The organism is Streptomyces omiyaensis (assembly GCF_014650895.1).
GTDB lineage: Bacteria > Actinomycetota > Actinomycetes > Streptomycetales > Streptomycetaceae > Streptomyces > Streptomyces omiyaensis.
In genome coordinates this window covers 113,883-171,553 of sequence record NZ_BMVV01000016.1, presented here as the reverse complement: position 1 = coordinate 171,553, position 57,671 = coordinate 113,883, and the positions used below count along the sequence as shown (strand labels likewise).

General features: G+C 76.1%; 31 protein-coding genes and 1 pseudogene (2 of these 32 cut by a window edge). 11 read left to right on the top strand and 21 right to left on the bottom strand.

The window, feature by feature from the left end; translation table 11 throughout:
• Together IE287_RS24950 and IE287_RS24945 are read right to left on the bottom strand one after the other, a co-directional pair.
• Window positions 1-5,217 carry the 5' portion of a non-ribosomal peptide synthetase/MFS transporter gene (locus IE287_RS24950; RefSeq protein ID WP_189851409.1) on the bottom strand. Its footprint begins 642 nt before the window's first position, so only the first 5,217 of its 5,859 coding nucleotides appear in the window; its start codon is at window positions 5,215-5,217; its stop codon lies beyond the left edge, outside the window.
• Window positions 5,214-8,513 (bottom strand): non-ribosomal peptide synthetase, encoded by a 3,300-nt coding sequence (locus IE287_RS24945; protein WP_189851408.1) that lies wholly within the window; start codon window positions 8,511-8,513, stop codon window positions 5,214-5,216. Before IE287_RS24945 ends, IE287_RS24950 begins: the two co-directional genes overlap by 4 nt.
• A 363-nt stretch (window positions 8,514-8,876) precedes the next feature.
• On the opposite strand from IE287_RS24945, the gene IE287_RS24940 reads away from it, so the two are divergent.
• Window positions 8,877-9,659 carry a hypothetical protein gene (locus IE287_RS24940; RefSeq protein ID WP_229883707.1) on the top strand — a complete coding sequence of 261 codons (783 nt, stop codon included), beginning with the start codon at window positions 8,877-8,879 and terminating at the stop codon, window positions 9,657-9,659.
• A 180-nt stretch (window positions 9,660-9,839) separates the two neighbouring features.
• Here the strand turns inward: IE287_RS24940 and IE287_RS24935 are convergent.
• The 3 genes and pseudogenes from IE287_RS24935 to IE287_RS24925 form a co-directional block, all read right to left on the bottom strand.
• Window positions 9,840-11,069, bottom strand: a pseudogene (locus IE287_RS24935) (cation:proton antiporter domain-containing protein); the annotation flags it as partial.
• A 45-nt stretch (window positions 11,070-11,114) separates the two neighbouring features.
• Window positions 11,115-12,146, bottom strand: a complete 1,032-nt coding sequence (locus IE287_RS24930; protein WP_189851406.1) for an ornithine cyclodeaminase family protein — start codon at window positions 12,144-12,146, stop codon at window positions 11,115-11,117.
• An 11-nt stretch (window positions 12,147-12,157) separates the two neighbouring features.
• Entirely contained in the window at window positions 12,158-13,027 is an 870-nt protein-coding gene (locus IE287_RS24925; protein WP_189851405.1) for a PhzF family phenazine biosynthesis protein, read from the bottom strand.
• Between the two features lie 185 nt (window positions 13,028-13,212).
• On the opposite strand from IE287_RS24925, the gene IE287_RS24920 reads away from it, so the two are divergent.
• Window positions 13,213-14,643, top strand: a complete 1,431-nt coding sequence (locus IE287_RS24920; protein ID WP_189851404.1) for an aminotransferase-like domain-containing protein — start codon at window positions 13,213-13,215, stop codon at window positions 14,641-14,643.
• A gap of 53 nt (window positions 14,644-14,696) precedes the next feature.
• Here IE287_RS24920 and IE287_RS24915 read toward each other — a convergent pair whose 3' ends face one another.
• The 4 genes from IE287_RS24915 to IE287_RS24900 form a co-directional block, all read right to left on the bottom strand.
• Complete coding sequence (locus IE287_RS24915) at window positions 14,697-15,878, bottom strand: spore photoproduct lyase family protein (protein ID WP_189851403.1); 1,182 nt, start codon at window positions 15,876-15,878, stop codon at window positions 14,697-14,699.
• Between the two features lie 180 nt (window positions 15,879-16,058).
• The gene (locus IE287_RS24910) at window positions 16,059-16,595 is read right to left on the bottom strand and encodes a cytochrome b (protein WP_189851402.1); all 537 of its coding nucleotides are present in this window, start codon (window positions 16,593-16,595) and stop codon (window positions 16,059-16,061) included.
• A gap of 156 nt (window positions 16,596-16,751) precedes the next feature.
• Entirely contained in the window at window positions 16,752-17,273 is a 522-nt protein-coding gene (locus IE287_RS24905; RefSeq protein ID WP_189851401.1) for a hypothetical protein, read from the bottom strand.
• 141 nt (window positions 17,274-17,414) lie between these two features.
• Entirely contained in the window at window positions 17,415-18,245 is an 831-nt protein-coding gene (locus IE287_RS24900) for a DUF1206 domain-containing protein (protein ID WP_189851400.1), read from the bottom strand.
• Between the two features lie 211 nt (window positions 18,246-18,456).
• Here IE287_RS24900 and IE287_RS24895 point away from each other — a divergent pair, with 211 nt between their 5' ends.
• Complete coding sequence (locus IE287_RS24895) at window positions 18,457-18,831, top strand: FKBP-type peptidyl-prolyl cis-trans isomerase (protein ID WP_189851399.1); 375 nt, start codon at window positions 18,457-18,459, stop codon at window positions 18,829-18,831.
• Between the two features lie 133 nt (window positions 18,832-18,964).
• Here IE287_RS24895 and IE287_RS39320 read toward each other — a convergent pair whose 3' ends face one another.
• Window positions 18,965-20,773: a S8 family serine peptidase gene (locus IE287_RS39320; RefSeq protein ID WP_189851398.1), complete on the bottom strand. Its 1,809-nt coding sequence runs from the start codon at window positions 20,771-20,773 to the stop codon at window positions 18,965-18,967.
• A 165-nt stretch (window positions 20,774-20,938) separates the two neighbouring features.
• On the bottom strand, window positions 20,939-23,992 hold the full coding sequence (locus tag IE287_RS24885; RefSeq protein ID WP_189851397.1) for a helix-turn-helix transcriptional regulator: 3,054 nt from the start codon (window positions 23,990-23,992) through the stop codon (window positions 20,939-20,941).
• A 307-nt stretch (window positions 23,993-24,299) separates the two neighbouring features.
• Here IE287_RS24885 and IE287_RS24880 point away from each other — a divergent pair, with 307 nt between their 5' ends.
• Window positions 24,300-24,620 (top strand): hypothetical protein, encoded by a 321-nt coding sequence (locus tag IE287_RS24880; protein ID WP_189851396.1) that lies wholly within the window; start codon window positions 24,300-24,302, stop codon window positions 24,618-24,620.
• A 192-nt stretch (window positions 24,621-24,812) separates the two neighbouring features.
• Here IE287_RS24880 and IE287_RS39150 read toward each other — a convergent pair whose 3' ends face one another.
• From IE287_RS39150 to IE287_RS24870, 3 genes are all read right to left on the bottom strand, one after another.
• Window positions 24,813-24,941, bottom strand: coding sequence for a hypothetical protein (locus IE287_RS39150; protein WP_268254993.1), 129 nt, complete (start codon window positions 24,939-24,941; stop codon window positions 24,813-24,815).
• Window positions 24,942-25,896: 955 nt separating this feature from the next.
• On the bottom strand, window positions 25,897-28,314 hold the full coding sequence (locus IE287_RS24875) for a bifunctional serine/threonine-protein kinase/ABC transporter substrate-binding protein (RefSeq protein WP_189851395.1): 2,418 nt from the start codon (window positions 28,312-28,314) through the stop codon (window positions 25,897-25,899).
• 52 nt (window positions 28,315-28,366) lie between these two features.
• Window positions 28,367-28,681 (bottom strand): hypothetical protein, encoded by a 315-nt coding sequence (locus tag IE287_RS24870; RefSeq protein WP_189851394.1) that lies wholly within the window; start codon window positions 28,679-28,681, stop codon window positions 28,367-28,369.
• Between the two features lie 644 nt (window positions 28,682-29,325).
• Here IE287_RS24870 and IE287_RS24865 point away from each other — a divergent pair.
• Both IE287_RS24865 and IE287_RS24860 read left to right on the top strand, forming a co-directional pair.
• Complete coding sequence (locus IE287_RS24865; RefSeq protein WP_189851393.1) at window positions 29,326-29,562, top strand: hypothetical protein; 237 nt, start codon at window positions 29,326-29,328, stop codon at window positions 29,560-29,562.
• Between the two features lie 297 nt (window positions 29,563-29,859).
• On the top strand, window positions 29,860-30,771 hold the full coding sequence (locus IE287_RS24860) for an SMP-30/gluconolactonase/LRE family protein (RefSeq protein ID WP_229883706.1): 912 nt from the start codon (window positions 29,860-29,862) through the stop codon (window positions 30,769-30,771).
• Between the two features lie 562 nt (window positions 30,772-31,333).
• Here IE287_RS24860 and IE287_RS24855 read toward each other — a convergent pair.
• From IE287_RS24855 to IE287_RS24835, 5 genes are all read right to left on the bottom strand, one after another.
• Entirely contained in the window at window positions 31,334-32,839 is a 1,506-nt protein-coding gene (locus IE287_RS24855; protein ID WP_189851391.1) for a SulP family inorganic anion transporter, read from the bottom strand.
• Window positions 32,840-33,082: 243 nt separating this feature from the next.
• Window positions 33,083-33,442: a hypothetical protein gene (locus IE287_RS24850; RefSeq protein ID WP_189851390.1), complete on the bottom strand. Its 360-nt coding sequence runs from the start codon at window positions 33,440-33,442 to the stop codon at window positions 33,083-33,085.
• 360 nt (window positions 33,443-33,802) lie between these two features.
• Window positions 33,803-34,684 (bottom strand): hypothetical protein, encoded by an 882-nt coding sequence (locus tag IE287_RS24845; RefSeq protein WP_189851389.1) that lies wholly within the window; start codon window positions 34,682-34,684, stop codon window positions 33,803-33,805.
• Window positions 34,685-35,071: 387 nt separating this feature from the next.
• On the bottom strand, window positions 35,072-35,593 hold the full coding sequence (locus tag IE287_RS24840; RefSeq protein WP_189851388.1) for a hypothetical protein: 522 nt from the start codon (window positions 35,591-35,593) through the stop codon (window positions 35,072-35,074).
• A gap of 74 nt (window positions 35,594-35,667) precedes the next feature.
• Window positions 35,668-36,162, bottom strand: coding sequence for a hypothetical protein (locus IE287_RS24835; RefSeq protein ID WP_189851387.1), 495 nt, complete (start codon window positions 36,160-36,162; stop codon window positions 35,668-35,670).
• A 28-nt stretch (window positions 36,163-36,190) separates the two neighbouring features.
• Between IE287_RS24835 and IE287_RS24830 the strand changes: the two genes are divergently transcribed.
• Entirely contained in the window at window positions 36,191-36,772 is a 582-nt protein-coding gene (locus IE287_RS24830) for a hypothetical protein (RefSeq protein ID WP_189851386.1), read from the top strand.
• Window positions 36,773-37,218: 446 nt separating this feature from the next.
• Here IE287_RS24830 and IE287_RS24820 read toward each other — a convergent pair whose 3' ends face one another.
• Window positions 37,219-39,300: a trypsin-like serine protease gene (locus tag IE287_RS24820; protein ID WP_189851384.1), complete on the bottom strand. Its 2,082-nt coding sequence runs from the start codon at window positions 39,298-39,300 to the stop codon at window positions 37,219-37,221.
• A 545-nt stretch (window positions 39,301-39,845) separates the two neighbouring features.
• Here IE287_RS24820 and IE287_RS24815 point away from each other — a divergent pair.
• The 4 genes from IE287_RS24815 (at window position 39,846) to IE287_RS24800 (ending at window position 46,688) form a co-directional block, all read left to right on the top strand.
• Window positions 39,846-43,310 (top strand): colicin E3/pyocin S6 family cytotoxin, encoded by a 3,465-nt coding sequence (locus tag IE287_RS24815; RefSeq protein WP_189851383.1) that lies wholly within the window; start codon window positions 39,846-39,848, stop codon window positions 43,308-43,310.
• A gap of 82 nt (window positions 43,311-43,392) precedes the next feature.
• Window positions 43,393-43,656, top strand: coding sequence for a DUF7683 domain-containing protein (locus IE287_RS24810; RefSeq protein WP_189851382.1), 264 nt, complete (start codon window positions 43,393-43,395; stop codon window positions 43,654-43,656).
• 377 nt (window positions 43,657-44,033) lie between these two features.
• Window positions 44,034-45,863, top strand: a complete 1,830-nt coding sequence (locus IE287_RS24805; protein WP_189851381.1) for an FG-GAP-like repeat-containing protein — start codon at window positions 44,034-44,036, stop codon at window positions 45,861-45,863.
• Window positions 45,864-46,040: 177 nt separating this feature from the next.
• Window positions 46,041-46,688: a T6SS immunity protein Tdi1 domain-containing protein gene (locus IE287_RS24800; RefSeq protein WP_189851380.1), complete on the top strand. Its 648-nt coding sequence runs from the start codon at window positions 46,041-46,043 to the stop codon at window positions 46,686-46,688.
• Window positions 46,689-46,872: 184 nt separating this feature from the next.
• On the opposite strand, the gene IE287_RS24795 is transcribed toward IE287_RS24800, so the two are convergent.
• Window positions 46,873-57,671: the 3' portion of a non-ribosomal peptide synthetase/type I polyketide synthase gene (locus IE287_RS24795; protein ID WP_189851379.1), read on the bottom strand. The gene runs 1,813 nt beyond the window's last position; 10,799 of the gene's 12,612 nt are visible here — the last part of the coding sequence; the start codon falls outside the window, past its right edge; the stop codon is at window positions 46,873-46,875.

Sequence of the window (57,671 nt, the reverse complement as noted above, 5' to 3'; positions counted from 1 at the left end):
GAGCATGCCGCGCAGCCGGTGCCGGCGCGGCCCGCCCCAGAACCCCATGGCCACACCGCCCAGGAGCGCGCCGGCGCCGCCCGCGACCGCGACCCGGGCCGCGCCGCCGAGGTCGTCGAAGGCGAGGACCAGCGGGGTGGTGAGGAGGAAGAGCGGCGAGAGGAAGACGTTGAGCCCGGCGAACCACAGGAGCATGGAGCGGAAGCCGCGGTGCCGCCACGCGTGGGCGAAGCCGTTGCGGATCTCCGCGCCGAGGGACTCGCGCCGGGTCCAGGGCAGCGTGCGCGGGAACCGCACCACGAGCAGGATCCCGATGGCCACGGCGTAGCTGATCACGTCGATGACGAGGATGCCGCGCAGCCCGATCGCCGCCATCAGCGCGACGGCGGCCAGCGGCACGACGAACTGCGCCGTGCCGAAGGCGAGCTGGACGATGCCGTTGGCGTGGCCCAGATAGCGCTTGGGCACGAGCTGCGGCACGGCCGAGGCGTACGCGAGCCGTTGGAAGGTCAGGGCGACGGAGAGCACGCCGAGCAGGACGTACACCTCCCACGACCGCAGCTGGCCGGTGAGGAGCAGGACGAGCAGCCCGGCCTGGGTGGCGCCGGCGGCGACGTCGCCGACGAGCATCACCCTGCGCCGGTCCATCCGGTCGACGAGCGCCCCGGCGAGCGGGCCGACGAGGATGCCGGGGAGCATGGCGACGACCGCGTACAGGGCGTACCGGGCCATCGAGCCGGTCTCCAGGAGGATCCAGATCGGCAGGGCGAACTCGGTGAGCGCGGAACCGGTGATGGAGGCGAGCTGACCGCCCGCCACCAGCAGGAACCGCCCCATGCCGGGCTGCGGGCCGTCGTCCGGATCCGTGCCGGCGGCCGGGCCGTCGCCGGCTCCGGTGACGGGGCCGGGCGCGGCCCCCGGGGCGTCGGCGGCTTCGGTCCCGGAGGCCGGTCCGGCGGCCACCGGTGCCGTGGTGTCGGCGGCGGGGCCGGTCTCGCCGTGGAACCACCAGGAGTTCTCCGGGTCCGCCGCGGGCAGCGCGTCGGTCGTGCCGTCCAGGACGGCGCGGTGCACACGGGTGACGGCCTCCGCGACCTCGACGGCCCGGTAGGTGATGAAGAAGTGCCCGCCCTCGTCCAGCACGGCCACGGCCGAGCGCTCGGCGAGGAGCAGCCACTCCCGGTAGCGCTCCTGGTAGAAGTCGGCGGCCGGGTCCCGGTCGCCGACCAGGGAGACGAGCGGTGCCCGCAGCCGGGGCGCCCCGTCGGCGACCTCCGCGATGGCCCGGGTGAACCAGTCCTCGGCGGCCATCGTGTCCCGGCGCATGTTGCCGATGACGAACCGGACCTGCTCCTCGTCGAGCTCGGAGGTGTCGACGCCCATGCCGGTCAGCCAGTTCGCGTACGTCCGGTCGCCGACCAGCGGCTCCAGTGAGGCGATCTTCCCGAGGGCGGTGAGGACGCGGCTCCGCGGCTTCGCGAAGGGGTACTGGGCGCCGGCGTACACGCCCTCCAGCTCCCGGCCGGACGCCTCCAGGGAGCGGGCGACGGCGACGGCGAGCGCCGTGCCCACGGCGCAGTGGCCGTAGACGACGAGCGGGCCCTCCACCCGCTCCCGGACCTCCGCGGCGATGCCCTCGGCGAGGTCGTCGAAGGAGAGGCGCTCCTCGGTCACCCCGAGGTCGTGTCCGGGGATGGCGACGGCCCACAGTTCGGTGTCGGTGGGCAGGGCGTCGGCGACGGGCTGGTAGACGACGGCGCTGCCTCCCCCGTACGGGACGCAGACGAGGGTGAGCCGCCGCCGTCCGGCGGGGACCGCGCGGGTGAGCCGGTGCAGCAGGGACCGCGGGCCGCGCTCGCGCTCGTCCCGGGCGGCGACGGCGGCGAGCTCGCGGACCGTGCGGTGGGTGAACAGGTCCATCACGCTGATCGGGCGGGCCCCGGCCTCCGTCAGCCGCTTGCGGGCCTTGGCCACGACCTGGGTGGCGAGGAGCGAATGGCCGCCGAGGTCGAAGAAGTTCTCGTCGGCGCCCACCCGGGGCAGCCCCAGGACCTCCGCCCAGATCTCGGCGAGGACGGTCTCGGCGGGCGTCTCCGGCTCGGCCGCCCCGGCGGCGCGGTGGACCGTCGGGACGGGCAGGGCCCGCCGGTCCAGCTTGCCGTTCGGGGTGAGCGGCAGCGCCGGCACGACGGTGAAGGCGGTCGGCACCTGGTGGTCGGGGAGGCTGCGCCGGAGCGTGGCGCGCAGCGCGGACGGGTCGGGCTCGTCGGCGCCCGCGGCGGCCACGAGGTAGCCGACGAGGCGCTTGTCGCCGGGCCGGTCCTCGCGCAGCACGACGGCGGCGTCCGCGATGCCGGGCTGGGCGCGGAGCGCGGCCTCGGTCTCGCCGGGCTCGATCCGCAGACCGCGGAGCTTGATCTGCTGGTCGATCCGGCCGAGGTGTTCGAGCGTGCCGTCGGGGCGCCGGCGCGCGAGGTCTCCGGTGCGGTAGAGCCGCGAGCCGGGCGGGCCGTACGGGTCGGGCACGAAGCGGGCAGCGGTGAGGCCCGGGCGCCGGTGGTAGCCCAGGGCGACGGCGGTCCCGCCGATGTGGAGCTCCCCCGGGGCACCGGGCGGCACCGGGCGCAGTCGCCCGTCCAGCACGTAGAGCCGCGTGTTGTCGATGGGGAGGCCGATCGGGACGGTCTCCATCGGCCCCGCGCACTCCCAGGCGGAGACGTCCACCGCGGCCTCGGTCGGTCCGTACAGGTTCGCCAGTGCCAGACCGGGCAGCCGCGAGGTCAGCTCGCGGGCGGCGTCCGGAGGCAGCGCCTCGCCGCTGCACACCACGCGGCGCAGCCCGGTGCAGCGCTCCACGCCCTCCTCGGAGAGGAAGGCGGTGAGCATGGCCGGCACGAAGTGGGCGACGGTGACGCCGGCGGAGACGATGAGGTCGCGCAGGTAACCGCTGTCCTTCTGTCCGCCGGGCTTGGCGAGCACGATCCGCGCGCCGGTGGCGAGCGGCCAGAAGAACTCCCAGACCGACACGTCGAAGCCGGTCGGGGTCTTCTGGAGGACGGCGTCGTCGGGCCCGATCCGGTACGCCTCCTGCATCCACCGGATGCGGTTGGCGATGGCCCGGTGGGTGTTGGGCACGCCCTTCGGACGGCCGGTCGAGCCGGAGGTGTAGATGAGGTACGCGGTGTCGTCCGGCCGCGGACCGGCGGGCACGGTGCGGGCGCGCGGCCACTCGGCGGGATCGTCGAGGAGCAGGACGCGGGCGGTGCAGCCGTCGGGGGTGGCGAGCCCGCGCTGGGTGAGCAGGATCGGGGCGTCGCTGTCGGCGAGCAGGAAGGCCAGGCGCTCGGCCGGGTACTCCGGTTCGAGGGGGGTGTACGCGGCTCCGGCGCGCAGCACCCCGAGGAGCCCGGCGACGAGCTCCGGCGAGCGCTCGGCGCTCACGGCGACCAGGTCGCCGGGGCCGACGCCCTCCGCGGCGAGGCGTGCGGCGATCCGGTCGGCCAGGGCGTCCAGCGCGCGGTACGTCAGGGCGGGCCGGTCCTCGACGGCGACCGCGACGGCGTCCGGGGTGCGGGCGGCCTGCTCGGCGAAGAGGGCGGTCAGGGTGGTGGCCGGCCGGTCGACGGCGGTGTCGTTGAACCGCTCGGTCTCGAAGGCCCGCTCCTCGTCGGTGAGGGCGTCGAGGCCGGAGAGGGGGACGTCGGGCGCGGCGGCCACGGCGGCGAGGAGCCGTCCGAGGTGGGACGCGAGGACGGCGACGTCCTCCTCGGCGAACAGGTCGGTGTTGTAGTTGAAGGAGCCGTACAGGCCCTTTGGCCACTCCTGGAGGAAGAGTTCGAGGTCGAACCGGGTGCCGCTCGCCCGGACGCCGAACGGCTCGACCTCCAGGGGCAGTCCGAGGCCGGTGTCGTCGCGCTGGACGGCGTAGTTCTGCACGGCGAGGACGGCCTGGAAGACCGGGGGCCGCGAGACGTCCCGGGGCACGTTCAGCTCGCTGACCAGCTGGGCGAAGGGCAGCTCCTGGTGGGCGTACGCGTCGAGGCAGGTCTCGCGGGTGCGGCGGACCAGCTCGGCGAAGGACGGATCGCCCTCCAGTCTCGCGGGCAGCGCGAGCACGTTCACGAACATGCCGACCAGCGGCTCCAGTTCGGGCTCCGGACGGCCGGCGACGGGCGAGCCGACGGCGAAGTCTCGCCGCCCGCCGTAGCGGGACAGCAGGACCTGGAACGCGGCCAGGAGCACCATGTGGGGAGTGGCGTCGTGCCGGTCGCCGAGGGCGGTCAGCCGGTCGAGCAGCGGCCGGTCCACGGAGAAGGCGTAACCGGCGCCCTCGAAGGTCTGCCGGGGCGGCCGGGGCCGCGAGAAGGCCAGCTCCAGCGGCTCGACCCCGCCCAGCTCGCGTCCCCAGTGCGCGAGTTCGGCGGCGAGCCGCTCGCCGCTCAGGCGCTCGCGCTGCCACAGTGCGAAGTCGCCGTACTGGACGGCGAGTTCCGGGAGCGGGTCCGGCGCGCCGGCCGCCCGGGCCGCGTAGCTCCGCAGCACCTCGCCGAGGAGCACCTCGCTCGACCAGCCGTCGCTCACGCTGTGGTGGACGAGCAGCAGGAGGACGTGGTCGTCGTCGGCGAGCCGCACCAGCAGCGACCGGAACAGCGGCCCCTCCTCCAGGTCGAAGGGGACCGCGGCGGCCTCGTCCACGATCCGCTCGGCGGCGGCCTCGTCGGCCGCCTCCACCAGGGTGAGGGCGACCGGCCCCGGCGGGTCGACGACGAGCAGCGGGCGCCCGTCCTCGGTCGCCGGGTAGCGGGAGCGCAGCGTCTCGTGGCGGGCGGCGCTCGCGTCGAGCGCGGCCCGGAGGGCGCCGGTGTCCAGGGGGCCGCGCAGCCGCCGTACGACGGGGATGTTGTACGCGGAGGTCCCGGGCGCGAACTGCTCCATGAACCACAGGCGTTCCTGCGCGAAGGAGAGCGGGACGGGCGTTCCCGGGGCGCGGCGGGGAATGACGGCCGTGGGCTTCGCCCGCGACGCCAGCCGCCGCCGGAGCAGCTCGCGCTTGGCGTCGGAGAGGGCGGGCGCGGGGGCGGGCCGGGGTGCCGGGGGCGCATCGGCAGGAGCCGTGGTGGCGGGGGCCGGGGCGGGCGGGGGAGCGGCGCCGCCGGCGCGGGCGGGCGCGGGCTCCGGGGACGGGTCGGCCGGGGTCGTGGTGTCGGTGGTGCTCATGACGTCGGTCGGCTTCCTTCCAGGGCGTCCTGGGCGGCCAGGAGTTCGACGGCGGCGGCCTCGGACAGGGTGTCGATCTCGGCGGCCAGGGCGGCTTCGACGGCCTCGGCGAAGGCGGCCACCGTGCGGTGGGCGAAGAGCGCGCGGAGCGGTACGGACAGGTCGACGGCGGCGCGGACGCGGGCGACGACCCGGGTGGCGAGGAGGGAGTGCCCGCCCAGGGCGAAGAAGTCGTCGTGCGCGCCGATCCCGGCGACGCCCAGGACCTCGCCCCACACGTCGGCGACGAGCTCCTCGGCCTCCGTGCGCGGCGGTACGTGCACGGCCCGGGGCGCGGCCCCCGCGTCGGGTGCCGGCAGCGCGGCCCGGTCGAGCTTCCCGTTCGGGGTGAGCGGCAGCGCGTCCAGGAGGACGAAGGCGTGGGGGACCGCGTGCGGCGGCAGCACCGCGGCGAGTCCGCCGCGCAGGGCGTCCGCGTCGGGTGCGGGAGCGTCCGGCACGGGGACCACGTGGGCGACGAGGACGTCCCCGCGCGCGGTGACGACCGCCCGTCCGACGCCCGGGAGTTCGAGGAGCGCGGCCTCCACCTCCCCGGGCTCCACCCGGTAGCCGCGCACCTTGACCTGGTCGTCGATGCGCCCCAGGAACTCCAGCTCCCCGTCGGCCCGGCGCCGCACCAGGTCGCCGGTCCGGTAGCGGCGGGCGCCCGGCGGCCCGTCGGGGTCGGGGACGAAGGCGCGTGCGGTCGCGCCGGGCCGGCCCAGGTAGCCGTCGGTCACTCCGGCACCGCCGATGACGAGCTCCCCGGGGGTTCCGGGCGGCACCGGGCCGCCGTGCCGGTCGAGGACCGCGACGGTCGTCGCGCCGATCGGGCGTCCGATCGGCGGACGCGCGGTGCCGTCCCCGTCGCCGAGGACCGCCGTGGTCGCGATGATCGTCGTCTCGGTGGGGCCGTACGAGTTGACCAGCCGCACCCGGTCGCCGAACCGCGCCCGCCAGGCCGCGACGGCGTGCGGCTGGACCTGGTCGGCGCCGAGGACCAGCAGGCGCAGCCGGTCCGGCCAGGGGGTCTCGTCCAGGTCGGCGACCAGGTGGTGCCAGTAGGGCGTGGGCAGGTCCAGCACGGTGACGCCGGCGGCGTACGGCTCGGCCAGCTGGTCGGGGAGGGTGGTGTCGGGCCGGGCGGTGACGAGGACGGCGCCCGCGGCGAGCGCGGGGAACAGCTCCTCGGCGCTGGTGTCGAAGGAGAGCGTGGCGTACTGGAGCACGCGGTCGTCGCCGGTGAGGCCGTACCCCTCGCGCATCCAGGCGACCCGCGCGGCGAGCGCCCGGTGCGGCACGAGCACGCCCTTGGGCGTCCCCGTCGAGCCGGACGTGTAGATGAGGTACGCCGGGTCGTCGGGGCCGGCCCCGTCTCCCGCGGCCGGCTCCGGCGGCGCGCCGGGTACGGGCTCCGCCGGGCCGGGGAGCAGGGAGAGGAGCGGGATGCCGCCGGGCACGCTGCCGGGGGCGCCTTCGGGGACACTGCCGGGGGTGCCTTCGGGGAAGCCGTCGGGCAGGGTCCCGTCCGGGGTGACGAGCAGCGCGGCGCCGCTGTCGGCGAGCATGAAGGCGAGCCGGGAGGCGGGGTACGCGGGGTCGAGCGGGAGGTAGCCCGCGCCCAGCCGCCAGGCGGCGAGCATCGCGACGACGGCCCGCGGCCCCCGGGGGAGGCAGAGCGCGACCAGGTCGCCGCGGGTGACGCCGTGCGCGGCCATCCGGGCCGCCAGCGCCCGGGAGGCGTCGGCGAGCGCGCCGCGGGTCAGGCTCTCGTCGGGCCCGACGACGGCGAGTGCGCCGGGCCGCTCGGCCGCCGCCAGGTCCACGGCCCGGAGGACCGTCGGGGCGGCCGGCCCGGCGGGGCCGGGACCGCGGGACCCGTCGGCGAGGAGCCGGAGTTCGTCCGCGTCGAGCAGCGGGAGCCGGTGGACCGGCGTCTCCGGGGCGGCGAGCGCGGCCCGCAGGAGCGTCTCGAAGCGGGACCCGAACGCGGCGGCGGTGCGCGCGTGCAGCAGGTCGGTGCGGTAGCCGAAGACGGCGTGCAGGTCGTCCCCGTCCGGCCTTATGTCCAGGCCGAGTTCGAACTTGGCGGCGGTGTGCCCGCCGTCGGTCTCGGTGCACGTCAGATCGGCGAAGCCCTGTTCGCCGAGCGCGCCGCCCTCGTGGGTGTGGACGGCGAGCAGGGTCTGGAAGACGGGCGTGCGGCCCGCGTCCCGCTCGGGCCTGAGCTCCTCGGTGAGGCGCTCGAAGGGGACGCGCCGGTGGGCGAGCGCGCGCAGCCAGTCGGAGCGGGTCTTGCGCAGGGCGGCGGCGAAGGTGGGGGCTCCGGCGAAGTCGGCCCGCAGGACGAGGGCGGAGGAGAAGTAGCCGATCGTCCGCTCGCTGTCGACGGTGTCGCGCGCGGCGGTGGGCACGCCGACGCAGAAGTCGTCCTGTCCGGTGCTCCGGTGGAGCACGCTCGTGTAGGCGGTGGCGAGGACCATGAACGGCGTGACGCGGTGGGCGCGGGCGAAGGCGTCCAGAGCGGGACCGATCCCGCGCAGCACCCGGGTGTGGTACGCGCCGGAACTGCTCGGCGCGGCGGGCCGGGGCAGATCGAGCGGCAGCTCCAGCGCGGGCGCCCCGGACAGGTGCTCGCGCCAGTGGGCCAGCGCGCGGGCGGCCTCGGGGCCGTCGAGCCAGGCGCGTTCGGCGGCTGCGTGCGCCCGGTAGGAGGGCACGGCGGGAAGGGCGGGCTCGCGGCCTTCCCCGTAGGCCGCGTAGTGGTCGGCCAGTTCGGCCCGGAGCAGCCCGAGCGACCAGCCGTCCGCGACGATGTGGTGCAGGACGAGGCAGAGCAGGTGCTCCTCGTCGCCGGTGCGCAGCAGCGCCGCCCTGAGCAGCGGTCCGGCGGCCAGGTCGAACCCCGCGTTGGTGAGCGAGGCCAGCGTCCCGGCGGTCTCCCGCGCGCCGGCGCCGCGCAGGTCGCGCCGGTCGAGGGGAACGGGCCCGGGAGCGTCCACGACCGCCGACGGCCGCCCGTCCTCGGCGGGGAACCGCGTGCGCAGGGCCTCGTGGCGGGCGACGACGCCGTCGAGCGCCCGTCCCAGCGCCGCGGCGTCGAGCGCGCCGCCGAGCCGCAGCACGTACGGGATGTTGTACGCGGGGTCCCCCGGCTCCAACTGGTCCAGGAACCAGAGCCGTTCCTGCCCGACGGACAGCACCCCGGCGTTCCCCTCCACGGCACCGGCCGGCGGCTCGACTCCCGAGGTCACCACATGGACTCCTGTTCGACGCGGGGGCGCGGCGCCGCCGAGGGTGCCGCGCGGAAAGGAACCGGGCGCACCTGAAAGGAACGATTCCGGACATGAAGAGAAGGGTGTCCGGGGGGACAGGAGCCCTCGTGGGGCGGCCGCCGTGACGGCACCGATGCTAGGGAGCGGTCCGACGCGAGGTCAATGGTCTGGACCATCTGATCGCGTCGACCTGCGACGACGAAGACCGGTCGCCGCGGCGGGGAGCACCGGACGGATCGCCGGACCGAATCGCCGCCGCCGCGCGCGCCACCGCCCGCCGCCCGCCGCCCCACGACAATTCCCGCCACCGCCGGACCGGGAAAGGGGAGATGACAGGATGGCGAGGTGTCCGACTCCCTCCGCGCCCTGTGGCTGCGCGGCATCGCCTTCAACCCGGCCGCGCCCGCGGACGCGCTGATACGCCTGCTGGACCCGGCGGCGGGGACCGCGGGCCGGTCGATGTGCGAGGGGCGCGCCCTGCCCGACGCCGTCCTCGACGCCGCCCTGCGCCATCCGGACCGAGACGTCCGCGGCGCGCCGGCCCGCAACCCCCACGTCGACCCGGCGCGGCTCGCCGCCCGAGTGGTTCGCCGCCTGCGCCGCGTCCGGGGAACCGGCTCTCCGCCGGGTCGCGGCGAGATCGCCCCGCCTGCCCGCCGCACTCGTCGACAGGCTCGCGCGGGACGAGGAGGAGGCGGTACGCGTCGACCTGGCCTGCCACCACCCCCTGGCCCCGCCGGGCCTCCTCCTCGACGTCTTCGTCACCCGCCCGGTCCACGGCCGCACCTGCTGACCCTGTCCGGCTTCCCCCGCACCGGCACCGCCCGCCTCATCGGCCACCCGGACCCGCAGGTGCGCGCCCTGGCCGCGGCCGACCCCGCCCTGCCCGACCCCCCGCTGGACGACCCGGACCCGGCGGTCCGCCGGGCGGCCGCCGCCAACCCGGCCCTGGCCCCCGGGACCCCGGAAACCCTCCTCGCCGACCCCCGCACCGCCGAGGGCGCCGCGGCCAACCCCTCCCTGCCCGCCCCCCCGCGTCCACGCCCTCCTCGACCACTGCCTGACCGCCACTGCCTGACCACCACGGCCCGACCGGCACCGACCGACCGGCGGTCCGACCACCACTGACCGGTCACCACGGACCCGCGCCACCGGCCCCGGACCGGAGCGCGTCGGACAGCACGACAGGAGCCCCCGCCCGCCGCCCTCCCGCCGGGGGCCGACGACTCCACCTCCCCCTGGATCCGGACCGGGGCGCGGCACCGCACGGCGCGGATCCGCCTCCCGCCGACGGCGGCGCCGTCATCCGCGCCGGCGGTCCAGGTGGCGGATGACGGGGGTGGCGGTCGTGCCGTGGAGCACCACGGACAGCAGGACGGTCAGGGCGACGACGGGCCAGAGCTCTGCCGCCTGCGCGTCGAAGCGGTCGCTGTGGCCGAGGGCGTAGGCGAGGTAGAACAGGGAGCCGATGCCGCGGATCCCGAACACGGCGATGACCAGGCGCTCCCGCCGGTCGGTGCCGGTGCCCAGCAGACCCGCGTAACCGGCGACCGGCCGGACGACCAGGATGAGGAGCACCGCGAGCAGCGCACCCCGCCAGGTGACGGAGGGAAGGCCGTGGGCGACGAGGTACACGCCGAGCAGGAAGAGCAGGAGGACGGTCAGGAGCCGTTCGATCTGTTCGGTGAACTCGTGCAGGACCTTGTGGTAACCGTGGCTCCGTTCGGCGGCCCGGATGGTGCAGGCGGTGACGAACACGGCGAGAAAGCCGTAGCCGTGCATCAGCTCGGTCGCTCCGTACGTCGTGAACGTGGCGCCGAGGGCGACGAACCCCTCCATGTGCTCCGACAGGCGCAGCGCCCTGTGCCGCGCGCGGAAGAACATCCACCTCAGCAGCCGGCCGGCGAGGACGCCGGCCACGATCCCGACGGCGGTGCGGGCCAGGACGTCGACCAGGATCCAGTCCGTGATCCACGCCGCCGACCCCGCGGGGGCGGCGGCGAAGGCGACGGCCCCCAGCACGAAGGGGAAGGCGAGTCCGTCGTTCAGTCCGGCCTCGGCGGTGAGGGAAAGCCGGACCTCGTCCTCGTCGTCGGGGTCGTCGGTGGGCTCACCCACCCGCACCTCGGCGGCCAGCACCGGATCCGTCGGCGACAGCACGGCCGCGAGCAGCAGTGCCGACGCGAGGGGCCATTCCAGGAGCAGCGCCGCGGCGGCGGTCACGGCCGCGATGGTCAGCGGCATGCTGATGCCCAGCAGTCGCCACGGTCCGGCCCACCGGCGCAGGCCGACGGGCCGGTTCAGCGCGAGCCCGGCTCCCATCAGGGAGACGATCACGCACAGCTCCGTGGTGTGCTCCACCCACAGCCGGGCGCGCTCCGGCTCCACCGCCGGCACGGGGAGCAGTCCGGCGAGCATGCCCCCGGCCAGGAAGACCATCGGCATCGACAGCGGCCGGTGCAGGACGAGCCGGGGAACCACGGCCGCCCCCAGAGCGGCGATGCCCACGGTGAGGTAGACGGCGTCGGAGAACGTCACCCGTCCCATCCTGTCCCACCAGCCCGTCGTAAACCTGGCACCACGTCAGTCCCGGAGAGCCGCCGGACGGTCATCGGACCCTTCCTCCGTGCCCTTCCCCCGCGGTCGGACGGCACCGGCCTCCAGCAGGGCGAGGGCCGTCTCCGCGGCGGCGAGGTCCTGCGGTCCGATGCCGATGAGCTTGGCGAGGGTGATGTCCTCCGGGGTGCGCCGGCCCTCGGTCCGGCCGGCCAGGACGGCGCCGATCTCGCCGTCGATGCGGTCCTCCGTCACCTCGCCGCGGGAGAGGGCCGCGTACACGTCCCCGTACCGGAGGGCGAGTTCGCGGCTGTCCACGAGGAGCCGGGTGGCGCGGCGCAGGCAGTCGGCGTCGAGCTCGCGCTTGACCGGGTCGTCCGCGCCGACGGCGGTGACGTGCTGGCCGGGGCGGAGCCAGGCGCCGCGGAGGACGGGCGTGGTGCCGGCCGTCGCGGTGACGACGACGTCGGAGCGGCGCACGGCCCGCTCCGGGTCGGTGACCGCGGTGACGTCGACGTGCGGCAGCTCGCGGCCGAGGCGGTCGGCGAGGGCGGTCGCGCGCCGGTGGTCGCGGCCCCAGACGTGGAGGTGGCCCACGGGGCGCACGAGGGCGAGGGCACGGGCCTGGAGTCCGGCCTGCCTGCCGGTGCCGAGGACGGTCGCGCGGCTCGCGTCGGGCCGGGCGAGGGCGCGGGCGCAGACGGCTCCCGCGGCGGCCGTGCGGAGGTCGGAGAGGTGGTGCTCGTCCTCCAGGACCGCGGTGACGGCGCCGGTCGTCGCGTCGAAGAGGGCGACGAACCCGCCGCCCTCGGGCAGGCCGCGGGAGCGGTTGCCGGGGAACCAGTTGGCGACCTTGACGAGGAAGTGGCGGCCGCCGGGCAGGTGGGCCGCCTTGACGTGGGAGTCCCCGCCGTCGGCCACGGGGAGCACCATCACCGGGGCGCGGGCCCCTTCGGTGGTGCTGTGGGCGGTGAGGGCGGCGGCGACCGGCTCGACGAGGTCGGCGAGGTCCACGGCGGCGCGGATGCGGTCGGCCGTGTGGAGGGGGAAACGGGACACGGGAAGGCTCCTCACGCGGGCAGGGTGTCGAGGGTTCCCCGGGCCACCATGGTCACGTCGCCGCCGACCCGGACGTTGCGCAGCGCGGCGGGGCGCCCCTGCGGGACGACGGTGAGCCGGCTCGGGCGCCCGGCGAAGCGGCCCTGCCGCAGGACGAACCCCTCGTCGACGGGGACGGCCCCGTACCGGGCCAGATAGGCGCCGACGCAGCCGGCGGCGCTGCCGGTCGCGACGTCCTCCAGGACGCCGTCGTTGTTCCAGTGGCGGCCCTCCCGCGCCTCGACGTCGAGCACGTACGCGAACTGCGCTCCGTACCGGCCGATCAGCCGCGCGAAGTCGCGGTGGACGATCCTCGCCCCGGCCAGACCCGCCACCACGGGCACGACGAGGTAGCGCAGCCCCGTGGAGACGACCTGGAGCGGGAGGCCGGCGAGCGCGTGCGCGGGCAGGCCGAGGGCGGCGGCGACCCCCGCCCGCTCCGCGTCCGGGACCGTCGCCAGGAACTCGGGTGCGCCTTGGTCGAGGTCGGCGTGGTAGCCGGTGGCGGTGGGGCGGGTGGACACCTCGACGGTGCGGCCCGGGAGGTGGAACGTCCAGCGGCGGGGCGCGCCGCCCCCGTCGCGTTCGTGCAACACGGCGGCGGCTCCCAGGACCGGGTGCCCGGCGAAGTCGAGCTCCTCGAAGAGGTCGAAGACGCGGGCCGTGACGTAGTGGGTCCCCTCCTCGGCCCTCAGGAAGATCGTCTCGAAGTGGCGCAGCTCCTGCGTGAGGGCGAGCATCTGCGCGGCGGAGAGACCGGGGTCGTCGGGGAAGACGGCGAGTGTGTTGCCGGTGTAGGCCTGTCCGGCGAACACGTCGACATGGCGGTAGTGCAGGGGCATGGGACGTCCAGGCGGGTGTCGGTGTCGGTGTCGGTGTCGGGTGTCCGTGCGGGTGCGTGCCGGGTGCGGGGCCCGTTACGGGGACGGGCGGGCGCCGGGAGCAGGCGGCCGCGCCGGGGCGGTACGTCTCGACGCCAGACGGCGCCCGTCGTCCGGTCGTGGTCCAATCCTCCTAGACTGGCCCAATGGACCAGGTGGTGCGGCGCGTCCCCGCGTCGCGGCTCCCCCAGCTGCTCGGCGCGTGGCGCACCGGGGGCGGGACGCTGCCGCGGCAGCTGGCCGACGCCGTGGAGAAGGCCGTCCGCGACGGGCGGCTGCCGGTCGGCGCCGTCCTTCCCGCCGAGCGCCTGCTCGCCGGGGCGCTGGGCCTGGCACGGGGCACGGTGACGACGGCGTACCGGCTGCTGCGCGAGGAGGGGTTGATCGTCACCCGGACCGGCGCGGGCAGCACGGTCGGCCTGCCGCCCGCCCTGCACGACCGCCTCTCGCCGTGGGCCAGCGACCGGGGCGAGGCGGGCCGGAACGGCGCCCCGCTGGACCTCACCGTCGCGGAGCCCGCCGCTCCCCTCGACGACCTGCTCGACGCCGTACGGGAGGCCGCCGACGCCCTGCCCGGCGCGCTGCTCGCCGACGCCTCCGAGGACGACCGGCCGTCGGCGCTGCGCGGGAGGATCGCCGCGCTCCACACCGCGCAGGGCCTCGCGACCGACGGCGGGCACCTGCTGCTCACCAGCGGCGCCGACGCCGCGCTGAGCCTGCTGAGCGCGGCGTACCTGCGGCCGAACGCCAGGGTCGTGCTGGACTCACCCACCTACCCGGGGGCGCTCGCCCTCTTCCGGGGCGCGGGAGCCCGGCTGGTCGCACAGCCCCTTTCCCCCGGCGGATGGGACCTCGCCGCCCTGGACCGCACCCTCGCGGCGGCCCGGCCGGCACTGACGTACCTGGTCACCGACTTCCACAACCCGACGGGGCTGCTCATGGGCGAGGAGGAGCGGGCGGAGCTGCGCAGGCGGCTGCGGGCCCACGACACCCTGGTGGTCCTCGACGAGACCATGCGGGACCTGGACCTGCGCGAGGGCGCCGCCCCGCCGGCGCGCGCGGCGGGACGCGCCGGCGACCGGAACACCGTGTCCGTGGGGTCGCTGAGCAAGTCGCTGTGGCCGGGGCTGCGCGTGGGCTGGATCCGGGCGCACCCGGACGTCGTCCGGAGGCTCGCGGCGCTCCCGCTCGCCGCCGCGCTCGCCCCCTCGCCGTTCGACCGGCTCGTCGCCGCCCGCCTCCTGGAGCGCAGGGAGGCCGTCCTCGCCCGGCGGATCGCGCAGCTGCGCGTGCGGCGGGACCATCTGGCCGCGCGGCTGGCGGAGCTGCCGTGGTGCCGGTTCCGGGTCCCGGACGGCGGCCTCTCCCTCTGGCTCGAACTCCTGGACGCCGACGCGCGGCACCTGTCCGAGCGGGCCGCCGCGCGCGGCCTCGCCCTGACACCGGGCTTCCGCTTCTCGCCCGACGGGACGCTGGACCGCTTCCTGCGACTGCCCTTCACCCTCCCGCCCGAGGCGCTGGACACCGCGGTCGACCGGCTGGCCGAGGCGCACGCGTCGCTGTCGGGCGCCGGCTGACGCGCGGGGCGCGGCGGCTGTGCGGGGCGCGCGGCGGCCGTGCGGGCCGTCGGTCAGAAGGCGTACCGCACGCGCAGCCAGGGGGCGCGGGCCCCGATCAGGGCGGTGAGCGCCTCGACCGCCTCGCGTTTGACGGCGGTACGGTAGCGGACGTTCAGGGCGCCGTTCTCGGACCGCTTGGGCTGCTGGAGGCCGGGCTGCCACAGCAGTTCCTCGGCGCGCGGGTGCCAGCCCAGGTTGACCCCGTGGAGGTCCTCGTTGTGCGTGAGCATGATGACCTCCGCCGCGGCCTGCTCCTTCACCCGCCTCGGGAGCACGTCGTCCATCCTCTGCAGCAGCTCGCCCCAGGCCTCGCGCCAGCCGGGGCGGATCACCACCGGGGACAGGTTGAAGTGGACCTCGTAGCCGGCGTCGAGGAAGTCTGCGGCGGCCCGGACGCGGGCGGGCACGGGGCTGGTGCGGATGTCGAGGAGCCGGGAGTCCTCCGGAGGCATGAGGGAGAACCGGATCCGGGTACGGCCCCGGGGGTCGAGCCGGAGCAGGTCGGGGTTGACGAACTTGGTCGCGAAGGACGCCTTGGCCGTGGGCCAGTGCCGGAAGGCGTGCACGAGGTCGGCGGTGTTGTCGCTGATCAGGTCGTCGACCGAGCAGTCGCCGTTCTCGCCGATGTCGTAGACCCACGCCTTCTCGTCGCACTGGTTGGGCTCCCGCTTCGGCCCGGTCGCCGCGATGTGGCGGCCGAGCGCGCCGAGGACCCGTTCCACGTTGGTGAAGACGGTGAGGGGATTGGCGAAGCCCTTGCGGCGCGGGACGTAGCAGTACGCGCAGGCCATGGCGCAGCCGTTGGAGAGCCCGGGGGCGATCCAGTCGGCGGACCGGCCGTTGGGACGGACGGTCAGGGAGGCGCGCTCGCCGAGGACGAGCGTCTCGCTCTTGATCCTGACCCAGCGCTCGACGTTCCCGCCGTTGCCGTGGAGGTGTGGAATGCGCCAGTGGGAGTCCGTCCCCACGAGCCGGGCGCCGGGGAACCGCGCGATGATCTGCCGCCCCCGCCAGGACGCGGCGGCGGCCGGTTCGGCGTGGATCTCCGCCACCCGCAGCAGCCGGGCCGCCTCGGGCCCGTCGCGGAACGCCCGCCCCTCCTCCGCCGCGGCCGGGGCGGCCGCGGCCACGAGGTCCGCCACGTCGAACAGCCCCTCGGCCTCGCCTGCAGTCTCCCGGGCACGCCGTCCCATGCCGCTCCGCTCCCTCGCCGGGCCCGGGGCCCTCGGTTCCTCCGGGCTTCCCGGCGCTCCGGGCTTTCCGGCCGCTCGCCGCCGCCGGTGACGAGCCGTTCCCCCAGTCTACGAAGTCCGGACGCGGTCCTGGGCGACGTGCCCGGCAGCGCCGCCGGCGTCACGGCCGTCGTGCGCGGGTCACAGCATGCGCCGCAGGAGCCGGTCCCGGTCGAGGAGCTGGTGCTTGAGGACCAGGCCGACATGGGCCGTGAGCGCGGCGAGGAACAGCGCCTGCGCGGACACGTGCACCCCCACCAGGCCGTCCTCGCCCGAGGCGAGGAGCACCACGCCCGTGGCGGGGACGACGAGGGTGAGCAGGAGGAGCGCTCCCTCCGTACGGTGGGCGAGACGCCGCTCGAACGGCTTCAGCGTGGGCGCCCAGGGCGGCAGTCCGGCCCGGCGGCGCCACAGCAGTCGCGCCACACCCAGGACGACGATGACGGCTCCCACCAGGACGTGGGCCGTCAGCACGGCATCGTCGCCGAAGGGCTCGTACCCCTCGCCCCCGCCCCGGCCGCGCCCCCGCCCGGAGTCCCCGCCCCGTCCCCGGCCCCGACCGTGCCCGGACCCGGAGGCGTCGAGGGCGTAGCCCAGGACGAACTGGACGGCGAACGCGATCACGACGCTCCAGTGCAGCGCCTTCGTGAGAGGCCGGTAGCCGACGGCATGTTCCATCCCCCCATCCCACCCCATCCCACCCCATCCCGCCGACCGCCCAGGGGCACCACGCGCGGGACGCACGGGACGCGGCCACGGGGGGCCTGCCCGGAGCGGCCGGGAGTCCGTCGGCGCGGCCGCGCCGACGGACTCCCGGTGTGCCGCCCGGAGGCGTCAGCGCAGCACCTTGCGCCAGTTGCCGCCGAGCTCCACCGCGTCCTCGTAGCCGTAGGAGCCGCAGAGGTCGCCTCCGGCGGGTTCGAGGGCGCGGATCGCATGGCCCCGCTTGTCCGTCTTGCGGTAGGTCACCACGCAGGAGGCGATCATCGGGTAGTCCTGCAGGAACTGCCGGAGGACCGCCCGGCAGGAGTGGCAGGGGCCCTTCTCGGAGTGGAGCGCGATGCTGCCCCCGGTGACCTGCGCCAGGACCTGGGCCAGGTACTGGTCGTCGTCGCAGCCGAGCCGCTCCAGGACCGCGTTGGCGAGGATGTTGACGGTCTGCCTCTCCGGATCCCTCTCGTGGCGGTACTCGCCCGCGAACCTGCCCTTGGGCTCGGGCAGACCGTGGTAGTAGGTGCTCATGGTCACGGGGGTGCCCGACGTGCGCCGGAGGGTTCCCGAGAGGTCGGGACCCGCGGTGAAGGAGATCCGGTAGGTCAGGGTCGCCTGGTTCTCGTAAGCGGCTGCCGTGGTCACGCGTACTCCGTCCGCCGAGGGGGAGGGGGGCAGGGAACACCGTGACACGTGCCCATAAACGCGGAATGAACGGGCAGGTGAGGACGCCCCGCCCCGCAGGGCCCCTCCCGTCCCCCCGCCGCCCGGGGCGGACCGCGGTGGTCAGACGTCGCGCCACTTGGCCTGGCCGAAGGAGAACACGCCGAAGAGGACGAGGCCGACGGCGACGGCGACGAGGAGCCACGGCCCCGCGGGCGTCTGGGCGAAGGAGCGGATGGCGTCGTCCATGCCCTTGGACTCCTTCGGGTCGAAGGCGATGGCCGCCTTCAGGCCGAAGGAGCCGATCGCGCCGAAGACGAGTCCGCGTCCCACGCCCCCCGCGATGCCCGTCACGTCCATGAACCGCCGCTGGGGCTTCGACATCCGGTCCCACACGAGGTGCTTGCGGTACGTGCGCAGCACCGCCCGGCCCGCCGTCCAGACTCCCGCGCCGAGGAACCCCGCCGCCGCGGCGCCCACCCACCACTGGCCACCGGGCAGGCCGAGGAGGTGCCCGGTGACGTCCTGGCTCTGCCGGTCGGTGGAGCCGGCCCCGCTGCCCCGGTCGCCGACCGCGAAGGCCAGGACGAGGAACGACGACACCCCGTAGAAGACGAAGCGCGCGCCGGACAGGGCGCGCTTGCCCGCCCCGCCGCCGTCGGGCCCCGCCGCGCCGAACAACGCCTCGGAGAGCCGCCACAAGGCCATTCCCGCGAGTCCGATGCCCAGGGCCCACAGCAGGACGGCCCCGAAGGGCGTCGCGGCCACCTCGGCGAGGGCCCCGCCCCGGTCGGCCTGCTCGTTCGTGCCCGTGAGGCCGATGCGTACGGCCAGGATGCCGATGAGCAGGTACAGCACACCGCGCGCCGCGAAACCCGCCCGTGCACCTCCGCGCACGGCGTCCCCCCGGGCCGCTCGCCTCGCGGCGGCCCATGACGATCCGGCTGTGGTCATGTCAGGTCACTCCCTCCGTCCGAACCCCCCGCGTGCCCCGGCTCCGCGACTCGAATCACCCGGAGTCCCGACCGGGCCCGCACGGGTCGGCCCCTCACCGGCAGGGCCCCTCACCGGGGGCGGCCCGTCGCACGGGTCGGCCGGGGCGAGAATGATCACCCAGGCGTGCCGGTCCGATGGCGGACCGGCCGACGAGAGCGAGGAGCGGGCCATGTCCCTTGAACGACCGCAGATCGAGACCCCCCAGGGGCGGCCGTCCCCCTACCTGCACATCGAGGACGTGGTGGTCGGGGACGGGGCCGAGGCCACCAAGGGCTCCACGGTGTCGGTCCACTACGTGGGAGTGGCCCACTCCACCGGCGCGGAGTTCGACGCCTCGTGGAACCGCGACCAGGCCTTCGAGTTCACCCTGGGAGGCCGGCAGGTCATCAAGGGCTGGGACATGGGGGTGCGGGGCATGAAGGTCGGCGGCCGCCGGAAGCTGGTCATCCCGCCCCACCTGGCCTACGGCGACCGCTCGCCGTCCCCGGCCATCGGGCAGGGCGAGACCCTGGTCTTCGTGGTCGACCTCCTCTCGGTCGGCTGACACCGGGCCGCGTCCGCCGGGCCGCGGCCCGGCGGACGCGGCACCCGTGACGCCCGGGGCGCGCCGTCCCTCCGGGGACGCGCCGCGGCCCGCCCCCGGAGGGACGGGCCGCGGCAGGGTGGTGGGGGTCAGGTCACGACGCGAAGCACAGCGCGCCGGTGCCGAAGGCGTAGCAGTCGATCCGCTTGGTCGCGGTCCCCGTGCGGCCGCCGCGGTCGGTGACCGTCAGCTGCGCGGTGTACGACCGCTGCCCGGCCGGGTACCGGTGGGCGGCGGTGACGCCGGTGGCCGAGGTGGTGTCGCCGAAGGCCCAGCGGTAGGAGGCGATGTCGTCGTCCGGGTCGGTCGAGGCCGAGCCGTCGAACGTGCAGTCGGCCTGCCAGCAGGAGACGCCGAAGGAGGCGGTCGGCGCGGAGCCGGCCGGCGGTTCGGCGGTGCCGGCGGTGACCTGCTCGGTCGTCGAGCCGGTGGAGCCGTCGTCGTCGGTGACGGTCAGCTTCACCGTGTAGGTGCCGCCCTTGGCGTACGTGTGGGTCGGTGCGGCGCCCTCGCCGGTCCGCCCGTCCCCGAAGTCCCACGCGTACGAGACGACGGTGCCGTCCGGGTCGCTCGACGCGGAGCCGTCGAAGGAGCAGCTGGGCGTGGAGACGGAGCACCGGGCGGTGAACGAGGCGGTGGGCTTGCCGGGTTCGGCGGGCGCGCCGAGCGAGGAGACGTCCAGCAGGAGGTTCGGGGAGCCGCTGCCCGGGTTGCCGACGACGCCCGACCGGGCGCCCCGCACGAGCGCGTCGCGGACCTGCTGCGGGGTCGCGTCCGGGTGGGCGGACAGGTGGATCGCCGCGGCGCCGGCCACGTGCGGGGTGGCCATCGAGGTACCGCTCATGGTGGCGGTGCCGCCGCCGTTCCTGGTGGAAAGGATCGACCCGCCGGGGGCGAACAGGTCCAGGCAGCGCCCGTAGTTCGAGAAGCCGGAGCGGCCGTCGTTGCTGTCGGTCGAGCCCAGGGTGATCGCGGCGGGGAGCCGGGCCGGACTGGTGCCGCAGGCGTCCTTGGCGTCGTTGCCCGCGGCGACCGCGACGGCGACGCCGGAGTCGATGACGCCCTGGACGCCGTCGTCGAGGGCCTGGTCGGCGCCGCCGCCGAGGCTCATGTTGGCTATCGCCGGCTTCTTGGCGTTGCGCGCCACCCAGTCCAGGCCCGCCACGATCTGCGACGTGGAACCGCTGCCCTGGCAGTTGAGCACCCGGACGCCGACGAGCGCGGCCTTCTTCGCGACGCCGTACTCCTTGCTCGCGACGGTTCCGGCGACGTGCGTGCCGTGGCCGTGGCAGTCGGCGGAGTCGGCGTCGTTGTCGATGAAGTCGTAGCCCGAGGCGGCCCGGCCCTCGAAGGAGGCGTGCTGGCGGTACAGGCCGGTGTCGAGGATGTACGCGGTCACCCCCGAGCCGTCGCCGGGATAGGTGTAGCTGCCGTCCTTGGCGCCGTCGACCCGGTCCAGGCCCCAGGAGGGCGGATTGGGCTGCGTGCCGACCGCCTGCGCCACCAGGTCGGCCTGGACGTAGCGGACACCGGGCTGCGCGGCGATCCGGGCGGCCTCCTCCGGCGTGGCGGTGAGGGAGAAGCCGCGCAGCGCCGAGGAGAAGACCGAGCGGACGGTGCCGCCGCCGCGGCCGGTCAGCGCGGACGCCTCGTCGGCGACCCGGGCGTGCGCGGCGGCCCGCGCGGCCGTGGCGGTGCCGGCGGTGGCCCGGCCCTCCAGGGCGACGACGTACCGGCCGGGCAGGGCGCGCGGGCTGTCGGCGCCGCGGACCTGGCCGGTGGAGGGAGCGGGGGAGGCGGAGGCGGTGCCCGCGGAGGCGGGGACCGACGCCGCGACCACGAGCAGGCTCGCGGCCGCGGCGGCCGAACAGAGCGCGCTGAGACGTCTGGAGGCGGATCGCATGGACATGCTCCTCGACAGGGGGATCCGCCGGCGGACACGCCGGCGGGTGCTGGGTCGCACCGCCGCACCGCCCCGGGGTGCGGGGGAGGCGCGGCGGCGACGATCACCCTCGTGCACCCGCCGGAGCCGAACAATCCGTGGAGCGATAGGTAGGGGTACGTACTCCTACCTATCGCCCGGCGGCCCGGCCCCGCCCCGGCTCCGGTCGGACGGCTGCGGCGGTACGGCCCCGCGCAGGCGGTCGGCGAGCTGCGAGCGGTCGCGGGCACCGACCTTGCGCAGGGCACGGGCGACGTGCTGCTCGACGGTGCGGGGGGAGAGGAAGAGGACCTCGGCGATCTCGCGGTTGGTGCGCCCGTCGGACGCGAGCCGGGCGACCTCCTCCTCGCGGGGGGAGAGGCCGGAGCCGTACCCCCGCCGTCCCCGGCGCGAGGCGGGCGCGGTGCCGGCCGCCCGCAGGACGCTGCGGCAGCGCGCCGCGTCGTGCGTGGCGCCGAGCCGCTCGTACACCTTCGTGACGCCGGCGAGCCGTTCGCCCGCGCCGGCGAGGGGCGGCCCGCAGCGCAGCCCGGCCTCGGTCGCGCGGGCGGCGGGGTAGGGGCGGGGGAGCGCCCCGTACCGTTCGGCCGCCTCCAGGAAGAGCGCGGAGGCCGCCGCCGGGTCGGAGGCGCGCGCGAGCAGGGCCCGGCAGACGAGCAGGGAGGCGTCGGCGAGCGGGGTGTCGCGCCCGTCGGTCCCGGCGGCGAACTCCGCGGCGAAGCGCTCCGCGTCGCCGCGCCGGCCGGCCCGGAGCCACGCGACGAGCATCATCGGCGCCGCCTCGGCGGCCCACGCCCACACGTCCTTGCGGCGCAGCCGCACGGCGATCCGGTCGGCCTCGGCGAGGGCGTCGTGGGGTTCGTCGCGCAGCAGCGCGAGCCGGATCGCGCTGCCCGCCGCGGCGGCGAGCAGGGGAGCGGAGGCGTTGGCGGGGTCGGCGAGGGCGGCGGCCCCCAGGTGGGCCCCGCTCTCCTCCCAGCGGCCCCCGGCGAGGGCGAGCAGAGCCAGGACGAGGTGGGCGTCCGCCTCGATGCCGGTGGCGCCCTCGGCGGAGCGCAGGACGCGGCGGGCGCGCGCGTCGAGCCCGTCCCACGCACCCCGGTGCCACTCGGCGCGCAGGACCGTGCCGTCGATGATCCCGCCGAGGAACGGCTCCCCCTCCTGGCTGATGAGCCGCACGCCCTCCCGCCGGAACCGCTCCGCCTCCCGGTCCCGCCCGATCCAGGACGCCGCGTCCATCAGGTTGCCGCAGGTGCGGGCCAGCTCGCGCCGCTCGGCGGTCCCGGGCCGCTCCGCCGCCCCGCCGCCCTCCCCGCCCGTCCTCCCGCGCCCGGCCCCCGCCCCGGTACCGCCCTCTCCGTCCCCACCCGCAGTTCCCGTTCCCGATTCCGTTCCCGTTTCCGATTCCGTTCCGGATCCCGTTCCCGTTCCCGATTCCGTTCCCGCGCCGAACAGCGAGAGCGCGTCGTCCACCGCGCCCGGATCGCCGACGCTCACGCGCAGGCTGAGCCGGTTTCCTCGGACGGCGGCGTGCAGGGCGCGCTCGCCGGGCATCCGGGGCAGCAGCGCCTCGGCCCGGTCCATCCACGCCTCGTACACCGTGCGCGGATGGTCGCCCCAGCCCGGCATGGCGAGGCCGGCCATCGCGCGGGCGGCCAGCGCGGGCCGGTGCCGGGCGAGTTCGGTCGCCGCGAGCTCGGTGTCCCGGCGGCCCTGCTCCTGGTTGCCGGCCTGGTTGTTCAGCAGGAGGCCGAGGTTGAGCCGGATCTCGCCGCGCGCGGCCTCCTCCAGGGTGCCGTCGTCCAGGACGCGGCGCAGCAGCGCGGCCGAACGCTGGTGCGCCAGGCCGAAGACGGCGAGCCGGCTGAGCCGGACCGCGTGCCAGGTCCGGCCGGCCGGGTCCGGCGCCGGCCCGGAGAGCAGCTCCTCCAGCAGTTCCACCGCGACCGCCGTGTCGCCGCGGGCCCGGGCCACCTCCGCGGCCTCCCCGGCGCACCGCCACCAATCGCCCAGGTCGCCGGAGCGGCGCGCGTGATGGGCCAGCCGCCGGTGGGGCGGGTCGTCCAGGGCACCGAGGACCTCCCGGGCACGCCGGTGCAGGACGCTCCGGTCGGGTGGCAGGACCGCCTCGTACACCGCCTGCTGGGCGAGCGGGTGGCGAAAGCCGTACGTGTCGTCCCCGGAGGCCAGCAGCACACCCGCGAGGAGGATCTCGCGCAGCGCGCCGGGCGCGGCACCGGGCTCCTGGCCGGCGACGGCGGCGAGGACCCCGGCCGACGACGGGACCTGGAGCACCGCCGCCGCGTGCGCGAGGGCCACCGCCGGGGGCGACAGCTCGGCGAGCCGGTCCTCCATCGCCTCCCGCAGCAGGACGGGCACCGGCAGCGCCTGGAGCGGACCGGCCCCCGGCCGGCCCGCCCGCTCCGCCAGCCCGGCCGGGCCCAGCGCGTGCACGACCTCCTCCAGCACGTAGGGCACGCCCCCGGTCCGTTCGCACAACGCGCGCGCGAGCGACGGCGCCACGTCCACGCCGGTCAGCCCGGCGGCGAACTCGCCCACGGCGCCCGCGTCGAGCGGCTCCAGCAGGAGCCGCAGCGAGGACACGCCCGGAGCGGTCCGGTAGTCGCGGCCGAGGGGATGCGCGCCCCGCACGCCGGGCGCGGCGCGCCGGTGGCTCAGCAGGACCACGAGGCGCGGCGGGGGATCGTCGGCGAGGAAGCGCAGCAGGTCCCGGGTGCCGTCGTCCGCCCAGTGGAGGTCCTCCACCACCAGCACGGCCGGGCCGAGCGCCGCCAGCACCTCGCGCACCGCGCGGAAGACCCGGTGCCGGTCGGCCGCGCCGTCGGGCAGGGGGCCGGGGACGTCCGGAAGCTCCTCGGACAGCTCGGGCAGGTAGGGCGCGAGCGCCCCGCACACCGGCGAGAGTCCGGCCGGCACGTGCCCCCGCAGCGCCCTCAGCACGTCGAAGAGCGGTCCGTACGGGAACGGTTCGCGCAGCGGCCGGCAGATCCCGTACAGGACGGCGGGCCGCCCCCGCGCCGCCCGGGGGACGGCGGGTCCCAGCGTCTCGCGCAGCAACCGCGTCTTGCCGATGCCCGCCTCGCCCTCGACGAGGACGACGGCCGGCGTGCTCGCCACGGCGTCGAGCAGCGCCCGCACCTGCCCCGCACGTCCGACCATGGCCGACGTACCCCTGATCGCTCCCACCCCCTCGGCCCGGTGTGCGTCGCAACCTAGTGCACGCGCCACCCCACGGACAGGGCCCGTCCGCCCGCACGGTGCGCGCGGGAGCGGAAACCGCGCCCGGACCCGCGATCGGTGACGTCCCGTGACAGGGGACGAGCAGGGGCCGGCCGGCAGGGTGCCGCCCGGTGGTGCGCCCCCGGGCAGTCGCCGGAGCCCCGTCGGGTGCCCGCTCGCGCAACCCGCTTCGACGATCCGGCGTCCGACTCCATGACGGACGGCCGCCGATCACCGGGGAGAACACGTGACGAAGAAGGACCAGGGGACGGACGCGGCGCGGGAGAAGGACCGCGAGAAGTGGATGGCGCGTTTCCAGGTGCGGCTGGCCGTACAGCCGGGAGTGGACCGGGCGGTCGTGCTCCGGGCGGTCAAGGAGGTCACGACCCACTGCGCGGACACGGGAGAGGACCCGCGGACCGCCTTCGGAGACCCGGACGACCACGCGGTGCGGACCGCCGCGAGGCTGGTCCCGGAGGACCGGGCGGCAGCTGCGAGGCAGCGCAACGCCGTGGTGGACACCCTCGACTCCGCACTCAAGAAGGCCAGGGACATCGCCGGCCTGTGACCGCCCGGCCCGTTTGCCACGGCCCGGCGCACGGGTTCTCGCGGCGCCTCCGTCCGCCGGGACCGGCGGGCAGCTCGGCCGGTCCCGGCGGAACGCGGGAGCCGGTGACAGCGAAGGGGAACCCTCGGGCCGCTCGAATGGGCTGATGCCCCGATGCCCCGATGCCGGACATCGGCTCCTGTCGGGCAAGCGTCACCACCAGCGCTCGTCGACGCCGCCCCGGTCCTCCCGGGTGAATGCGTCCCGCCACTTCGCGACGACGCCCGTGCCGTCGGCGAAGTGCCCTGGCGCGATCTCCGACCCGGTCGCGCCCGGGAGCACGGGCTCCGTGGAGACGGCCCGTCACCGGGCCCGGTGACGGGATCGTACAAGCGGGGAACGCGGGGGAGAAGGGTGAGCACGCCGGCGGGGTGCGCGGGTGGACAGGCTCCGGAGCCTTGGTGAGGCAACGGAGTCCCGGGAAGCCGGTACCCGGCGGGGGCGTCCGCGAGGGCACACGGAGTGGGGACGGCGTCGACCGGACGCGCGGGAACTCCTCGCGCGGCCCGCCCACGCCCCCCACGTCCGCCCGCGACCGCACGGAACCGGCGGTGAACGTTTCCTCCAGCTCGATTGTCGAGGCGTGGGCGGCGTTCGATGAGGGCGCGACGCACCACCTGGTGCTTCAGGACGACGTCGTGCCGTCGGCCGATCTGCTGCCCGTCGCGCGTGCGGCGGCGGTGAGGTTTCCCCGGTCGGCCGTGGCGTTCTATTCGAACTGGGACGGACCCGACGGCTCGGCGGTCCGGCTGGGCGCGCTCACCGGTGCCGGATGGGCGTCGGCGATCGACGACATCTATACGCCGCCCCTGGCGCTGATGCTGCCCGTGGACCATGCGGCCGGTTTCTCGGAAGAGGCGCGTCCGCTCGTTCCGGAACGCCGTGAGGACGACGCGGTGATGCTGGATTACCTGGAGCGCCATCGCGTGCCCGTCGTCGTGTCGGTCCCGAACCTGATCGAGCACCAGGGAACGGAGAGCATCGCCGGGAACTCCGCCGAGAGATGGCGGTCCGCGTGCAGCCACCGGAACCCGGATCCGCCGGGTTCCGGCGTGCTCGACGCCGTTCCCCACCGCGCCGTGCGACGTCATGACGGCCCCCTCCATGGAGTCGCGCCCGCTGCCGGAGAGCCTCGTGAGGGAGCTGGTGGCCCACGGCTACGCGTTCCCGCTCGGGCCGAAGGGCCGAGCCCCGCCGCGTGGGCGGCGGAGCCCGCGACCCCGGGAGTCGCGCCCCGTCAGGGGGCGGCGGGCCCGGTCGTCCGGGCCCGCCAGCTCCCGCCGTCCACCTGGTACACGGTCAGCCGGCGGTCGACGGGGTCGCCGCCCGCGAAGGCGACGCGGCCGGTGACGCCGTCGAAGGCCACCTGCCCGACGGCGCGCGGCAGTTTCGCCCGGAGGCCGGCGGGGGGCGTGCCGCCCTCCGCCTCCACGACGGCCTTCACCGCTTCGACGAGGGCCCAGGTCGCGTCGTAGGCGTAGGGGCCGTACCAGCCCGGCGGCTGGGAGTAGCCCGCTTCGTCGTACCGGGTCAGGAAGGCGCGTCCCGCCGCCGACTCCGTCGCGGGCGCGCCGATCTGGGTCGCGAGGTCGCCGTCGGCCCGGGGGTTCTCCGTGAGGTACCGCTGGTCGAAGATGCCGTCGCCCCCCATCAGGGGGACGGGCACCCCCGCCTGTCCGAGCTGCCGGGACAGCGGTGCCGCGGTGTCGTGGTAGCCGCCGAAGTAGACGGCTTCGGCGCCCGAGGACCGCACCCTGACGGCGAGGCCCGCGAAGGAGCGTTCCGCGGGATCCACCCGCTCGGTGCCGACGACGCTCCCCCCGAGCCTCTTCCACTCGGCCGTGAGGCCGGAGGCGAGGGCGGTGCCGTGGCCGCTCCCGTCGTCGACGACGTAGAGCCTGGTCTTCCCGGCCCCGTGCAGGTAGCGGGCGGCGAACGGCCCCTGGTCGGCGTCCGTGCCGATCGTCCGGAAGTAGGTGGGGTACGGACGGACGCGGGTGCCCGACGCCCAGTCGGGGCCCAGCGTCAGGGCCGGGTCGGTGTTGCCCGGTGACACGTTGACGACGCCCGCCCGGGACAGCGTCGGCACCAGGGTGCGGGCGACGCCGGAGTTGAGCGGGCCGACCACCCCCACCAGGGCGTCGTCGGACACGAGCCGGGCGGCGTTGGCCGCGCCCTTGGCGGGGTCGGCCTCGTCGTCCACCGCCGTGATCTCGAAGGTCACGCCGGGGACGTGACCGGTCGTGTTGGCGGTTTCGACCGCCAGCTCGGCGGAGTTCCTGATGCCGGCGCCCATCGAGGAGAACCCGCCGCTGAGGGGCGCGTCCACCCCGATCCTCACCGTGACGGAGGACGCGGCCGGCTTGCCGTCCCCTGCCCGGCCACCGCTGCGCGCGTCGTCGTCGCGGGTGAGGGCCCAGGTGAGGAGGGATCCCGTGGCGAGCACGGCGAGCGCCGTGCCCAGGACGGCCGAGCGCCGGGTGAGGTTCCGCCCTCCCGCGGACGCCCCGCCTTCCCGCTCCGGTCGAGCGGTCGGGCCGAGCGTGCGCGGCCGCTCGTCCGGGGTCACCACGACCGGCGGGTCCGTCGGCCGGTCCGGCACCGGGTGTCGCGGGTTCCCCGCGTCGGATCCGGGGGAGTCCGGGACCGTGGGGGTCGCCACGGACGGTGCCGACGGGGGAGCCTGCCGCGGCATCGTCGGGACGGCGGAGGGATCCGCCGCCGCGTCCGGCGCCGGGGCCGCCCGTGGATCGGGGACGGGAGCCGGCCGGCCGTCCGCCCCGGACTCCCGTGCGGGGCCGTGCCCGTGGGGTGCGTCGGGGCGGGGCCCGGCGGACGCCAGCACGCCCCTGAGCATCTCGGCCGTTTCCGCGGCGCCCACGCGTCGGGCCGGGGCCTTGGTGAGGAGGGCGTCCAGCACGGGCGCGAGCGGACCGGCGTGGACCGGCGGCCGGTGCGGGCGGGTGAACACGGCCACGGCGAGGGCGTGGAAGCCCTCCGCCTCGAACGGGGGGTGCCCCTCGACGGCGTGGTAGAGGGTGGCGCCGAGCGCCCACAGGTCGTTGGCCGGGGTCGGGCGCTTGCCGTCCAGCTGCTCCGGCGGCATGTACTGCGGCGTGCCGATGACGGTCCCGCTGTGGCTCAGCCTGGTCGTGGCGTCCGCGAGGTGGGCGATGCCGAAGTCGGTCAGGACGACGCGGTCCTTGGCGAGGAGCACGTTGTCCGGCTTGATGTCGCGGTGGACGATCCGCGCCTCGTGCGCCGCGGTCAGCGCGTCGAGGACGGCGGCGCCGATCTCGGCCACACGCCGTACGGGCAGCCGGCCGCCGCCGCGGATCGCCGCGGCCAGGGACTGGCCGTGGACCAGCTCCATGACGATGACCGGGGCGCCGTGGTGCTCCACGACGTCGTGGATGGTGATGACCCCCGGATGGCTGAGAGTGACTGCCGCACGCGCCTCGCCCGTGAACCGCCGGAGCAGCGCCTCGCGGGCCTCGTCGTCCATGCCCGGCGGGAAGAGGATCTCCTTGACGGCGACTTCGCGTCCGAAGAGCTGCTGGTCGAGACCGCGCCAGACCCGGCCCATGCCGCCCTGGCCGATGCGTTCGACCAGTTGGTACCGGCCGGCGATGAGTGCGTGGTTCTGCTCGGTCACGCGCACACTCTAGGTCCTGGTGAGCCGATCAGGTGACGGAAAGACGGCTTGATCACGCCCCTGCGGCGAAGAGGGCGCGGGCGGCCCCGGTGGGCCGGACGCAGCGCCGGGCCATGGTTTCGGGCGACTGTTCGGGGTGGTCGATCCACCAGGACCAGAGCGGCGCGGAGGCCGCCCAGGCGTGGGCGAGGGCGTCGGCGTCCAGGGGGCCGGCGGTCCGGGGGTGCGCGCCGCCCACGCCGTGGGCAACGCCTACCGCGGCGTCGTCCGGGCCCTTCGCGCCCGTCCCGGCCGGATCCCCGGCCTCGTCGCCCACCCCACCGCCGACCGGGAGGTGGCCGACCTGCGGGACCGGGCCGGCGGGCACGAGGCGGCCGTCATCCCCTCGGGACCGGGCCGGCGGGCACGAGGCGGCCGTCATCCCCTTCGGCGGCGGCTCCCCGGTGGTCGGCGGCGTGGAGTACCGCGGCGATGCCCACCGCGCGGTGCCGTCGCTCGCCCCGACCTCGATGGACCGAGCCCTGGAGATCGACACCGCCGGCGGCGCGGCCCGCACCCGTGCAGGAGCCCCGGCCCCGTGCCGGAGGAGCGGTTGCGGACCCACGGCTTGACCTTGCGTCACTTCTCGTAGGGCTTCGCATACTTCGCCCTCGGCGGCTGGCCGGCCACGCGGGCCGGCGGCCACTGCGCCACCGGCCGTACCCCCATCGACGACTTCGTGCAGTCCCTGCGCGTGATCACACCCGCCGGGACGGGTACGTCCTGCCTGCCTGCCTGCCTGCCTGCCTGCCTGCCTGCCTGCCTGCCTGCCTGCCTGCCCGCCTCCGGCGCCGGCGCGTCGCCCGACCGGTTCTTCCTCGGTTCCGAGGGCGCGCTCGGCGTCCTCACCGAGGCGTGGACGTGCCTGCGGGAACGCCCCCGTCACCGAGGCGTGGACGTGCCTGCGGAAACGCTCCGTCACAAAGCCTCCGCGTCCGTGGCCTTCACCGGCCTCCCCACGCGCCGGACGCCGTGCGCGCCCTCGCCCAGTCCGCCCTCGCCCCGGCCGGCCGCCGCCTGCTCGACGCCGGCGAAGCCCTTCTCTCCGGCACCTCCCGCGACGGCTGCTCCGTCCTGGTCCTGGGCTGGGAGTCCGCCACCGGGCCCGTCGACGACCGCCTCGCGAGCGCGGTGGAGCCGGCCCGCTCCCACGGCGGCCGGGCCGGGACGCCCCGGCGGACCGCGACGCTCCGGCCGGCTCGGCCGTGACCACGGTGCCGGCGACGGCCTCCAACGCCCGGAGCCCTTCGCGCCGGCACCGTGCGCGCCAAGGACGCCCTGGACCCCCACCGCATCCTGAACCCCGGCGTCCTGCTCGACCGACGACCCCGCCGCGGCTGCCGTCACCCCTCCGTCCCGGACATCGGAGTGACCCGGGGCAGGGCGGGCGGCGTGGTTCCCGGATCTTCCGCCGCCCCTTCCTAGGGTCGGCGCAGGCACGGCAGTGGGCCGGCCGCCCGGACCCGATGGGGAGTCATGCCACCTACGACGAACAGGCCCGCAACGGTGACGTCCGCGCCCGAGAAGGGGCGCGCCGCGCGCCGGTGGGCCCGTCGGCTCGCTGCCGCGGCGGGCCTCGCGGCGCTGTGCGCGCTGCCCGCGACGGCGGCGGACGCGACCCCGTCGCGGGACGGCCGGACCTCCGCGCACCCGCCCCTGTACGTGTCCGACTACGGCAACAACCGTGTCGTCGGCCTCCCCGCGCGAGGCGGCGCACAGACCACCGTGCCCTTCGACGGTCTCGTACGGCCGACGGGCGTGGCCGGGGACGCGTCGGGCCGCCTCTACGTGGCGGACACCGGCAACAACCGCGTGGTCGTGCGGGCCGCGGACGGGGGCGGCCAGACCACCGTCCCCACCGAGGGCCTGTCGCGCCCCCTGGGACTCGCCCTCGACCGGGCCGGGAACCTCTACGTCGCCGACAGCTTCAACGACCGGGTCGTGAAGGTGTCCGTGGCGACCGGCACCCAGACGACCGTGCCGACCACGGGGCTGCTGCACCCCTGGGGCCTGGCCCTGGACCCCGCCGGGAACCTGTACGTCTCCGACTTCGTCAACGACCGCGTCGTCAAGGTGGCGGCCGACGGGAGCGGCCAGTCCACGGTCCCCGCCCTCGGCCTCTCGCAGCCGACCGGCCTGGCCCTCGGCGCCACGGGGGACCTCTACATCGCCGACAGCGGCAACGACCGCGTGGTCAGGATCGCGGAGGGCGGCGGTCAGACCACCGTCCCCACCACCGGTCTCGGCGACCCGCTCGGCCTCGCGCTCGACGGCTGCGGCGGCCTCTACATCGCCGACGGCTCCCACGACCGGGTGGTCCGCGTCCAGGAGGCGGGCGGCGGCCAGACCACCCTCCCGGCCACCGGTCTGAACACGCCGACGGGCCTCGCCTTCCTCCCCACGGACACCCGCCCCTGAAACCCCGCCCCCCGGCGCCTCCGGCTCGCCGAAGGGGGTGCCCCGCGCCGGGCCGGCCTCGCGTCAGGAGATGAGGTCGTGCTCGTCCTCGCTGCTGCAGGAGGTCGGGTAGCCCCGCTGGAAGGGGGGTCTTCCAGGCGCCCGCGCTGCCGGCGCCGGGGGAGAGCCACAGGACCTCGCGGCCCGTCGCGTCGTCGGGGAAGGCGGCGAGCAGGGTGGAGCCGACCGCGCCCGGGACCGTGGCGCGGTACAGCAGTGCTCCGGCCGGGGCGGCGGGGGCCGCCAGCGCGGGCGTCGCCGAGCCCCGGGTGAGGGCGACGGCGAGCGTGGTGGTGATCAGACGGGGCGAAGGGAACGTTCCTCCCCATGCGTGCGGGCGTGGCGCGACACGCCACGCCACGCCCGCAGGCCTCCCGAAGGGGCCGAAAGGTCGTACGCGTTCCCGGGGACCCCGTCCGGACCGTCGGGCGGCGGGATCCGGCGCTCCGGTCCCCGCCCCGGTGTCGCGCCCCTCGCCCCGCCGGCCGTCCGCCCTGCCCGGGCCGGGAGCCGCGAGGACGGCCTACAGCGGCTTCCGCCCCTGTTCGGCGGCCAGGACCGACCGGTGGCCGGGAGGGGCGTCGGACCGGGCCACGGTGACCTCGGCGCCGCTGTGCCGTTCGGCCCACGACGCGAGCGCGGCCCGGCAGGCGTGGTCGAGGTGGTCGATCCCCGAGAGGTCCAGAACCACCCGGCGGGAGTCGGGCAGGGCCTCCAGGCTGTCGAGTATCTGGGGCAGCTTGAGGAAGGTGACGGTGCCCCGTACCCGGACGCGGATCGTGTCGCCCCCGGCGTCGCTGTGCTCGATGCGCAGGTGCGAGGCGTCCCAGGCCGCCTTCGCGACCGACAGCACGACGCCGATCAGGACGCCCTCGAACATGCCGACGGCGACGATCGCCGCCGCCGTCGTCACGAGGACGAGGGCCTCGCCCCGGTTGTGGCCCCAGAGCCTCCGGACGCCGCCGAACGGGATGAGCTTCCAGCCGGCGTGGACGAGGATCCCCGCCAGGGCGGCCAGCGGGATGTACGCGAGGACGGCGGGCAGCAGGGCGACGAAGAGCAGCAGCCAGACGCCGTGCAGGACCCGCGACGCCTTCGTCCGCGCACCGGCCTCGACGTTGGCCGAGCTGCGCACGATGACCGCGGTGAGAGGCAGGGCGCCGAGGAGGCCGCACAAGGTGTTCCCCGCGCCCTGGGCGAGGAGTTCCTTGTCGTAGTCGGTGCGCGGCCCCGGGTGGAGGCGGTCGACCGCCGCCGCGCTGAACAGCGACTCGGCGGAGGCGATCAGGGCGAACGCGAGGACCGTGCCGAGGAGGGCCGGGTCCGCGAGGGACGCGAGGGCGTCCGCCCCCGGCAGGTGGACGGCCTCCAGCACGCCGCCGACCCGCACGGTCTCCACCGGAAGGCCGAGGAGCGCGGCCGCGAGAGTGGCCAGCAGGACCGCCACCAGGGCCCCGGGCACGGCCCGGGCCCGGCGCGGCATCCGCTTCCAGCCGACGATGACGAGGACGGTGCCGGCCCCCACGGCGAGGGAGACGAGAGCCGTGCGGCTGCTCAGGGCCTCCACCAGCGCGCCCGGCAGGGCGATGAGTTTGTCGACGCCCGAGTGCGGGGCGGTGAGGCCCGTGGCGGCGTAGATCTGGCCCGCGACGATGACCAGACCGATGCCGGCCAGCATGCCCTCGACCACGGAGAGGGAGATCGCGCGGAACCAGCGGCCCCACCGCAGCAGGCCCATGCCGATCTGGAGCACGCCCGCCGCGAGCACGATGACGCCGAGCGCGGGGAGGCCGAAGGCGCGGACCGCTTCGAGGACGATCACGGTCAGGCCGGCCGCGGGACCGGAGACCTGAAGGCTGCTGCCGCGCATCAGGCCGGTGACGAGGCCGCCGACGATGCCGGTGATCAGGCCGAGTTCGGCGGGGACCCCCGAGGCGACGGCGACGCCGAGGCAGAGCGGGAGGGCGACGAGGAAGACGACGAGCGAGGCGGCGGCGTCCTGTCGCAGGTGGGGGAAGGACCGGAGCATGCGGACGTCCCTCCTCACGGCGTCTCGAAGGAGCGGGTGCCGCGGCCCCCGTCATGGGGACGGCCGGGCCGTGCGGGGGTGGACCGGGCGGGTGGGACCGGGCCGGCGAGGTGAGGGACCGGCTCCGCGGGGGCGGGTCCGGAACGGTGGTCGCTGGGGACGAGGGAGTGCATGAAGGTTTCCTCCTGGCGCGTCGTCGGGAGCGCGTCGGGCTGGCGGGTCGGCGCGGGTGGCACGCGTCCGTCAGCAGAGGAAGACCTGGAGCAGGGGGGCGGCGTGAGCGGCGGGGCATCTCGGCCGGCTGTCCGGTCCGCCGGCGGGGCGGTCCGTCGCCCGGTCGTCCGCCAGGCCGTCGCGGAGGACGGAGGACGGCGGGCCGAGTGACCTCGCGGACGTGCTGACGGCCCGTCGCCGGTCGTACTGACGGGCGGAGCCCCCGCGGACGTCCGCCCGATCGTCCTCCGTGTGGACGGACTCGTGGGCGGCGACCGCCACGACCTCCCGCGCACCGGACTCCTGGAGCCAGGGCGCGCCCCCGGCCGGCGCCGGCAGCACCCAGGCGGTCCAGGCGAGGGCGAGGACGAGGAGGAAGGGCACGCGCACGGTCGATCCCGTGCGGACGGACGGCATCGCGAGGCCACCCCCTTCCGGTCGTCTCCTCATCGGAATTAGCCAAAGCAAGCCCAAGGGCAAGTCAATGGAGAGTAATGCGACCAGGTGAAGAGGGATCGTCAAAAACTCTTCCGTGCGAATGTTTTCGAATGGAATCAGCCTGATGTTGACGCGAACGGCTGCATGGCGGGGACCACGCCGTGCGGTCCCCGCCTCCGCCGGCGCGGTTCCGGCGGCATCGGCACCGGCTCCGGTCGGCGGGGTACGGAGCAGGGTGCGGGCGTCACCCCCGCCGCGCCCGCCGCCCCGCCCGCGCCCGGGAGGCCCTCCCGAAGGCGCGTGCCGTGACGGTCACAGCTCGGGCATCTCGTGCAGTGCCTGGCGAGCGGCGAGGCGGAACCGCTGCATGGCCTCGTCGAGGGGGCGCCACCCGCTGATGCCGGCACCTCCTTCCGGCAGGACCCTTCCGGACCGCACGAGGGCGTCGAGCAGGGTCGGCGAGGCCGTGTCGAACACGCCGCCACGCGCGGCCATGGCGGCGTCCCGCACACGGGTCAGTGCGGCGTCGAACCTGGCGGTGAACTCCGGTGAAGGCCACGTGACACCGGAGAACCGCTCCCTGAGCTCGCGGCCACGGGACGCCGCCAGGGCCGAGTTGCCCACCAGGAGCAGGCGCCATTGCTGCCACTCCTCGAAGGCGCCCTGAGAGCGCGCGTCCGCGATCACCCCCTCCGCGGCGGAGATCGCGGCGGACAGCTCACGGGCGGTCGTCCGCTGCCACTCCGACCACGCGGGGTCGGGGTTGTCCAGCGCCGCGACCTCCTGCGCGAGACGGTCGGCGACCGCACGGGCGAACTGCCATGCCGACAGTTCGCGCCTGACGGTGAGGGCGGCCTCCTGGACCTCGTCGGGGCCTTCGATCTCCACCTGGGCGAGCGCCTCGCCGAGCGCCCGCACCGCCGCGTGGGTCTCCTGGTGCGGCCTGGTCCGGATGCCCTGCTCCAGTTCGCGCACCGCCTCCAGGAAGCCGCTGTAGACGTTGCGCCGGGCCTGCCTGGCCTGCCCGTCCATCACCGCCCGGTACTGGCTCCTGGCGGCGTGCTCGGCGGCCGCGACGGTCGCACTCGCCTGCTCGCTCGCCCCCCGGGCCTGGACGCGGGCGGACACGAGCGGCCCCACCAATCCGATGCCGACGCCGATCAGAACCCCGCCGGTGCCTATCAGCGCGGACATGACTTCAGGCTGCACTGCTGCGTACCCCCGTGGATTCCCGACCGGCTGCCGCACACCCGTGCTTCCTGGTTCCGCACGGGGCCGCCCGATCACCTGAGAACGAAACACCTGGCCCACGGTCCATCCCCCGGGGAACGGGCGGTCACGCCTGGGCGCGGCGATCGCGGGCGCTCGTCACGAGCGGCCGTCCCTTCCTGCTCCCGGGGGGCTTTCGTCCGCGGCAAGGCCGTGTCGCGGGCGGGTCAGGAGGCCGTGAGGCTTTCGACGAGGACGCGGTGGTCGGAGTGGGGTGTGCCTGCTCGGTGCCGGGGCGGGCGGCGCGGACGGTGCGCAGGCGTACGTTCCACGCGGCCGCGGTCGCGCGGTGGAAGGGGGTGTTCAGGCCGGTCACCGGCTGGGTGGTGGAGTAGGGGCGGGGTCGTCGAGCGGTCCCTTGGCGACGATCGCGGTGCCGATGCGGTCGGCGCGGCCGGTGCCGTCCTCTCCGCAGCGGCTGGGCGTCCTCTTGCCCTCCTGGGACCACTGGTAGGGCTGGAAGGCGAAGCTCCAGCCCGCCCCGAGCCGGCCCACGAGGAGGGCCAGGTCGTCTTCGCGGACCTCCTGGAGCAGCGCGGCGCCGACCCGGTTGACGGTGACGTTCCCGGTCACGACGCCGGCCTTCTCCTCGGGGGTCCCCGTTCCGTCGCAGCCCCACGAGGCGCGCTGCGGGCCGCACGTGTTCCACGACATCACCTGCAGGGTGCGCGGGAACTCCTCGACGGCGCAGGGCATGCTCTCCGTCGCCCCGCCGGCGGCCGCGACGGCTGCGGAGGGCGAGCCTCCCGCGACCGCGGTCACGCCCGCTCCGGCGAGTCCGAGTACGGCGGCGGTGACGGCCGCGCGGCGGGCGCGGTGCTTGCGCGTTTTCACAGGGCTCCTCGGTAAAGGGCGGAAGCGCTGTGCACGGCCCGCCTCGGGGAACGGCTTTCCCGGAAACGGAAGGGTCAGAGGGTGCCGGTGAGGGAGAGGGTGCCCAGGGGGCCGGGCACGCCGGGAAGGAGGACCGGCGCGGTGGTCCAGGTGCGGTCCGCGTGGCGGACGGCGTGGACGACCTTGCCGTCCGCGGTGACGGCGGCGAGCTGGAGCTCGCCGTCGACGCGGGCGGCCGAGAGGGACCTGACGGTGCCGCCGCCGAGGTGGCCGGTCAGCTCCCCGAAGGGCTCCCAGCCGGCGTCGGCCCTGCGCACGGAGTGGTACTGCCGGGTGCCGTTGTCGGTGGCCACGACGACATGGGCGTCGTCGGCGACTCCGGCGATGGCGACGCCGGTGACGGGACCGGTGGGGCCGGCGGCCCGGGTGACGTCGCCCCAGGCGGTCCAGTGGCCGGAGGGGGTTCGAAGGGTGTGGTGGGCCTTTCCGCCGGAGACGGTGACGACCTGCCGTGCCCCGCCGACGCTCGCGATGGCGGCCCGGGTGACGGTGCCGAGGGGCCCGGCCACTGCGGAGAGGTCGCCGAAGGGGGGTCCAGTGGCCGTCGGCGTTGCGCAGGGTGTGGAAGACCTTGCCGTCGGCGACGGCGACGACGTGGAGGTCGGTGCCGAGGGAGGCGGCCGTGACCCGGGTGAGGCTGCCGAGGCGGCCGGCGACGTCGCCGACGTCGCCGAAGGGGAGCCGGCTGCCGTCCGCCTTGCGGACCGTGTGACGGAGGGTGCCGTCGGCGGCGGTGATGGCCAGGACGTGGGTGTCCCCGCCGATGCCGGCGACTGCGGCGGCGCGGGTGCCGCCGATGTCGCCGGCCTGGGCCTGGACGTCGGCGAAGCCGGTCCAGCTGCCGTCGGCCAGGCGGATGCCCTGGTAGAGGGCGGTGCCGCCCCGGTGGCCTGGAGGGCGAGGGTGGTGGAGTCGGCGGAGGCGATCGTGAAGGAGACCGTGTGGATCTTTCCGGGCAGCCACTCGGTCCTCGTACGGCCGTGTCCGGCGGTCGTGACGGCGACGGCCGCAGGCGCCCCGGAGCCGAGCCGGACCGGGGCGACTCCGGTGACGACCCGGTCCAGGTGCGGCAGGATCACGTCCCGGTCGGCACGGGGAGCGAGCGCGGTGACGCCGTAGGCCCTGCCGCCGACGGCTGCCGTGACGGGCTGCTCCGGGACCCCGGCGGCCACCTCGGTACCGAACGGCTCTTGGCGCCGAGCAGCCGGTCTCCGGCCACCAGGGTGGCGGAGCAGCCCCGTGCGGTGGCTGCCGCGCCGACCGTGATCCGGGCGGTGTGGGCGCGGGTCCCGGTGTCCGGGACTCCGATGACGGCCTGTGCGGAACCGGACGGCAGCAGTGCGTACACGGCCGCGGCGGCGAGCCCGGTGGCCGTCCGGGGCGAGCGGGGGGTGAGGCGGGGCATGGGGGGCTCCTTGCAGAGGGGAGGCGCCTCCTCGTGGCCCGCGCGAGGCCGGATCCGTCCCGGGGCGAGCGCGGGGAGGCGTGCTCCGAGGGGCCGGGCCGTCCGGCCCGGCCCCTCGGCGGGGGGACCGGTCACGCCGGCGGTGGCCGGCGATGACGGGTCAGAGCGTTCCGGCGACCGCCACGGTGCCGACGGTTCCGCTGAGGCCCTGGAGGTCGACCGGTGCGGTCGGGGCCCAGGTGCCGTCGGCGCGGCGAAGGGTGTGCTGGACCTTGCCGTCCTGGGTGGTGGCGGCGAGGAGCAGTTCCCCGTCGACGTGGGCCGCCGCCACCGACTTCGCCACGGGGCGGCCGAAGTAGTCCGCGAGGTCGCCGAAGGGGGTCCAGCTGGCGTTGCCCTTGCGCAGGGAGTGGTACTGGCGGGTGCCGTTGTCGGTGGCGATCACGACGTGCGTGTCGTCGCCGATGCCGGCCATGGCGAGGGAGCTGATCGGGCCGGTGGCGCCGGCCGCGGCGGCCACGCTGCCCCACTTGGTCCAGCTGCCGTTGGCGGCGCGCACGGTGTGGAAGGCCTTGCCGCCGGTGAGGGCCGCGACCTGGAGCTGGCCGGCGGCGCTGGCGGTGGCGACGGCGGTCACGCCGCTCAGGGCGCCGGCCGCGCCGGTGACGTCGCCGAAGTTCGTCCAGGTGCCGTCCTGGCGGCGGATGGCGTGGTACGGCTTTCCGCCGGCGACGGCGAGGACGTGCAGGTCGTGACCGATCGAGACGGCCGAGACCTGGCTGATGCCGGACAGCTGGCCCGCGACCTCGTTGACGTCGCCGAAGTTCGTCCAGGTGCCGTCGGCGCGGCGGATGGCGTGGTGGATCCTGCCGTCGCCGCCGAGGGCGACGACGTGGGTGTAGCCGTTGATGCCCGCGACGGCGGAGGAGCGCACGCCGTCGACGGAGCCGGCCCGGGACTCGACGTCGGTGAAGTCGGTCCAGCTGCCGTCGGCCAGGCGGATGCCCTGGAACAGCTTGGTGCCGCCCTGCACCACGGCCTCGGTCTTCCAGCCGGCCGCGAGGGCGCGGGTCTGCTGGATCCAGTTGCGGAGGTCGTCGGTGCGCGTGTCCCAGGCGCCCTTCGTGCTTCCCTCCGCGGCGGCGAGGCATCCGGCGAGTCCGGCGCGGCTGCCGACGGCGACGAGGGCGGGCCTGCCGTTCTCGGTGCGCAGGGCGGGCGCGCCGGCGTCGCCCTTGCAGACGGTGGCGTCGGCGGGGGTCTTGGCGTCGAGAGCGATGCCCCGGGCGTCGACGGAACCCACGGCGAAGGCGGCGGTGTGGAGCTTGGTGGGGGCCCACTCGGTGGCCGTGCGGCCGAAGCCGGCGATCGTGAGCTCCTCGCCGGTCTGCGGAGCGGTGGTGGAGAGGGAGACCGGGGTGACGCCGGTCGCGGGCTTGTCCAGGCGGGCCATCACGAGGTCCCGGTCGGGGTGCGGCACGAGCTGGACGATCTCGGCGGTGTGACCGCCGGAGGTGGCCAGGTCGACGCGGCCGACCGTGACGGTCGTCTTCTCCTTGGGGGCGCCGGCCGTCACGGTGTTGCTCTCGACCGGGTCGTCCGCGAGGCAGCTCTTGGCGGTGAGCACCCACTGGGGGTCGACGAGGCTGCTGGTGCACATGCGCTTGCTGTCGCCCACGGTCAGCTTGCCGGTGAAGGCGAGGGTGGTGTCCGCGCCGGGGGCGGGCGCCTCGGCGCTCGGTCCGGTGACCCGGATCTCCACCAGGGCGCTGCGCAGGCCGCCGACCTGGCCCTCACCGACGCTCGCGTAGCCGTCCGCGGCGATGGTGACGGTCTTGGCGGCGCCGCCGTCGGGGGTGAGCCGGGCGCTGAGGGGGTGGTCCGCCGCGTCGATGGCGAAGACCCGGTCGAGCTGGAGGGCCAGCAGGCCGGTGTCGGACCGGGAGGTGAAGCAGTAGGTGCCCTCCCGGTTGGCGCCGGCGTCCTTGACCGCCATGACGCGGATCTGCCGGGCGGCGGGGTCGCAGTCGGCGAGGGTGATGTTGCCGTCGCCGCGCAGGAGCTTGATGCCCTTCTCGGCCAGGATCCGGTCGGCGTGCGGGTAGGCGCCGTCTTCGAAGGCGAAGGGCATCTCCGCCGGAGCGGACGGGGTGTCGGCGGCGACGGCGGAGCCGGCCAGCGGAGTACTGAGCGCGGCGACGGCCATGGTCGCGATGGCCATTCTGGTGGCGCGGTGCTGCACCTGTGGGAATCCTTCCGGAGGCGGCTCGGGAAAGGGCCGCAAAAGAGCATGGAATTGCCGCCGAACCGCCTTTCTCAAAGGTTCGGCGCTGATGCTTGAGAAAGATTTCCTGTTGGCTGGTCACTGTCAAATCGGTCCGTGGTGATCATGGTCACCTTCGCGCGGTGGAACCGGCTCGGCGATTTTTCCGTCGTCGGCTGACTCCGATGGAATGCGAGGTCAGGAGGGTGGGCGACGTGATTTCCGGGCTCATGGTGTGGCAAGATCCACGCGTCGGGGGACGGCTGTGAAGCCATTTCTGAGCGGCTTAATTGATTCCGCTTTCTACTTTCCGGTTCCACCTGCCCGGATCCTGCGCGCGCAGAAACAGCGCGCCGAACCGCGGTGGGGGACCTCACGCCTTCCCGTACGACGATCCATGACCGCACGGCCCCTTTCCCATGGGCCGAACAGGGAGATGAGTGACCTTGAGGCGAAGAGATCGCCGCCCACGCACGCCACGGGCGACCCACGGGGTCGTCCCGTCACTCGGCCGCGCCGGCCTCATGCTGGCGCTCGTCGCCGGACTGCTGGGCACCACCCCGGCCACCGCCGGCGCGCAGGACGCACCGGGCGGCTCGTCCGACGGCGTCCCCGCGACCCCCCGCGGCCGGGTCGTCGAGCTGTGGAAGTCCGGCGGCCCCGGAGTGAAGGCCGCGGCCGAAGTGGCCCTCACGGGCAGCGACACCGACGTGAACCGCTTCCTCACCGAAGTCGCGCCGGAGCTGTCCCACCAGGACGACCGCGTCGCCGTCGCCCAGATCGCCGGAGTCGGCGGCACCAACCTGATCGCGGCGGCCCGCACCGCCCTCGCCGGCAGCCCCCAGAACCTGCGGACCTTCCTCGACGAGGGCTGGAAGGCCCCCTTGGAGCAGGACCAGCGGATCCGGGTCGCCCAGATCATCGACACGTCCGGCCCCATCGCCCAGGAAGAGGGCCGCGAGGCGCTCAAGGGCACCGCCGAGGACGTCAAGGCGTTCCTCGACGAGGGCCGCTACGAGTGGCAGGAGCAGGACGAGCGCGTCCAGCTCGCCCAGATCCTCAGCATCGGCGGGCCCAACATCCGGACCGCCGGCCGGATCGCACTGAACGGTTCCGCCCAGGACATCCACGAGTTCCTGCTCGTCGGCCAGCACATCGCCCGCAACCGCGACCAGGAGCACGCCACCGTCGCGGAACTCGTCACCCTCGCCAAGGAAGCGGGCCGGCAGGCCAAGGCCGAGACCACCGCCGCCACGGAGGCGTCCAAGCGCGCGGTCGAGGCCTCCCGGCTGGCGAAGGAGGCCGCCCAGAGGGCGGCCGTGGAGACCGAGGCGGCCCGGGAGGACTCCCAGCGCGCCGCCTCCGCCGCCGCGCGCGCGGCCAGCGCCGCCTCCCAGGCCGCCAAGGCCGCCGAGACCGCCATCAACGCCGCCCGCTCCGCCGGCAACTCCGCACGGGTCGCCGCCAACGCCGCCGCCCAGGCCGCCGCCGCGGCGGCGGGCGCCTCCCAGGCCGCCTCCCGCGCCCGCGGAGCCGCCGCGGCCGCCGTCAACGACGAGAAGCAGGCCGCCGCCTCGCGCCGTGCGGCCGAGGACGCCCGCGACGCCGCCAAGGGCGCGGAGGAAGCGGCCCAGGCCGCCGACCAGGCCGGCATCGCCGCCACCGCCGCAGGCGCGGCGGCCGGAGCCGCGGTGAACGCCGGCGCCAACGCCGACGACGCCGCCGCGGCCGCCGAGGAGGCGAACCGCCACGCCGACGCCGCCGGCGTCCACTCCGACGAGGCCACGGCCGCCGCGGCCCTCGCCCGCAAGCAGGCGGCGGAGGCGAAGCGAGCCGCCAAGGCCGCCCAGGCCCTGGCCGCCAAGGCGGCCAAGGCCGCCTACGAGGCCCGCGACGCCGCGCGAAGCGCCGCCACCCACGCGCGCAACGCCGCGGACGCCGCCGACAAGGCGGCCGAACACGCCGGCGAAGCGGCCACCGCCGCGGCCGAGTCCACCGCCCACGCGGAAGCGGCCACCCTCGCGGCGAACACCGCCGTCTCGGCCGTCGCGAAGGCCAAGGACGCCTACGACATCGCCCGCGAGGTGGAGACGGAGGAGCTCAAGACCCGCACCGACACCGCCATCGAGCGCGCCAGGGCGCTCAAGGCCCAGGAGGACGAGCGCGAGAAGCGGCGCGCCGGCATGGCCGGCCAGGTCGCCGACCTCGACGCCGCCCAGCGCGCACTCACCGCCCAGGCGATCCGGCCCGGCGCCGACACGGCCACCATCGCCGCCACGGCCCGGCCCCTCGCCCTGCGGACCATGAAGCTCGGCGGCCCCTGGGCCCGCACCGCCGCGCAGGTCGCGCTCGCCGGCACGGACGCCGACATTGCGGAGCACGCCCGCACCGGCTGGCTGAAGGCCGTCCAGGACGACGAGCGCACCGACGCCGAACACCTCGCACTGGACTCCCCGTCCGAGAAGATCCGTACCGCCGCCGCCCAGGCCCTCCGGTCGGACCAGGCCGCCGTGCACGCCTTCGTCACCGACGGCCAGTACGACGTGGCCGCCCAGGACCTGCGCGTCCACATCGCACGCCTCATCGACGCCGGCGGCTCCATCACCCAGGAGCGCGGCCGCGCCGCACTCGCCTCCAACGACGTCGACACCTACCGCGCCTTCATCACCGAAGGCGAACGCCTCGCCCGCATCGAGGACGACCGCCTGGAGGCGGTCGAGCTCCGGGACGAGAACCCCCAGCACCAGGAGACCGTCGCCGCGGCACGGGTCGCCCTCGCCGGCCCCTCCGACCTGCTGCACTCCTTCGTCACCACCGGCCAGTACAAGACGCAGCGCCAGGACGGCCTCGCGGCGGTCCACCGCGCCCGCGTCCAGGAGCTGATCGCCGAGGGCTTCGCCGTCGCGGCGACCGCCCAGCAGGACGCCGCGACGGCCCGCAAGGTCGCGGCCGACGCGCGCAAGGCCTCCCAGGAAGCCGAGGTCGCCGCACGGCAGGCCGCCGCCTCCGCCGACGAGGCCAAGGGCTACGCCCAGGACGCCGCGGACTCCGCCGCCGCGGCCAAGGCCTCGGCCGACCGGGCCGCCGCCTCCGCGAAGGCCGCCGACCGGGCGAGCAAGGAGGCGCAGAACTCCGCCGCGCAGGCCGTCCGTTCCGCCACCGCCGCACAGGGCTCCGCCACCTACGCCCGCTTCGAGGCCGAGTCCGCCTGGGCCGCCGCCGCCCAGGCGCGGCAGAGCGCGACCGCCGCCGGCAAGGACGCCGATGCCGCCAAGGCGGCCGAGACCGAGGCCTTCGCCGCGGCGGTGCAGAAGTACCGCGAGGAGGAGGCCGCCTTCCGCGCCGTCGAGCAGGAATGGCGCGAGGCCGAAGGCGAACCCGGGGACCAGGAGCCCGGCGACGGCTGGGTCCCGGACTGGCTGGAGGAGAAGCTCAACACCGTCGGCATCTACGGCTCCGAGATCCTCACCAACACCGACATCCTCACCGGAGCCTTCGAGACCGCGCTGAGCGTCTACGCCATCGAGGCCGGAGCCGGCGGAGTCGTCGCCGGCGGAGCGGTCTGCATCACCGGCGTCGGCTGCCTGGCGGGCGCCCCCGCCGCAGCCGTCGGCTCCACCCTGATCGTCGGAGGTGCCTACGGTGCCGCCGACGGGATCTCCCGCATCGACGAAGGCCTCGGCGTCGCCCTGCGCAACGCCCGCAACCGCGCCAACGCCTCGCAGAAGGTCCAGACCGGCCCGGCCCCGACCCCCAAGTCCCTGCCGGCCTTCCCCGGGGCGAAGCCCGCCAAGAGGAAGACGCCCGTCCAGGGCGGCGGCGGCCTGCGCCCGCGGTGGAAGGACGCCAAGGGCAACATCTACGAACACGACAAGCAGCACGACACCGTCGAGAAGTACAACAAGAACGGCAAGCACGTCGGCGAGTTCGACTACCGGACCGGAGAGCAGACCAAGCCCCGCGACCCCACGCGGGAGGTGGAGAAGTAGCCCGGCGCCCGCGCTCGCCGAGGACCGGTTGCGCGCCGCCTCCCGGACCGTCGTGCAAGGAATGAGGATCTACCCTGTGATCATGAACGAGGAAGCCCCGCAGGGCGTCGTCTGGTTCCTGGAGGGGTTCAGCAAGCAGGACGAGTTCCTGCGCACCCGACATCCCGTCACCCCGGAGCAGATCTCCAGGCTGCGCGAGGTGATCACCCCCGACGAGGACGATCCCTGGATGCAGTACTGCTACGACGTGCCCCTGTCCGTCTGGCCCGCGGTGGAGGAGATCCTGCGGTGCGGTCCGCCCGATCCCGGTCTGGACTACCAGACGGGCAGTTACGCGGCGGATTGACGTGACGGCCCCGGTGCCGTCGCCAGGACGCACCGGGGTCCGCGCACGGCGAAGGCCCGTTCCCCGGGCCGGCCGAGGCGTCCGCGGGGACGCCCCGGCCTCGCCGTCCCCACAGGACCCTGCCTCGCGGGCGGGGGACGACCTCCCCCGGCCCGCCACCGCACCCGGCCCGCCACCGCACCCGCGGTGGCGGGCCGGTCCGTTCGGGGCGGACCCCCTGCGGAGGGGCGGCGCCGGGCGAGGCCGCGAGTGCCGCCGGGGCCCGTGCCCGCGCAGTGCGGCGGCAGGGCGAACCGTGACGACAGCACCCTGAAGCCCACGAGATCGTGCACGCGTTATCTTGTGGATCTTTCTCTCGACACTCCACGGGGACCTTCATGAAACGAACCGCATGGTGGCGCGTGCCGACGGCCGCCCTGGCCGCCGCGCTGACCGCTCTGGCGCCGACGCCACCCCAGGCGCGGGCGGACGTGGTCGGACCCTCGACAGCGCCCCAGGTCAGAGCCGTCACCTACAACCTCTGCGGCAGCGGGGCCACCACCGGCTGCGACCCCTCCGCGGAAGCCAACGAGGTGCGCTACGGGAAGATCCTCGACGAGACGGCGCCCACGGGCTGGGGCGCCGGCCACGTCTCCCTCGTCGAGGTCTGCAGGTACCAGTTCGACCAGCTCGCCGTCCGCCTGGGGGAGTCCTTCGCCGGCCACTACGTCTCCACGGCGAGACTCGCACCCGGACGGTGCGCGAACCCGCTCGACCCCGCCGACAGCGCCAACGGCGACTACGGCATGGCCGTTCTCGTACGGGGCGAGGAAATCGACCGCACGGTCATCGAGCTCGACACCGCCGCCGAGATCAACGCCCAGCTGGGAATCACCGACCCCGCGAAACTGGTGACCGAGGACATCCGGGTCCCCTGCCTGAAGACCCTCACCAGCAGCGGACCGGTCTGGACGTGCTCCGTCCACCTCTTCTGGGGAACGCCCGGCGCCGCGGGCAAGTACGTCATGGACGAGGAAGCGGCGCTCCTCGCCCGGCGAGCCGCGCTCTGGGAGGACGAAGGGACCCCCGTCATCCTCGCCGGCGACTTCAACACCTCACCGTGGACCACCGTCCTCAGCCACCTCTACGCCCCCGCCGCCGGCGAGAACGCCACCGGCCGGTTCCTCGAGGCGGACGAGACCGACCCCGACCACTTCACCGGGCACCTCCCCGACGCCCCCGCCTGCCCCGCGGGGGCCCCGCCCTGCCGCCGAGGAGAGATCACCTACCTCGCCAAGGGGAAACCCGCATCCGGCCAGAAGAAGATCGACTACGTCTTCTTCGGCTCGAAGTTCTTCCGCAACCCCGTCGGCGACGCGCTCCCCGACGTCGACGACCCCCACCCCGGCACCTGGGTCTCCGACCACGTCCCCCTGCGGGGCGCGGCCGAATGGATCTGCGGACCCTCCGACACGACCGACCGCTCCGTCCTGCGCAGGGGAGCGAAAGGCGTCCTGTTCCGCCACGCGCTCGACTCCGCCGCCCTCCCCGGAACCACCGCCCCCACCCTGGGCAGGGAATGCAGGGTCGGTACCGGCTGGAACGCGCTCCCGCTCGTCACCCGCCAGGGAACCGACCTCCTGGGCGTCGACACCACCGGCACCCTCTGGCGCTACAAGCGCACACCGGACGGAACCTACTCCGGCTCCGGGGACAACCGCGAGAAGATCGGCTCGGGCTTCACCGGCCTCAACCTCCTGCTCGCCCCCGGCGACTTCGACGGAGACGCACAGGCCACCCCGGACCTCCTGGGCCGCGACGCCCAAGGCGTCCTCCGGCTCTACCGCGGCACCGGCACCGGCTACGCCCCCGGCGAGCCGATCGGCACCAACTGGAACATCTATCCCACCCTCGTCGCCCCCGGAGACTTCGCCGGCGACGCCCACCCCGACCTGCTCGGCATCGACGCCACCGGAAACCTCTACCTCTACACCGGCACCGGAAGGCCCGGCCACTACGCCCAGCGCACGAGCATCGGCAAAGGCTGGAACACCTACAACACCCTGACCACCCCCGGTGACGTCAACGGCGACCACAAGCCGGACCTGATCGGCCGCGACACCACGGGCGCCACGTGGTTCTACTCCGGCACCGGGACCGCCCCCTACTACACCCCCCGCAGACGGATCACCGACGGCACCCTCCCGCCCGGCCACCTCATCCTGTGACCCCGACGCCCCGCCCCGCCCTGTCGCCCGCTCCTCGGGGGCGTTCCCGAAAAGGGGCGGACACTGGACCGTCCGGTCGATCGCGGGCCCGGTGCGCAGAAGCACGCAGCGGGTCGGGAAGCCCGGCCCGCTGCCGGGTGACACCATCGGCAGGGTCGAGATCGAGTAGGAGCGGACATGTCCCTGGAGATCCTCCTCCGCCGCTTCCCGGTGACGGGAACGGCGGATCCAACGGCCTCCGGCGAGGGCGGCGGTCACCCCGTGCCCGCCACCCTCGCCGGTCTGTTCGAGCGGGCGGCGGGGAGCGTCCTCGCGGACGGCTTCCTGCGGTTCCACACCCCCGGGTCGGCCCGGGAGTCGTACGAGGCCTGCGCCCGCCTGATCGAGGGCATCGAGGGGCGCTACTACCCCTTCGCCTTCGACTGGACGGGCCGCGAGCTGCTCTTCGACATCCGCGACCCCGAGGCCAGGCCCCGCTACGTCATCGCGGTCGACCCGGCCGAGGGCGAGCACTTCACCACGGGCCTGACCATCGACGAGTTCTTCGAGGCCGCGGCCGACGAGGACGAGGACGCCCTGGCCTTCCCCTTCTTCCGGGAATGGCGGGAGGCCGACCCCGGCGCCGGACCGCTGGGCTTCGGCCAGGTGGTCGGCTACCGGGTGCCGCTGGCCCTGGGCGGCCCGGACGAGGTCGCGAACATGGAGGTCACCGACCGGCGGGTGTACTTCGAACTGTGCACCCAGCTCGCCCTCCGGCTCCGCGACCTGCCCGAGGACACCCGGATCGACGGAGCGGCCGCCGCACCCCCGGAGCCGGAAGCCTGAGAGCCGTGCCCGGCACCGGCACGAACGGGCCGCTCGCCCCCGCGAGGGGAGGCGGCGGCCCGGAGGTCCGGGCGTGCGACGCCGCCCCCCGGCCGGCCGGTCGGCCGGGGCGCCGGCCCGGCCCGCGTACGTCCTTCCCCGGGGCGACGCGGGCCGTGGCCGGCCGGGGCAGCGGTGCCGTCGGTCAGGGGGCGTCCTTCGCGCCGGTGGTCACGGGGCCGGGCAGGGGCAGCGCGAGCGGTTCCAGGACGTGGCCGAGCAGATGGAGGGGGCCGGCGGTGACCCCGGCTCTCTCCACGGCCCGCCAGTAGGCCAGCGCCGTGGGGCCGTCGACCAGCCCCCGCACCAGCGGCACGTCCGCGCCGGACGCGTGCAGCAGGGACTCCGCACGGCAGGACGCCAGCGTGCCGGCGATCCCGTACGCGGCCGCGGCCTCGGCGGCGGCGACCGCGGCGGGCAGCCCGTCCGCCAGGGTGCGCCGCGTGTCGCCGACCCTCAGCAGTCCCCCTCCGACGACGAGGACGTCCCCGCGTTCCCGCATCCGGGCGAGCGCGCGGCCGGTGTCGAAGCAGTGCGGGAAGCTGTCGTCCACGACGACGGTGCCGGGTCGCAGCCGGTCCGCGTCGATGAGGGCGCGGTGTCCGCTGACCGCCGCGACGATCAGCCCGGCCCCGTACACGGCGTCGGGCAGCTCCGGGTCGGAGACGCGGACGGCGACCTCCCCGGCGAGCCCGCGTTCCCGCAGCGTCCGGGCCAGCTCCCCGAGGCGGGGACCGCTGCCGGGCACGTCGCACAGCAGCAGCCGGGCGGGCGGGCGTTCGGCCAGGGCGAGCAGCAGGTCCAGTGACGAGGCGCCGATCGAGCCCAGTCCCACGACGGCCACCTCCAGGTCGGCCAGGTCCCGGCCGGTCGCGGCCAGCGCGGCGTGCACCGTGCGCACCACGGAGACGACGGTGGCCGCGTGCCCGGTGGTGACCCGCGCCGCCGCGGCCCGGTCGGCGCGCAGCACGTCGAAGCCGTAACCGGTCAGCGAAGGGATCATGCCGGCCAGGGAGACGCACCGGGCGCCGAGCGCGACGGCCGTGCGCACGGCCCGTACGGTGTGCTCGGGCAACGCCCGGTCTCCGGCCAGTTCGTCGGCGAACAACGGCAGGGCGACGAAGCCGGACCGGCCCAGCGGCGTGGAGGTCGTCTCCAGCAGCCGGGGACCGCCGTCCGGGAAGAGCAGACGGCGGATGTCCTCACGGGCCGAGGAGGTGTCCGGCAGTCCCGCGAGCCGGGCCAGCCGGGCGGGAGCGGGCAGATAGCCGACGAGCGCGGCATCCAGGTCCTGCCCCGCGGGGGGCGGGGTCCGCCGCGCGGGCCGGGGGACCGGGGGACGGCCGCCCGCCGTCGCCGCGGCGCGGACGATCCGGTCGCGCAGCCCCTCGGCGAACGCGGCGAGCGCGACCACGTCGAAGGCCGCCGCCGCGCCGCGCACGGTGACCCGCAGGCGGTCCCCGTCGGGTCGCGCCGCGAGGAACACGTCGGTACCGGCGGCGGGCGGGGTGAAGCCGCTCTCCTCGTCGTCGTCCCACCGCACGGCCAGGACGTCCCCGCCCCGCGGCCCGAGCGCGCCGAAGTCGAGGAAGGTGAAGAAGAACTGCGACGTCAGCGGCAGCCCGCTCGCGTCACGCGGGACGACGTCCTCGTGGAGGCGGGCGGCGACCGTCTCCTCCACCATCCGCCGGGTCCGGTGCGCGAAGTCTCCGGGCGCGGTACCGGTACCCGGGCCGAAGGGGCGGACCGCGACGGCGGTGGCGTACGGCCCGAAGACCCGGTGGATGTCGGGCAGGGGGTGGTCCCGCCCGGAGACGGCCACGCCGATGACCAGGTCCTCCTGGCCGGTGCGGGCGGCGAGCGCCTCGTGGTAGGCGCTGAGCAGCGGCGCGTAGAGGGTGGCGCCCGCGGCGGCGGCGGTCCTGCGGAGCGCCCCCGTGACGGCGGCGTCCAGGACGAAGCCGTGGGAGTGGAAGCCCGGTGACGGTGACGAGGCAGGGGAAGGGGAGGGTTCCGTCCCGGTCCGGTGGTCCGGTGCGGGTCGCAGGACCGGTTTGGCGTAGGGCGCGGACAGGGCCGCCCGCCGGCTTCGCGCACCGTCCTCCGTCTGCCCGTCCGCGGCGCGCTCGGCGAGGTGCCGCGCGAACGCGCGGAAGGTGCCGCGCAGTTCGGGCAGCGCGGGTGTCACGCCACGGCTCAGGGCGTCGTGCACGGTGGTCAGTTCACCGAGCAGCAGGGCGGCGCTGTACCCGTCGCCGATCACGTGGTGGGCGTGGACGACGAGGACGTGTTCGCGCGGGGTCAGGGTGAGCACCCGCAGCCTCAGCAGCGGCCAGGCCCACGGCTCGAAGCGGCGGCGCCGTTCGTCCTCGACCCGTTCCGCCAGCTCCCGCGGCCCCGACACGGTCGCGAAGTCGACCGGCAGGCGCAGCGACGCGGGCAGTTCCTGCTGCACCGGCGGCCGGGCCCCGGCCGGGAAGACCGTGCGCAGCATCGGATGCCGGGCCACCAGGGTGTCCACGGCCCGCTGGAACAGGTCCCGGTCGAGCGGACCGGTCAGCCGCAGCCGCGCCAGCCAGGCCGACCCGGTACCGGGGGAGAGGGCCTCGGCGAGCAGGAAACCACGCTGGCCGGGGGTGACCGGGTAGGGCGGCGTACCGGCCTGGTCCACGGCATCACGGTCGCCGTCGCCGTGGGCGGGCGCCCCGGTCTCGGCCCCGTCCACCGCGGCCGCCCCGTCCACCGCGGCGGCCAGCGCGGCCAGTGTGCGGTGCCGGTACACGGCGGTGGGCCGGGGCAGCGGGCCGCCGCCGTGCCGGGCGAGCCGGGCGAACACCTGGAGCGCCAGCAGCGAGTCACCGCCCAGCTCGAAGAAGTCGTCGTCCGGCCCGACCCGGTCGAGACCGAGCAGGTCGCACCAGATGCGTCCCAGCCGCTCCTCGGTGCCGCTGGTGCCGTGACTGCCGTGACTGCCACGAGTGCCATGGGTGCCGCCGGCGGGTCGCGGCGTGTCCGCCGCCGTCCCGCCCCGCGCCGCCGCGAGAGCCCGCCGGTCCACCTTGCCGGTGCCGGTCAGCGGGAAGGCGTCCAGAAGGGTGATGCGGGCCGGCACCATGTACGGCGGCAGCGACGCCGCCAGATGACGCCGCAGCGTCACCGCGTCCACGCCGGCGCCCCCGTCCCGGAGCACGACGAAGGCGGCCAGCCGCTCCTCCCCGGCCAGGACGACCGCCTGCGCGACGTCCGCGCGGGCGCGCAGCACGGCCTCCACCTCACCCGGCTCGACCCGGTGCCCCCGTATCTTCACCTGGTCGTCGAGACGGCCGACGAACCGCAGCGCGCCGTCGGCCAGCATCTCCACCCGGTCGCCGCTGCGGTACCAGCGGCGCCCCTCGCGCTCGGTGAACGCCTCCCGGGTGAGGCCGGGTTCGCCGAGGTAACCCGCGGACAGGCCGACGCCCCCGATCAGCAGCTCCCCGGTGCCGCCCGGGCCGAGCGCCCCGCCGTCGGGTCCGACGACGAGCAGCTCGGTGCCGGAGAGGGCACGGCCGATGGGGAGCGCGACGACCTCCTCGCCCGGCCGTTCGGTGACGACGTGGAAGGTGGCGTTGATGGTGGTCTCGGTGGGCCCGTAGAGGTTGACGACCGTCTGTCCCGGACCGAACAGGTCGTACCAGCGGCGCACCCGGTCCGCCCACAGGACCTCGCCGCCGACGTGGACGAGGCGCAGCGCGGACAGGTCGGGCAGCGGCTCGCCGCGCCGGACGAGGTCCTCCGCGGCGGTCAGCAGCCGCTCCCACAGGGACGGCACCGAACTCCACACGGTGATCCGGGCCCGGGCCACGTGCCGCAGCAGCAGCTCCGGATCGCGTACCAGGTCGCGGTCGGCGGTCACCACGGTGGCACCGGTCAGCAGCGGTGCGAGCAACTGCCGCACGGAGGCGTCGAAGCAGGGCGAGGAGGTGTTCGCGAGCCGGTCGCCGGGGCCGTACGCGAAGGTGCCGGAGGCCCAGTCGAGGTAGTTCTCCATGGCGCGGAAGGTGATGGGCACGGCCTTGGGGCGGCCGGTGGAGCCGGAGGTGAAGATGACGTAGGCCGTCGCGTCGGCGTCGGCCGCCTCGTCGGCTCCGTCCCCCGCCGTCCCGTCGTCCTCGGCCGTCCCGTCGTCCACTGCCGTCCCGTCGTCCGCGGCGGAGACCGGTGCGGCGACGGGGACGGCCGTCAGTCCGGCGAGCGCCCGCGCGGTGGCCTCGGTCCGGTCGTCGTGCACGACGACCCGCACTCCGCACCGGCCGGTCTGCTCCGCCAGGCGGGCCGCCGGGTACTCGGCGTCCAGCGGCACCCAGCCGGCGCCCGCCCGGAGGATGCCGACGACGGCGGTCACCGTGCCGGGGCCGGGAGTGGTGAGCATGCCCACCAGATCCCCCCGGCGCACGCCGTTCTCCCGGAGCCGCCGGGCGAGGGCGCCGGTGGCCGCCTCCAGGTCCCGGTAGGTCAGGGCGAGTCGGCCGTCGTCGACGGCGATCGCGTCGGGAGCGGCGCGGAACCGCTCCAGCAGCCCGCCGACCACGGTCGACCGGCCCGCGCCGGCCGGACCGGGCAGGGGGCCGGCGGGCGGGCCACCCGGCCGCCGCGGTTCCGTCAGCTCCGGTCGTTCAGGCTGTTCGGACGGCTCCGGCAGCTCCGGCCGTTCGGACGGCTCCCGCGCTTCCGCGGGCTCCCGCAGTCCGCGCAGCTCCTGCTCGAAGGCGGTGGCGAGACGGGCGACCGTCGCGGGGGTGAAGAGGCGTTCGGGGAAGTTCCAGGACAGCCGCAGCAGCGGCCCGTCCTCCCAGCAGAGCAGGCTCAGCCGGGTGGCGGCCGAGCCGGTGCCCGCGGCGGTGGGCCTCGCCCCGACCGGGCAGTCCGGGTCCAGGGCCGCGGGGAAGCGGGCGAAGCTGAAGCTCGCGGGGCTCACGGTACGCGGTCCCGGGAGGTCGCCGGGCAGCATCCGGGCCACGTCGAGGCTGCCGACCGTGGAGTGCCGCTCGCTGGCGAGCCAGGCCAGTCGCACGCGCTCGGCGAGGCGGGCGAGCGGTTCGTCCGGATCGGCCTCCAGCAGCAGCGGCAGGGTGTCGGCGAGGGGGCCGACCAGCCGGTCGAGTCCCGGCAGCCGCGTGTCGCGGCCCGCGCGGGCCACGTTGACGGCGAGCTCGCGCCGTCCGCTCCACCGGGCCAGGCAGCGGGCGTGGGCGGCGAGCAGGAGGTGGAAGAGGGAGACGTTCCAGCCGGCTGCCCGCTCGCGCAGGAGGGCGACGAGCTCCTCGTCCAGGACGCGGTGCTCGGCGACGAGCGGCCCGGGGTCCCCGTCGGGACCCGGACGGCCGTCGTACGGCAGGGTCATCGGGGAGCGGCCGCTCAGCCGGGCCGTCCAGTACGCGGTGTCCTCGGTGCGGACGGCGGGCCGCCCGCCCGTGGCGTGGGCGGCGAAGTCCGGGGCGGGCGGCAGCGCCGGGACGCGGCCCAGGGCGAGGTCGGTGTAGAGCGTCCAGAGTTCCGTGCACAGCACGTTGAGGCTGTAGCCGTCGGCGGCGACGTGGTGGACGGACAGGACCAGATGGGCCGTTCCGGCCCCCTCGGTCAGCAGCAGCGCCCGCAGGGGCGGTTCGCGGGTGAGGTCCAGGGGCCGGTTGGCCAGCTCCGTCTCCAGGGCTTCGAGGACCCCCTCGCCCTCGGGGCACGGCCGCGTCTCGAACCACGCGGCGGTGTCGGCGCCCGCCGTCACCGTCTGGTGGGGCAGGGGGAAGGGGCCGCCGTCCCCGGTGCCGCCGTCCTGTCCGACCCGCACGCGCAGCATGCCGTGCCGCTCGGCGAGCGCACCGAGGGCGCGGCGCAGCAGGCCGGGGTCGAGGGGCCCGCGGACGGTCTGCCGCACCCAGCCGCGGGCAGGTGTCCCGGGGTGGAGGACGCTGCTGGTGTACAGGGCCAGCTGGACGGGGGTGAGGGGGAACGGCGCGCCCTGCGCGGCGTTGCCCGTGGGGGCGCCCATGGCGGTGGTGCCCTCCGTGCCGGCTGCCCGGGCGGTGCTCCCGTCCGAGCCGGACGCGAGGGTCGCGTCGAGGTGGACGCAGAGCTCCCGCACCGTCCGGTACTCGAAGAAGAGCGTGGCCGGCAGCTCCCGGCCCAGTGCCCCTTCCAGCCGCCGGACCAGGTCGACCGCGGTGAGCGAGTCGAGCCCGAGGGAGAGGAAGGCCGCGTCCTCGTCGACCGTTTCGGCGGGAAGGCGGAGCGCCTCGGCCAGCAGGGTGCGCACGAGGGCACGGGTGCCGGCCGCGGTGTCCGGGGCGGGGGCCTGTCCCCGGGGAAGGAGCACCGGCGACTCGGGACCGCCGCCGCCGGGGCCGCGGACGGCGGGCGCGGCAGGGACCACAGGGACGGCAGGGGTGAGGGGGACGGCGGGGCTGACAGGGGTGAGGGGGACAGCCGGCCCGGCGGGGTCGGAGAGGTCGGCGAGCACCAGCTGTGCGGCGTCGACCGCGCAGGCCGCCCGTACGGCACGCAGCGCTTCGCCCGGTGCGAGCGGCGTGCCGCCGGCACGCAGGGGTACGCGCTCCGCCGCCGCGGCGGCGAGCCCCGTACCGGCGACGGCGCCGAGGTTCAGCGCGAGCCAGCGGCGGCCCGCGGCACGCTCGGCCGCCGCGAAGGCGTCGAGGGAGGCGTTGGCGGCGGCGTAGTCGCCGAGCGCGCCCGCGGCGCCGGGGAGGAGGGAGGCCACCGAGGAGAAGGCCACGCACAGCGCCGGGCGGTGCCCGTGACGGCGCAGGGCACGGGCCAGCGACCGGGTGCCGAGGGTCTTGGCGGCCAGGGAACGGCCGGTGTCGTCCCGGCCGGTGCCGCGCAACGATCCGGGCACGGCCACCCCCGCCAGATGGAACACGACGTCGAACGCCGGGACCTCGGAGAGCACGGCGTCGAGCCGTCCTTCGTCGGTGACGTCGGCCTGCCGGTAGCGGGCGTCGGCGCCGAGTGCGCCGAGCTCCGCGAGCAGCGCGGCCGGGGGCAGCGGGGAGCGGCCGACGAGGACGAGGGTGGGCCGGCCGCGCCCGGCGAGGTCCCGGGCGAGCGCGGAGCCGAGACCGCCCGCGCCACCGGTGATGAGGTAGACGCCGTCCGCGGGCAACGGGCCCGCCTGGTCGCCCCGGTCCGCCGAGGCGTCGTGGGGCAGGGGCTCGATCCCCCGGCGCAGCCGCGTACCCCCGCGCCAGGCGACCACGGCCACCTCGCCGCCCGCCGCGCCCTGCTCGGCCCGCTCGATCCGCTCGGCCTGTTCGGCCCGCTCGGCCCCCTCGGTCAACTCGGCCAGGACGAAGGCAAGCCGTCGCTCCGGCGTCTCCTCCGAGGACAGGTCGGCGCAGACCAGCTCCGCGCCCCCGCTCTCCGCCGGGAACGCGAGCGCGAGACCGGTGAGCAGGGCCTGCCCGGGCCGCGGTACCGCCTCGCCCTCCGCGCCGGTGCGGTGCGCGTCCTCGGTGAGCAGCAGCAGGCGTTTCGCCCCGGCCCGGTCGAACAGCCGGAGCGTGTCCCGGAACGCGGCCGCGGCGTCCGGGCCGGTGTCGTCGTCCGCCCGCCGCGCGAGGTGGACGACGGTGTGCGCGGGCTCCGATCCCGCCCCGGCCACCGGCACCCCGTGCTCGGCCAGCCGCGCGGACAGCTCCCGCACCGCCTCGCCGTCGGGCCCGGATACCAGCGTGACCGGAGCCGGCCGGACCGGCCCCGGGGCGCCGGGGAGCGGTGCGGGCACCCAGACGACCCGGTGCAGCAGTCGGGCGGCGTCCGGGCCGGGCCAGTGGGGCCGCCGCTGGAAGGGATAGGTGGGCAGGGGCACGCGGCGCCCCGCCGGTGCGAGCGCGGCGTGATCGACGGCGACGCCGCGCGTCCACAGCCGGGCGACGGTGTGCAGCAGCGCGTCCCGGCCCCCGCCCTCCTTCCCGTGCCGTGCGGGCAGGGCGGAGAGCGCGACCGGCGCCGGGCCGGGCCGCCCGACGGCGGCCAGGCGCACGGCCCCCGGCAGATCGGTGCCGGGCCCGATCTCCAGGAAGGTGTCGAAGCCGTCCTCGACCAGTCGTCGTGCCGCGGCCCCGAACAGCACCGGCGCCAGCGCGTGCCGACGCCAGTGGGAGGCGTCGGGAGCCGGTGCCCAGTCGCCCGTGAGGGTGCTCAGCAACGGCACCCGCGCGGTCCCCGGAGACAGGGCGCGGGCGGCGTCGTACAGCGCCCGCGCGGCCGGTTCCATCAGCGGTGAGTGGAAGGCGCGCGTGACGTGGAGCCGATGCGCGGTGACGCCCCGCCCCGTCAGCTCGGCCACGGCGTCCTCGACGGCGCGCACGGTACCGGACAGCACCAGCCGGCCGGGGGCGTTGCGGGCCGCGACGGCGAGCGCGCCGTCCGACGCGGCGACCAGGGCGTCCACGGTGTCGTCGGCCCCGCGCACGGCGGCCATCGCGCCCCGCCCGGTCAGCTCGGCGAGGAGCCGGCCCCGCTCGGCGGCGAAGCGGACGGTGTCGGACAGCTCCAGCAGACCGGCCGCGCAGGCGGCGGCCAGTTCGCCGACGCTGTGACCGGTGACGGCGTCCGGAACGACGCCCCAGGCCCCCAGCTGACGGGTGAGCGCCACGGCGAAGGCGACCAGGACGGGCTGGGTGACCTCGGTCCGCGCCAGGTCGGCCGGGTCGACGCCGGGGTCGGTGCACCAGTCGGTCAGGGTGCGGCCGTGGAGCGGACCGAGGCACGCGGACGCCTCGTCGAGGGTGTGCCGGAACACGGGCGCGGTGGCGTACAGACCCGCCGCCATGCCCGGTCGCTGGGCGCCCTGGCCGGGGAAGAGGAAGGCGAGACGGGGGCGCGCGCGGACGGTGCCGGCGGACACGCCCGGCGCGGTGGGCAGCTGCTCGACAGGGGCGCCCGTCGCCGTCGCCGACCGGTTGCCGGTGTGACCCGGCGCCGTGGCCGTCGCCGGCCGGTCGGTGCCGCGGTCCGCCGCGGCGAGGCCGGCCAGCCGTGTCCGTACGTCGCCGTCGCAGACGAGCGCGAGCCGGTGGGGGCCGGCGTCGCGGGAGGTCCCCGAGGTCAGGCACAGGTCGGCCTCGGTGATCTCCGGATGGGCGGCCAGATGGGCCGACAGGTCCCGTACCGCGGTGCGCAGTGCGGGTGGCGTGGCGGCGGAGAGCGTGAGGAGGTGGGGTCCGTCCGCCGGCCGGTCGGGGGTCGTACGGCGGGCCGGCGCGGGCGCCTGCTCCAGCACGGCGTGCGCGTTGGTGCCTCCGAAGCCGAAGGCGTTGATGCCGGCGACGAGCGGACCCCCCGAGGGGGGCGCGGGCCAGGGGACGAGACGGCCGGGCACCCGGAACCCGGATCCGGCGACCGGTGCGGCGGGCGGATCGGCGTGCAGCGAGGGCGGGACCTGCCCGTGGCCCAGCGCCAGCACCACCTTGACCAGACCGGGCAGCGCGGCCGCGTTCAGCAGGTGGCCGATGTTGGACTTGGCCGAGCCCAGCAGCCGCGCGCGTCCGTCGGGCAGGGGCGGGAAGGCGTGCGCGAGCGACGCCAGTTCGACCGGGTCGCCGAGGGCCGTGCCGGTGCCGTGCGCCTCGACGTACGTCACCTCGGCCGGGTCGACGGCCGCGGCGGCGTGGGCGGCGGTGACGACCTCGCGCTGGCGGGCGGGGTTGGGCGCCAGCAGGCTCAGCGAGGTGCCGTCGTTGTTGACGGCGGTGCCGCGGACCACGGCGAGCAGGTCGTCGCCGGCCCGCCGGGCGTCCGCCGCCCGCCGCAGGACGAGCACCGCACCGCCCTCGCCGGGCACGAAGCCGTCCGCGCCGACGCCGAACGCGCGGCTCCGGCCGGTCGGCGACAGGGCCTGCGCGGCGTGCAGCGCGCGGTGCGCGGTCGGGGTGAGGTGGAGGTTGACGCCGCCGACGAGGGCGATGTCGCACTCGCCGTCCGCGAGGCTGCGGCGGGCCAGGTGGAGGGCGACCAGGGCGGAGGAGCAGGCGGTGTCCACGACCAGGGCCGGACCGTCCAGGTCGAAGCTCTGCGCGATCCGGGCGGCGAGGAGGTTGGGCAGGTTCCCGGTCAGCGCGGCGGGCGGCAGTCCCGCGCCGTCCCGGCGGGCCGCCCGCTCCAGCAGGTCCCGGTAGCCGCTGTCCCCGGCCGTCGTGAACACGCCGATGCGGTGGCCGCGACGACGCTCACCGGCGTACCCGGCCCGCTCCAGGGCCTCGTGCGCCAGCTCCAGCAGCAGCCGGGCCTGCGGGTCGAGGGCGTGCGCCTCCTCGTCGCCGATCCCGAAACGCGCGGAGTCGAAGCCCGCCGGGTCCTTCAGGAAGGCCCCCCACCGGGCCTCGGGCAGCTCCTCGCCCTCCCAGCGGTGCGGCGGTACGGGGGTGACGAGGTCCCGTCCTTCGGCGAGCAGCCGCCAGTACTCCTCGGGGGTCGCGGCTCCCGGGAGGCGGCAGGCGAGACCGACCACGGCGAGCGTGCCGTCCGCCTGCCGGCCGGACGCGCCGGAGCCTTCCGCCCCCGCGCCCTCACCCGGCCGCGTCCCGGCCCGTTCCTCCGCTTCCGGCCGCGGCCCCGTTCCGGCGAACAGGCGATCGACGACCTCGGCCACCGTGTCCGCCCCCTCGCGCAGCACCGCCACCTCCAGCCGCCGGCCGAAGGCGTCCTCCAGTGCGGCCAGCAGCTCCATCGCCTTCAGCGAGGTGCCGCCGAGCGCCCGGAACGGCGTATGCGCGCCGATCCGCTCCACGGGCAGTCCCAGCACCCCGGCCCACACCTCGCGCACCGCCCGTTCGGCCGCCGCCCGCGACCGGGGCACGCCCCGTCCGTCCGTTCCGCGCCCGGCCGGAGCCGCCACCGCCCCGCCCGGCGTGCGGGTGACGACACGGGCGTAGCGGCCCGCCTCGA

Bases quoted from the DNA above. Each gene is read 5' to 3' on its own strand.
- IE287_RS24925 (WP_189851405.1), bottom strand. From the start codon at position 13,027: ATGCCCCTGCACTACCGCCATGTCGACGTGTTCGCCGGACAGGCCTAC.
- IE287_RS24920 (WP_189851404.1), top strand. From the start codon at position 13,213: ATGGACCAGGTGGTGCGGCGCGTCCCCGCGTCGCGGCTCCCCCAGCTG.
- IE287_RS24915 (WP_189851403.1), bottom strand. From the start codon at position 15,878: ATGGGACGGCGTGCCCGGGAGACTGCAGGCGAGGCCGAGGGGCTGTTC.
- IE287_RS24910 (WP_189851402.1), bottom strand. From the start codon at position 16,595: ATGGAACATGCCGTCGGCTACCGGCCTCTCACGAAGGCGCTGCACTGG.
- IE287_RS24900 (WP_189851400.1), bottom strand. From the start codon at position 18,245: ATGACCACAGCCGGATCGTCATGGGCCGCCGCGAGGCGAGCGGCCCGG.
- IE287_RS24895 (WP_189851399.1), top strand. From the start codon at position 18,457: ATGTCCCTTGAACGACCGCAGATCGAGACCCCCCAGGGGCGGCCGTCC.
- IE287_RS39320 (WP_189851398.1), bottom strand. From the start codon at position 20,773: ATGCGATCCGCCTCCAGACGTCTCAGCGCGCTCTGTTCGGCCGCCGCG.
- IE287_RS24885 (WP_189851397.1), bottom strand. From the start codon at position 23,992: ATGGTCGGACGTGCGGGGCAGGTGCGGGCGCTGCTCGACGCCGTGGCG.
- IE287_RS24855 (WP_189851391.1), bottom strand. From the start codon at position 32,839: ATGCTCCGGTCCTTCCCCCACCTGCGACAGGACGCCGCCGCCTCGCTC.
- IE287_RS24845 (WP_189851389.1), bottom strand. From the start codon at position 34,684: ATGTCCGCGCTGATAGGCACCGGCGGGGTTCTGATCGGCGTCGGCATC.
- IE287_RS24815 (WP_189851383.1), top strand. From the start codon at position 39,846: ATGCTGGCGCTCGTCGCCGGACTGCTGGGCACCACCCCGGCCACCGCC.
- IE287_RS24810 (WP_189851382.1), top strand. From the start codon at position 43,393: ATGAACGAGGAAGCCCCGCAGGGCGTCGTCTGGTTCCTGGAGGGGTTC.
- IE287_RS24805 (WP_189851381.1), top strand. From the start codon at position 44,034: ATGAAACGAACCGCATGGTGGCGCGTGCCGACGGCCGCCCTGGCCGCC.
- IE287_RS24800 (WP_189851380.1), top strand. From the start codon at position 46,041: ATGTCCCTGGAGATCCTCCTCCGCCGCTTCCCGGTGACGGGAACGGCG.